Raw genomic sequence first — 56,606 nt, forward strand, 5'->3', positions numbered from 1 at the left:
TGAAGCCGTTCCATGCCATGAACGCGATGCGCATGTTCTGGCCGAGAGCCAGTTCACCCATGTCGGTGGACGGGCCGTCAGCCATGATGTCGCTACGCTGAACGCGATCACCCTTGCTCACCAGCGGACGCTGGTTGATGCAGGTGTTCTGGTTCGAACGGGTGTATTTGGTCAGGTTGTAGATGTCGACACCGGCTTCGCCAGTTTCTACTTCGTCATCGGCAACACGAACCACGATACGGCTGGCATCAACGGAGTCGATCACACCGCCACGACGAGCCACGACGCAAACGCCGGAGTCACGTGCTACGTTGCGCTCCATGCCAGTACCTACCAGCGGCTTGTCAGCGCGCAGGGTCGGTACAGCTTGACGCTGCATGTTGGAACCCATCAACGCACGGTTGGCGTCATCGTGTTCCAGGAACGGGATCAGCGACGCTGCAACCGAAACTACCTGCTTCGGAGAAACGTCCATCAAGGTGACGTCTTCCGGCGCCTTGACGGTGAACTCGTTCAAGTGACGAACAGCTACCAGCTCGTCGACCAGGACTTTCTTGTCGTTCATCGTGGCCGAAGCCTGAGCGATCACGTGATCAGCTTCTTCGATGGCGGACAGGAATACGATCTCGTCGGTGACCAGGGCGTCTTTCACCACACGGTACGGGCTTTCGAGGAAGCCGTACTGGTTGGTGCGCGCATAGGCAGCCAGGGAGTTGATCAGACCGATGTTCGGACCTTCCGGCGTTTCGATCGGGCAAACACGACCGTAGTGCGTCGGGTGTACGTCACGGACTTCAAAGCCAGCGCGCTCACGGGTCAGACCGCCCGGGCCCAGTGCAGAAACACGGCGCTTGTGGGTGATCTCGGAGAGCGGGTTGTTCTGGTCCATGAACTGCGAAAGCTGGCTGGAACCGAAGAACTCTTTCACCGCCGCAGCCACTGGCTTGGCGTTGATCAGGTCTTGCGGCATCAGGCCTTCGCTTTCAGCCATCGACAGACGCTCTTTGACCGCACGCTCAACACGTACCAGGCCAACGCGGAACTGGTTCTCGGCCATTTCACCTACGCAGCGAACACGACGGTTACCCAGGTGGTCGATGTCATCGACGATGCCTTTGCCGTTACGGATGTCGACAAGGGTCTTCAATACCGCGACGATGTCTTCCTTGCACAGCACGCCCGAACCTTCGATCTCGGTACGACCGATACGACGGTTGAACTTCATCCGGCCGACCGCAGACAGGTCATAGCGCTCAGGGCTGAAGAACAGGTTGTTGAACAGGGTTTCGGCAGCATCTTTGGTTGGTGGCTCACCAGGACGCATCATGCGATAGATCTCGACCAGTGCTTCCAATTGGTTGCTGGTGGAGTCGATCTTCAGTGTGTCGGAGATGAACGGACCGCAGTCGATATCGTTGGTGTACAGGGTCTCGATGCGAACAACCTGGGCCTTGGCGATCTTGGCCAGGATCTCGGTGTTCAGCTCGGTGTTGCACTCAGCCAGGATTTCGCCTGTAGCCGGGTGAACGATGACCTTGGCGGTAGTGCGACCCAGGACGTAGTCCAGTGGCACTTCCAGCTCTTTGATACCGGCTTTTTCGATCTGGTTGATGTGGCGCGCAGTGATACGACGGCCAGCCTCAACGATGACCTTGCCTTTTTCGTCCTGGATGTCCAGTACAGCAATTTCACCACGCAGACGCGAAGCGATCAGCTCCAGCTTGAGGGTTTCATCCTTCAGGCTGAATACGTTGGTGGTATAGAAAGCATCCAGCACTTGCTCAGTGGTGTAACCGAGCGCGCGCAGCAATACCGAGGCCGGCAGCTTGCGACGACGGTCGATACGCACGAACACGCAGTCTTTCGGGTCGAACTCGAAGTCCAACCACGAACCGCGGTACGGAATGATCCGCGCGGAGTACAGGAGTTTGCCGGAGCTGTGCGTCTTGCCGCGGTCGTGGTCGAAGAACACGCCCGGGGAACGGTGCAGCTGGGAAACGATTACACGCTCGGTACCGTTGATTACGAAGGTACCGTTTTCAGTCATCAGTGGGATTTCGCCCATGTAGACTTCTTGCTCTTTGATGTCCTTGATCGCTTTGTTCGACGATTCTTTGTCGAAAATGATCAGACGGACTTTTACCCGCAAAGGTACGGCGTACGTAACGCCACGCAACACGCATTCTTTGACATCAAATGCCGGTTCGCCCAGGCGATAACCGACGTACTCCAGCGCAGCATTGCCGGAGTAGCTGATGATCGGGAAAACGGATTTGAAGGCCGCATGCAGGCCCACGTCGCGGAACTGATCTTTGGTCGCTCCCGCCTGCAAGAATTCACGATACGAATCCAGCTGGATAGCCAGAAGGTACGGGACATCCATGACGTCCGGCAACTTGCTAAAGTCCTTGCGGATACGTTTTTTCTCAGTATATGAGTAAGCCATCAGCGTTCCCCAGCTTGGTCACCTGCTTGTTTGGCCCCTCCGACGGGAGCAGCCAGAAAATCTTGCAAACCCCATGGTTTGCACCACCGCTTCGGGTGGCTACAGCGCGTTAATGGCGGCGACCGAGTCGACAGCCAAGAACGGAAAAAGGCCGGTGGCAAGAGCCACCAGCCATCAGCCTTCAGCTTAACGCTTGGGCTGGAGACGCAAGGTCGATGCTTACTTCAGCTCGACTTTAGCGCCTGCTTCTTCCAGAGTAGCTTTGGCTTTGTCAGCGGCGTCTTTCGACACTGCTTCCAGAACCTGGGCAGGAGCGCCGTCAACTACAGCCTTGGCTTCTTTCAGGCCCAGACCGGTCAGTTCACGTACTGCCTTGATCACGTTTACTTTCTTCTCGCCAGCTTCCAGCAGCATGACGTTGAATTCGGTTTGCTCTTCAGCAGCGACAGCAGCAACAGCTGGGCCAGCGGAAGCAGCGGCAGCGGAAACGCCGAATTTTTCTTCGAAAGCTTTGATCAGCTCAACAACCTGCAGAACCGACATTTCAGCTACGGCGTTGAGGATATCGTCTTGGGAGATAGACATTGCTGTATTTCCTGAATTGGGGGACGGCCTACGCGGCCATCGAAATAAACAAAAATACGCGAGAGAATTTGCTCAGCCTTAGGCTGCGGCAGCTTCTTTTTGCTCGCGAACTGCAGCCAGAGTACGAGCCAGCTTGCTGGTAGCGCCTTGAATCACGCTCATCAGCTGCGAAATAGCTTCGTTACGGGTCGGCAGTGTTGCCAGTACGTCGATTTGGTTAGCTGCGAGGAACTTGCCCTCGAACGCAGCTGCCTTGATCTCGAACTTATCCTGACTCTTGGCGAATTCTTTGAACAAACGGGCAGCAGCGCCTGGATGATCTTTAGAGAACGCGATCAGAGTCGGGCCGGTGAACACGTCGTTGAGAACACTGTATTCAGTGTCAGCAACGGCGCGCTTGAGCAGGGTGTTACGTACAACACGTACGTATACGCCAGCTTCACGAGCCTCTTTACGGAGTCCGGTCATAGCGCCTACTGTCACACCACGGGCATCAGCCACGACAGCGGACAGAGCAGCTTTGGCAGCCTCGTTGACTTCAGCGACGATGGCCTTCTTGTCTTCGAGATTAATTGCCACGGGTTTAACTCCTGCTTGTTACCGTTTCATCTGGCCTAGGCCTGATGTCGTTTTGGTGTCTGATTCGGTAAGGAACCGGGAGCACCATCTGCGTAGGCTTGTTGGTTTAAGACTTGCGTCGCCTACGGTCTTGGATAGCCCCCGCCAGGCAGGGACCCCAATCTTTCAATTGGCGCAATTACTTGCGCCAATTTATGTCTTATACGTCCAGCGAGCCTTGGTCGATGACCAGACCTGGGCCCATAGTGGTGCTCAGGGTAACGCGCTTGACGTAGATACCTTTCGAGGAAGCAGGCTTGATACGCTTCAGATCAGCGATCAGGGCTTCAACGTTTTCCTTCAGCTTGACGGCATCGAAGCCGACTTTGCCAACGGAGGTGTGAATGATGCCGTTTTTGTCGGTGCGATAACGAACCTGACCAGCCTTGGCGTTTTTAACCGCGGTAGCTACGTCTGGAGTTACGGTGCCGACTTTAGGGTTAGGCATCAGGCCACGTGGACCGAGGATCTGACCCAACTGACCTACAACACGCATTGCATCCGGGGAAGCAATAACGACGTCATAGTTCAGGTCGCCGCCTTTCATTTCGGCAGCCAGGTCGTCCATGCCAACGCGATCAGCACCAGCGGCCAGAGCAGCTTCAGCAGCTGGGCCTTGGGTGAAGACAGCAACACGTACAGTCTTGCCAGTGCCGTGTGGCAGCACAGTAGCGCTACGAACGACCTGGTCGGATTTACGTGGGTCAACACCCAGGTTTACAGCAACGTCAACAGACTCGCTGAACTTGACAGTCGACAGCTCGGTCAGCAGGGCAGCAGCGTCTACGAAGTTGTAGGACTTGCCTGCTTCGATCTTGCCGGCGATAGCCTTTTGGCGCTTGGTCAGCTTAGCCATTACACACCCTCCACGTTAAGGCCCATGCTACGAGCAGAACCGGCGATGGTACGCACGGCTGCATCCATATCAGCTGCAGTCAGATCCGCGTTTTTGGTTTTCGCGATTTCTTCCAGCTGAGCACGGGTTACGGTGCCAACCTTAACGGTGTTAGGACGAGCGGAACCGCTGGTCAGACCGGCAGCTTTCTTCAGCAAAACCGAAGCCGGGGTCGACTTGGTTTCGAAGGTGAAGCTACGGTCGCTGTATACAGTGATGATCACTGGAGTCGGCAGACCTGGCTCAAGACCCTGAGTACGGGCGTTGAAGGCCTTGCAGAATTCCATGATGTTCACGCCGTGCTGACCCAGAGCTGGACCGACGGGTGGGCTAGGGTTGGCCTGAGCGGCCTTCACTTGCAGCTTGATGTAAGCGGTAATCTTCTTGGCCATGAGGCACTCCAATTACGGGTTCAAACGCCTCGAAAGGCTCCCCGGTTACTTGCGCGTTTATCCCAGTGACGACAAAACCCCACAGCCTAGGCTGCGGGGTTGGGATGCTTGCCCAGCTAGACCTTTTCGACCTGGCTGAACTCCAACTCTACCGGGGTAGAGCGACCGAAAATGAGCACTGCCACTTGGATCCGGCTCTTTTCGTAGTTAACTTCTTCGACCGTACCGTTAAAATCAGCGAACGGACCGTCTGTAACGCGAACAACCTCACCCGGCTCGAACAATGTCTTCGGCTTGGGCTTGTCGCTACCATCAGCAACACGACGCAGAATTGCTTCCGCCTCTTTGTCGGTGATCGGAGCAGGCTTGTCGGCAGTACCGCCAATGAAGCCCATGACGCGAGGGGTATCCTTGACCAAGTGCCAAGTACCTTCGTTCATGTCCATTTGTACCAGCACGTAGCCAGGGAAGAACTTGCGTTCGCTTTTGCGCTTCTGCCCATTCCGCATTTCAACCACTTCTTCAGTGGGAACCAGAATTTCGCCGAAGCCATCTTCCATGCCTGCCAGCTTTACGCGCTCCAGCAAAGAGCGCATAACATGCTTCTCGTAACCCGAGTAAGCATGCACAACGTACCAACGCTTAGCCACGGGACACCCTTAGCCAACAATCAAGGAAACAAGCCAGCCGAGCAGGGAATCAAGCCCCCACAACAGCAACGCCATAACCAGAACAACAGCCACGACAATCAATGTGGTCTGAGTGGTTTCTTGGCGAGTCGGCCAAACGACTTTACGGATTTCGGTGCGAGCTTCCTTAACCAGTACCGCGAACGACTTGCCTTTGGCAGTCTGCAGGCCTACAAAGGCAGCTACAGCAGCGAGGGCAAGCAAAGCGAGTACACGGTACAGGATCGGCGAAGCAGAATAGTACTGATTGCCAACAACGCCTACGACCACCAAGGCGACTACAGCGAGCCACTTTACCAGATCGAAACGAGAGCTTTGAGCTTCAGCCTTAGGAGTCATCTATGAAGATCCTGTGAAAAGAAAGCCAGACACACCACGTGAATCTGGCAGGTCAGGAGGGAATCGAACCCCCAACCTACGGTTTTGGAGACCGTCGCTCTGCCAATTGAGCTACTGACCTAAAACAAAATCAGGCCGACCATTATGCAGGCCTGAAAAAGACTTTACAACAACCAACCCCACAAGACCTGAAACATCGAACAACATTCAAGCCGAGGCAGCTGTTAAAACAAAGGCAGATATTTTCATATCTGCCTTGTCATATGGAGCTCTTGAGCGGATTTGAACCGCTGACCTCACCCTTACCAAGGGTGTGCTCTACCAACTGAGCTACAAGAGCGAAACACCTTGCACAACCTGCAAACTTGGAGCGGGTAGCGGGAATCGAACCCGCATCATCAGCTTGGAAGGCTGAGGTTCTACCACTAAACTATACCCGCGGAGCTTGCAGCTCACGCTAAAAATGGTGGAGGGGGAAGGATTCGAACCTTCGAAGTCGTAGACGTCAGATTTACAGTCTGATCCCTTTGGCCGCTCGGGAACCCCTCCTAAGCGAGCCGGCATTTTACATCACGCCGACCTTCTGTCAAGCATTTTCTCATTTAAATTATGAGGTTAGCTGCATTGACGGTCGCTTTGCACTGTAGCCCTTAAAGGTCTTCACTGCGAAGCGGGCGCCATTCTATGCAAACTATTCGAGAGTTGCAATGCCTTCACACAGCATTATTTTATGTTTTAACTCATTGAATTCATTAGCAAGGCTTTCAAAGGGCAGATCGTCAGCCAGGCGACGGCTCTCAGGGGCTACACGCAACCAATAACCCGAGGCGTCCGGCGCATTCAGCAACTGTACTTTGACCTTGATATCCAGGCTGGTGAGCCTCTGCTCGAGAGAGGAGGCTTGGCGTCGATCAGTGAACCCACCGATGTACAAGCAGGTATTCTGCGCCTCTGCCGGCCTCGCTCGATCACGCCGCGCCACCGCATCTGCCGACTCACTCAGGAGGCGAATATCTTGTTGTGCCCCCCGATGGAGACTCAAGGGCGTGACATCCTTGGCCCGCAATGGCGCCTCTTGCTGATGCCAGACGTAATAGAAAACATTGAGGACCAGTAAAAGTAAAAACAGCCAGCGCATAATCACCTCAAGACAAAGGACACGCCATTGCCAAACCAACAAACACCAGATCCGGGACCAGCCGAGCTTGAGGCGCAGCATCCCTCACCAGGTCAGCATCGCCGCCAGTGAGGAAGACTGTGAAATCCTCCCCCCAATAGCCTCGCGCCAACTCGAGCTGGGTCAGCACAAACCCTCTAAGCATGAGCGTACACCCACGCTCGACGGCCTCTACGGTCGTACGACCAGGAGAGAGACGTTCCACAGCCCGCTCAGCGGCCGCGTCGTCATAGCGTATCTTGCGGGTATGGGTTCGCAGTTGATTACGCATAAGCGGCATACCCGGGCAAATAAACCCACCCAGGTGCCCACCGTCCGGACCAATAAAATCTGCTGTCGCCGCTGTACCAAAGTCGAGTACCAGGCATGCACCTGACGCCAACTTGAACGCGCCTAGCATGGCCAGCCATCGATCCATCCCCAGGCGCTGGAAGTCTTCGTAGCCGTTGCGCACTCCGCCCATTTCTTGAGCAGAGGTTGCACAGGAAACAGCAACGCCAAATGCCGCTACCAAGGCAGCTATCAGCTTATCGGTCTCCTCAAGCGCGCGAACACTCACTAACCGACAACGCGTGAGCAATAGACCAGGCAAAGCCACCAAACTATCGATCAGCGCGATATCTGAACCTGCGATACCTTCCGCGCGAACAGTTGCCTCACTCAACTCAAGAACACGCCATTTGATAAAGCTATTTCCACAGTCGAGCTCAAGAATCATCACGCAACCTCAGGCTTAACTCACCACCGCTGTATATTTTCTCAATGCCACCGACATCCAAACGCAAGGCGCCCTGACGATCCACGCCCAGCACAACCCCATCAATCTGATTGACGCCCGCGATAAGCGACACGGACTTGCCCTGCCACGCGTGATGCTGCTCCCATTCGTCTTGCAACCCTGCAAAACCCGCAGCCTTGTGTCGATCTAGGTAGGCTTGGAGTTGCAAACCCAGTCGCGCCACCAGGTGATTGCGATCAACTGAAAAGCCCGTCTCAAGCTGCATCGAGGTCCACTGCTGATCAACATCAGCTGCCCTCTGCATATTCACATTGATACCTATCCCTAGCACAACGTGACAGATATCCGCGGGATCTCCCACCAGCTCAAGCAAGATGCCTGAGATTTTCTTGTGCCCAACCAAGACGTCGTTTGGCCACTTCAAAGCCGCGCCCTGCACACCCGACTCACGCAGAGCCTGCAGGACTGCCAGTCCTACCACCAGACTCAACCCTTCCAGTTGCCGCAGACCACCCTCAATACGCAATACAAGGCTGTAGTAAACGTTTTGCGCAAATGGGCTGACCCATTTACGGCCTCTGCGCCCCCTACCAGCCGTCTGCTGCTCCGCTAGCACAACAAAAGGTGCCGCACTACCCGCATCGACAAGACGTAAGGCCTCGGCATTAGTGGAGTCAATGGAATCGAAAATATGAACGGGCCAAGATAGGGAAGTCGCCTCCCGAGAAACCTCCTGCGCATTCAAAAATACCAATGGCGCAGCCAATCTATACCCACGACCCCGAACCTTATGGATAGGAAGATTCAATTCTGCCTCAAGATGCTGAAGCTGCTTCCACACGGCACTGCGACTAACGCCCAGGGCGGCGCCAAGCGCTTCTCCAGAATGGAACTGACCATCTTTCAGAAGTTTCAACAACGTCAGCATGCACATATCGCCTCAGAATGAGGCACGCATGATAGCCATGCGCAGGGTCATTGCATAGAAAGGGTGGATATCAGTATTGATCGACGCCCCACAAGATTTTCGAGCGTCCAAAACAAAACCCCAACTGCTTTCGCAATTGGGGTTTCGGAATTTAATCTTGACGATGACCTACTCTCACATGGGGAAACCCCACACTACCATCGGCGATGCATCGTTTCACTGCTGAGTTCGGGATGGGATCAGGTGGTTCCAATGCTCTATGGTCGTCAAGAAATTCGGGTACTGAGTCGTGGCCAGTTGGCCTCGCTTCAGCAAATTGGGTATGTGATAGATCGTGGTGTTTTGTGAGCGTCGAACTTTCGGTTCATCTTCGTCTTCACACACCGCAATCTGGTCTCTCTCGAGTTCGCAAATTGCTTGGGTGTTATATGGTCAAGCCTCACGGGCAATTAGTATTGGTTAGCTCAACGCCTCACAGCGCTTACACACCCAACCTATCAACGTCGTAGTCTTCGACGGCCCTTCAGGGAACTCAAGGTTCCAGTGAGATCTCATCTTGAGGCTAGTTTCCCGCTTAGATGCTTTCAGCGGTTATCTATTCCGAACATAGCTACCCGGCAATGCCACTGGCGTGACAACCGGAACACCAGAGGTTCGTCCACTCCGGTCCTCTCGTACTAGGAGCAGCCCCTCTCAAATCTCAAACGTCCACGGCAGATAGGGACCGAACTGTCTCACGACGTTCTAAACCCAGCTCGCGTACCACTTTAAATGGCGAACAGCCATACCCTTGGGACCGGCTTCAGCCCCAGGATGTGATGAGCCGACATCGAGGTGCCAAACACCGCCGTCGATATGAACTCTTGGGCGGTATCAGCCTGTTATCCCCGGAGTACCTTTTATCCGTTGAGCGATGGCCCTTCCATACAGAACCACCGGATCACTAAGACCTACTTTCGTACCTGCTCGACGTGTCTGTCTCGCAGTCAAGCGCGCTTTTGCCTTTATACTCTACGACCGATTTCCGACCGGTCTGAGCGCACCTTCGTACTCCTCCGTTACTCTTTAGGAGGAGACCGCCCCAGTCAAACTACCCACCATACACTGTCCTCGATCCGGATAACGGACCTGAGTTAGAACCTCAAAGTTGCCAGGGTGGTATTTCAAGGATGGCTCCACGCAGACTGGCGTCCACGCTTCAAAGCCTCCCACCTATCCTACACAAGCAAATTCAAAGTCCAGTGCAAAGCTATAGTAAAGGTTCACGGGGTCTTTCCGTCTAGCCGCGGATACACTGCATCTTCACAGCGATTTCAATTTCACTGAGTCTCGGGTGGAGACAGCGCCGCCATCGTTACGCCATTCGTGCAGGTCGGAACTTACCCGACAAGGAATTTCGCTACCTTAGGACCGTTATAGTTACGGCCGCCGTTTACCGGGGCTTCGATCAAGAGCTTCGCGTTAGCTAACCCCATCAATTAACCTTCCGGCACCGGGCAGGCGTCACACCCTATACGTCCACTTTCGTGTTTGCAGAGTGCTGTGTTTTTAATAAACAGTCGCAGCGGCCTGGTATCTTCGACCGGCATGAGCTTACGGAGCAAGTCCTTCACCCTCACCGGCGCACCTTCTCCCGAAGTTACGGTGCCATTTTGCCTAGTTCCTTCACCCGAGTTCTCTCAAGCGCCTTGGTATTCTCTACCCAACCACCTGTGTCGGTTTGGGGTACGGTTCCTGGTTACCTGAAGCTTAGAAGCTTTTCTTGGAAGCATGGCATCAACCACTTCGTTACCTGAAAGGTAACTCGTCATCAGCTCTCGGCCTTAGAATCCCGGATTTACCTAAGATTCCAGCCTACCACCTTAAACTTGGACAACCAACGCCAAGCTGGCCTAGCCTTCTCCGTCCCTCCATCGCAATAACCAGAAGTACAGGAATATTAACCTGTTTTCCATCGACTACGCTTTTCAGCCTCGCCTTAGGGACCGACTAACCCTGCGTCGATTAACGTTGCGCAGGAAACCTTGGTCTTTCGGCGTGGGTGTTTTTCACACCCATTATCGTTACTCATGTCAGCATTCGCACTTCTGATACCTCCAGCAAGCTTCTCAACTCACCTTCACAGGCTTACAGAACGCTCCTCTACCGCATCACTTACGTGATACCCGTAGCTTCGGTGTATGGTTTGAGCCCCGTTACATCTTCCGCGCAGGCCGACTCGACTAGTGAGCTATTACGCTTTCTTTAAAGGGTGGCTGCTTCTAAGCCAACCTCCTAGCTGTCTAAGCCTTCCCACATCGTTTCCCACTTAACCATAACTTTGGGACCTTAGCTGACGGTCTGGGTTGTTTCCCTTTTCACGACGGACGTTAGCACCCGCCGTGTGTCTCCCATGCTCGGCACTTGTAGGTATTCGGAGTTTGCATCGGTTTGGTAAGTCGGGATGACCCCCTAGCCGAAACAGTGCTCTACCCCCTACAGTGATACATGAGGCGCTACCTAAATAGCTTTCGAGGAGAACCAGCTATCTCCGAGCTTGATTAGCCTTTCACTCCGATCCACAGGTCATCCGCTAACTTTTCAACGGTAGTCGGTTCGGTCCTCCAGTTAGTGTTACCCAACCTTCAACCTGCCCATGGATAGATCGCCCGGTTTCGGGTCTATTCCCAGCGACTAGACGCCCTATTAAGACTCGCTTTCGCTACGCCTCCCCTATTCGGTTAAGCTCGCCACTGAAAATAAGTCGCTGACCCATTATACAAAAGGTACGCAGTCACCCAACAAAGTGGGCTCCCACTGCTTGTACGCATACGGTTTCAGGATCTATTTCACTCCCCTCTCCGGGGTTCTTTTCGCCTTTCCCTCACGGTACTAGTTCACTATCGGTCAGTCAGTAGTATTTAGCCTTGGAGGATGGTCCCCCCATATTCAGACAAAGTTTCTCGTGCTCCGTCCTACTCGATTTCATGACTAAGAGATTTTCGCGTACAGGGCTATCACCCACTATGGCCGCACTTTCCAGAGCGTTCCGCTAATCTCAAAGCCACTTAAGGGCTAGTCCCCGTTCGCTCGCCACTACTAAGGGAATCTCGGTTGATTTCTTTTCCTCAGGGTACTTAGATGTTTCAGTTCCCCTGGTTCGCCTCTTGCACCTATGTATTCAGTACAAGATAACCATCTTATGATGGCTGGGTTCCCCCATTCAGACATCTCCGGATCAAAGTCTGTTTGCCGACTCCCCGAAGCTTTTCGCAGGCTACCACGTCTTTCATCGCCTCTGACTGCCAAGGCATCCACCGTATGCGCTTCTTCACTTGACCATATAACCCCAAGCAATCTGGTTATACTGTGAAGACGACATTCGCCGAAAATTCGAATTTCTCAATTAAGAGAACTCACAAATTTTACCTTAGCCTGATCCGTTACCAGTGAAAGTAACGTTCAGTCTATCTTTCTATCACATACCCAAATTTTTAAAGAACGAACTAGTCAAAGACTAGAAATCAACATTCACCATCACAACGATGGAATGCTCATTTCTAAGCTTTATACAAACAGAAGCAGTAGTGGTGGAGCCAAACGGGATCGAACCGTTGACCTCCTGCGTGCAAGGCAGGCGCTCTCCCAGCTGAGCTATGGCCCCGTATTTCTACAGGCGTTTCCCACACAAAATTGGTGGGTCTGGGCAGATTCGAACTGCCGACCTCACCCTTATCAGGGGTGCGCTCTAACCAACTGAGCTACAGACCCAATTTCGAGCGCGTAACTGATTAGCTAAGAGCTATCAGCTTGGAGCTTAAAGCTGCTTCTATCGTCTTCTTCAATGAATCAAGCAATTCGTGTGGGAACTTATGGAGCAGCTGATGTCGTCGATTAAGGAGGTGATCCAGCCGCAGGTTCCCCTACGGCTACCTTGTTACGACTTCACCCCAGTCATGAATCACACCGTGGTAACCGTCCTCCCGAAGGTTAGACTAGCTACTTCTGGTGCAACCCACTCCCATGGTGTGACGGGCGGTGTGTACAAGGCCCGGGAACGTATTCACCGCGACATTCTGATTCGCGATTACTAGCGATTCCGACTTCACGCAGTCGAGTTGCAGACTGCGATCCGGACTACGATCGGTTTTATGGGATTAGCTCCACCTCGCGGCTTGGCAACCCTCTGTACCGACCATTGTAGCACGTGTGTAGCCCAGGCCGTAAGGGCCATGATGACTTGACGTCATCCCCACCTTCCTCCGGTTTGTCACCGGCAGTCTCCTTAGAGTGCCCACCATAACGTGCTGGTAACTAAGGACAAGGGTTGCGCTCGTTACGGGACTTAACCCAACATCTCACGACACGAGCTGACGACAGCCATGCAGCACCTGTCTCAATGTTCCCGAAGGCACCAATCTATCTCTAGAAAGTTCATTGGATGTCAAGGCCTGGTAAGGTTCTTCGCGTTGCTTCGAATTAAACCACATGCTCCACCGCTTGTGCGGGCCCCCGTCAATTCATTTGAGTTTTAACCTTGCGGCCGTACTCCCCAGGCGGTCAACTTAATGCGTTAGCTGCGCCACTAAAAGCTCAAGGCTTCCAACGGCTAGTTGACATCGTTTACGGCGTGGACTACCAGGGTATCTAATCCTGTTTGCTCCCCACGCTTTCGCACCTCAGTGTCAGTATTAGTCCAGGTGGTCGCCTTCGCCACTGGTGTTCCTTCCTATATCTACGCATTTCACCGCTACACAGGAAATTCCACCACCCTCTACCATACTCTAGTCAGTCAGTTTTGAATGCAGTTCCCAGGTTGAGCCCGGGGATTTCACATCCAACTTAACAAACCACCTACGCGCGCTTTACGCCCAGTAATTCCGATTAACGCTTGCACCCTCTGTATTACCGCGGCTGCTGGCACAGAGTTAGCCGGTGCTTATTCTGTCGGTAACGTCAAAATTGCAGAGTATTAATCTACAACCCTTCCTCCCAACTTAAAGTGCTTTACAATCCGAAGACCTTCTTCACACACGCGGCATGGCTGGATCAGGCTTTCGCCCATTGTCCAATATTCCCCACTGCTGCCTCCCGTAGGAGTCTGGACCGTGTCTCAGTTCCAGTGTGACTGATCATCCTCTCAGACCAGTTACGGATCGTCGCCTTGGTGAGCCATTACCTCACCAACTAGCTAATCCGACCTAGGCTCATCTGATAGCGCAAGGCCCGAAGGTCCCCTGCTTTCTCCCGTAGGACGTATGCGGTATTAGCGTCCGTTTCCGAACGTTATCCCCCACTACCAGGCAGATTCCTAGGCATTACTCACCCGTCCGCCGCTCTCAAGAGAAGCAAGCTTCTCTCTACCGCTCGACTTGCATGTGTTAGGCCTGCCGCCAGCGTTCAATCTGAGCCATGATCAAACTCTTCAGTTCAAACATCTTTGGGTTTTTAAGAAACCCTAAACTTGGCTCAGCAATCGTTGGTTACATCTTTGATTTCTCGCGGAGTAACTTGTGATGCTGATAATCTTGTTGACTATCAGTCTGACTCCACAAGCACCCACACGAATTGCTTGATTCAGTTGTTAAAGAGCGGTTGGTTAAGATCTTTCGTCTCAACCGAGGCGCGCATTCTACAGCAGCCTCATTTGCTGTCAAGTGGTTATTTTCAGAAGTTTTCGAAGATTTCTTCAACAACTTCAACCACTTGCGCTTGCGATCTCTCGCAAGCGGGAGGCGAATTTTACAGCGTTACACGCTGCTGTCAACACCTCTTTTTCAACTTCCTTTTGGCTTCGATGAACTGAAGCAACTTGCTGTCGAGAACTGCGTAACTCATTGTTTACCAAGGAGTTTTACGTTTCGACTGCGCCGGAAGTGGGGCGAATTATAGACAGATATAATTCGCCGTCAACACCTATTTCAGACTTATTCGGATTTGAGCGTAATTCGCGCAAATGCCTTCTTGCCCGCCTGGCAAACGTGAGTGGCGCCCAGCTCGTATATAAAGGTGCGATCAACCACCTCACCATCTATACGCACACCGCCGGCCCCCAAAAGATCACGCGCGACCGCTGAATTCTTCACCAGGCCAGCTTTATTAAGCACAGCGGCAATCGGCATCGCCTCGGCAGCAGTCAGCTCAATCTCGGGCAGATCGTCAGGCAGCTCGCCATCTTTCATGCGATTACCTGCCGCACGGTGAGCGTTGGCCGCAGCCTCCTCACCATGGAAACGCGCAACGATTTCTTCAGCCAGCTTAATCTTCACATCGCGAGGATTAGCGCCCGCCTCGACATCCGCACGCAGCCCATTGATCTCGTCCATCGAGCGGAAGCTCAACAGCTCGAAGTAGCGCCACATCAGCGCATCCGGAATAGATACTAGCTTGCCGTACATCACACCCGGCGCTTCCTGGATACCGACATAGTTACCCAGGGACTTGGACATCTTCTTGACGCCATCCAAGCCCTCCAGCAATGGCATGGTCAGAATGCACTGAGCCTCCTGACCATAGGCGCGCTGCAATTCACGCCCCATCAGCAGGTTGAACTTCTGATCGGTGCCACCCAGCTCGACATCCGCACGCAGCGCCACCGAGTCGTACCCTTGAACCAGCGGGTAAAGGAACTCATGAATGGCGATTGGCTGATTGGTCGAGTAGCGCTTGTCGAAGTCATCGCGCTCGAGCATGCGCGCCACAGTGTACTGGGACGTCAGGCGAATGAAATCTGCCGGCCCCATTTTGTCCATCCAGGTGGAGTTGAACGCCACCTCGGTCTTGGCCGGGTCAAGAATCTTGAATACCTGGGTCTTATAGGTCTCGGCATTATCGAGCACCTGTTCGCGAGTCAGCGGCGGGCGCGTAGCGCTCTTGCCGCTTGGATCACCGATCATCCCGGTGAAGTCACCTATAAGGAAGATGACCTGATGGCCCAACTCCTGGAACTGACGCAGCTTATTAATAAGCACGGTATGACCCAGGTGCAGATCCGGCGCGGTCGGATCAAAGCCAGCCTTGATACGCAGGGGTTGGCCACGCTTGAGCTTTTCGATCAGCTCGGCCTCGACCAACAGTTCTTCCGCACCACGTTTTATCAGCGCTAGCTGCTCTTCAACCGACTTCATAACAGACCCGCAAGGCTCAGATTCAAAAGGGAACCAACCATACAAGATCAGGGACTAATTACAAGTTTTGCCCTGCGCACGGACACCGTTCAGCAAGCCCAGCGTTCGCGAGCTTGCGCCACAGATGATTTGGTTATATTTTATACAGTTATTTCATCTTCATCATGTCATTCATCTTTTCCATTTCATCTTCAAAGTCAAAATTACTTATGACCACTGAACCGTCTAAAGCGCCGCCGCTTTACCCGAAGACCCACCTGCTCGCCGCAAGTGGTATCGCCGCCCTTCTCAGCCTGGCACTGTTGGTATTCCCTTCCAGTGACGTTGAAGCCAAACGAACATCCCTGAGCCTCGATCTGGAAAGCCCAGTTGAACAACTGACACAAGATCAAGACGCTTCCGACGCTCAACAAGCCACAAACACTGCAACTGAGTCACCTTTCGCACAGATCGAAAGCACTCCCGAAGACACCCAGCAAGCCGCCCAGGAAGCACCTGCAGCAGCCGCAGCCAAGAATCCCCAGCATCGCGAAGTCATCGTGGGCAAAGGCGATACACTATCTACCCTGTTCGAAAAGGTTGGGTTGCCTGCCGCCGCTGTAAATGAAGTGCTCGCCAGCGATAAGCAAGCCAAGCAATTCACTCAGCTCAAACGTGGCCAGAAGCTTGAATTTGAGCTGACGCCAGACGGCCAGTTGAACAACCTGCATACCAGCATCAGTGACCTGGAAAGTATCAGCCTGAGCAAAGGCGCCAAAGGCTTCGCATTCAACCGAATCACCACCAAACCCGTCATGCGTTCCGCCTACGTACACGGCGTGATCAACAGCTCCCTGTCGCAATCGGCCGCGCGTGCGGGCCTCTCGCATAGCATGACCATGGACATGGCCAGCGTATTTGGCTACGACATCGACTTCGCTCAGGACATCCGTCAAGGCGACGAATTCGACGTGATCTACGAGCAGAAAGTAGCCAACGGAAAAGTGGTCGGCACTGGCAACATTCTGTCTGCACGCTTCACCAACCGTGGCAAAACCTACACCGCCGTGCGCTACACCAACAAACAGGGCAACAGCAGCTACTACACAGCTGATGGCAACAGCATGCGCAAGGCCTTCATCCGTACCCCCGTTGACTTTGCCCGTATTAGCTCGCGTTTCTCCATGGGCCGCAAGCATCCAATTCTGAACAAAATTCGCGCGCACAAGGGTGTCGACTATGCCGCGCCGCGTGGCACGCCAATCAAAGCGGCAGGCGACGGCAAGGTCTTGTTGGCGGGGCGTCGTGGTGGTTACGGCAATACGGTGATCATCCAGCACGGCAACACGTACCGCACGCTGTACGGCCACATGCAAGGTTTTGCCAAGGGCGTCAAGACTGGCGGCAACGTGAAACAGGGCCAAGTGATCGGTTACATCGGTACCACCGGCCTCTCCACCGGCCCGCACTTGCACTATGAGTTCCAGGTCAACGGCGTACACGTCGACCCACTGGGCCAGAAGCTCCCAATGGCTGACCCGATTGCCAAGGCCGAACGCGCGCGCTTCATGCAGCAGAGCCAGCCGCTGATGGCACGGATGGATCAAGAGCGCTCCACCTTGCTGGCTTCGGCGAAGCGTTAAGGCATGCCGCTCTATATCGGTGTGATGTCCGGGACCAGCCTCGACGGCCTGGATATCGCCCTTATCGAACAAGGCGCGGCGATCAATCTGATCGCCACTCGCTATATCCCAATGCCCGACGCCTTGCGCACAGAACTGCTGAGCCTATGCGCCAGCGGCCCGGATGAAATCGCCCGTTCGGCAATTGCCCAGCAGCAATGGGTGACGCTCGCTGCACAAGGGATCATCGCCTTGCTGGAGCAACAAAACCTCAAGCCTCAGGACATTCGGGCGATTGGTAGTCATGGCCAGACGATTCGCCATGAACCCGCCCGAGGCTTCACCGTTCAGATCGGCAACCCTGCCCTACTCACCGAACTGACAGGCATCACTGTCGTCAGCGACTTCCGCAGCCGCGATGTCGCTGCCGGCGGCCAAGGCGCTCCTTTGGTTCCAGCCTTTCATGAAGCCTTGTTCGGCGAGCAGACGGGCAATCGCGCGGTATTGAATGTCGGCGGGTTCAGCAACCTCAGCCTGATCGAGACGGGCAAGCCTGTCGCCGGTTTCGACTGCGGCCCGGGGAACGTGCTGCTCGATGCCTGGATTCACCTGCAGCGCGGAGAACACTTTGATCGGGACGGGCAATGGGCGGCCAGCGGCAAGGTCCAGCCCCAGCTGCTCAATACGCTGCTCAGCGATCCGTTCTTCATGACCAAAGGCCCGAAAAGCACGGGCCGAGAGGTGTTCAACCTGGCCTGGCTGCAGCAGCACCTTGGCCGTTTGCCCACCTTTGAACCCCAAGACGTACAGGCCACCCTGCTGGAGCTGACGGCTCTGACCATCGTCGAGTCCCTGCAAAGCGCCCAGACTGACACAACAACCTTGCTGATCTGCGGCGGCGGCGCCCATAACGGGGCACTGATGGGCAGGCTGACAACGTTGCTGCCTTCCACCCATGTCAGCACTACAGCGGCCTATGGCGTAGACCCTGACTGGGTAGAGGCAATGGCCTTCGCCTGGCTGGCCCATTGCTGCCTTGAAGGCATTGCCGCCAATCGGCCCAGCGTCACTGGCGCACGCGGGCTTCGAGTGCTTGGCGCGATCTACCCCGCCTGAATCCCAGACAGCAAAACGCCGCTTGGCCCGTAAAAGCCAAGCGGCGTTTTTGTATCTGCTACCGATCAGATCGAGAACGAAGACCCGCAACCACACGTCGTGGTGGCATTAGGGTTCTTGATCACGAAACGCGAGCCTTCCAGACCTTCCTGATAATCCACTTCGGCACCTGCCAGGTATTGGAAGCTCATCGGATCCACGACCAGGCTTACACCCTCGCGCTCAACGATAGTGTCGTCATCGGCCACATCTTCATCGAAGGTAAAACCGTACTGAAACCCTGAACAACCGCCGCCCGTAACGAATACGCGCAGCTTCAAGCGATCATTACCCTCTTCATCGACCAGGCTCTTCACCTTGTGCGCAGCACCGTGGGTGAATTGCAAAGCCGTGGGGGTGAAGGACTCAACGCTCATGCTGATAATCTCCCGGCGTAGCGCCGCCATATGCGTAATGGCGGGTATTATCCGCTTCTCCTAGAAAAGCGGTCAACTATTGTTACGGTATATCAATCCGCCCAGCGACCATTAAAAATGCAAAAGGCCCGATCAAAGGGCCTTTTGCGCAACGGTGATCCCGCGTTAAGGCAACATCCCCGCGTGGGACAGGCCCAACTTCTCGTCCAGGCCGAACAGGATATTCATGTTCTGCACCGCCTGGCCCGAAGCGCCCTTGACCAAATTGTCGATCACCGACAACACCACCACCAGGTCGCCATCCTGCGGACGATGCACCGCAATACGGCACACATTGGCACCACGCACGCTGCGCGTTTCCGGATGGCTGCCGGCCGGCATCACATCGACGAACGGCTCATTGGCATAACGTTTTTCAAACAACGCCTGCAGGTCTACCGAGCGATCAGTGACAGTCGCATACAGCGTGGAGTGAATCCCACGGATCATCGGCGTCAGGTGCGGCACGAAGGTCAGACCCACATCCTGGCCGGCAGCGCGGCGCAGGCCCTGGCGAATTTCCGGCAAGTGACGATGACCTTTTACCGCATAGGCTTTCATGCTTTCCGACGTTTCGGAGTATAGAGAACCGACCGCTGCGCCACGGCCCGCACCACTGACGCCCGACTTACAGTCGGCGATCAGCCGCGACGCATCCGCCAGGCCAGCTTCCAGCAATGGCAGGAAGCCCAATTGCGTCGCCGTCGGATAGCAACCCGGCACCGCAATCAGGCGTGCTTGCTTGATCTGCTCGCGATTGACTTCCGGCAGGCCGTAAACCGCCTCTTCCAACAGCTGCGGCGCACCATGGGGCTGGCCGTACCACTTGGCCCACTCGTCGGCATCTTGCAGGCGGAAGTCTGCCGACAAGTCGATAACCTTGGTACCGGCCGCCAGCAACTCACCGGCCAGAGCATGGGCGACACCGTGAGGCGTGGCGAAGAACACCACGTCGCAGGCACCCAGAGTCTTGGTGTCCGGCACACTGAACGCCAGACCGTCATAGTGGCCTCGCAGGTTCGGGTACATATCGGCCACGGCCAGCCCGGCTTCGGATCGGGAAGTGATGACCACCACCTCAGCTTGCGGATGCTGAGCCAACAGACGCAGCAATTCGACACCGGTGTAACCCGTGCCGCCGACGATACCGACCTTGACCATAAACCTGCCCTCAACGAACCCACTGGAAAGCCGTCGATAATAGGGGCCGTATCGTCCTGCGACAACCGTCAACGTGACGTACGGGCGCATGAGCCACTACTATCTTCGCTACCGTGAACCTGGGAATAACTAAAATGCTCTATCTATGGGTCAAAGCCTTCCATATCGTCAGCATCGTTTGCTGGTTTGCCGGGCTGTTCTACCTGCCGCGCCTGTTCGTCTACCACGCCCAAAGCGAAGACACCGTCAGCAAGGAACGCTTCAGCATCATGGAGCGCAAGTTGTACCGGGGCATCATGGGCCCGGCGATGGTTGCCACACTGGTCTTCGGCATCTGGATGCTGGCCCTCAACCCCGGCATTTTCCAGTCGGGCGCCTGGATCCACGCCAAGCTGACCCTGGTCGTCCTGCTGATTGGCTACCATCACATGTGCGGCGCACAGGTAAAGCGCTTCGCCCGTGGCGAAAACACCCGCAGCCATGTCTTTTATCGCTGGTTCAATGAAGTCCCGGTTCTGATATTGCTGGCTATCGTAATTTTGGTCGTGGTCAAACCGTTCTAACGTCAATTACTCGGGGAACCTCCAATGTCGCTGCCCGCTCTGCTGGAACAACGTCTGCGCCTGCCCGTGGTGGCCGCGCCGATGTTTCTGATCTCTAATCCGCAACTGGTCCTGGCCTGCTGTCGCAACGGGGTAGTTGGGAGTTTCCCGGCGCTCAACCAACGCGAAAGCTGTGGCTTCAAGGCCTGGCTGGAAGAAATCGAAGCGGGCCTGGCTCAGTTGGACAACCCTGCGCCCTATGCCGTGAACCTGATCGTGCACAACAGCAACCCGCGCCTGGAGGCAGACCTGGCGATCTGCGTCGAGCACAAGGTGCCCATCGTCATCACCAGTCTCGGTGCGGTAAAGGAGTTGGTGGACGCGGTTCATAGCTACGGCGGCCTGGTATTTCATGACGTCACTACCCGACGCCATGCCGAGAAAGCCGCTGAAGCGGGTGTTGATGGCCTCATTGCCGTCGCCGCTGGTGCGGGCGGCCACGCTGGCACCTGGAGCCCCTTTTCACTGATTGCCGAAATTCGCCAGTTCTTCGACAAAACCCTACTGCTGGCGGGCTGCCTTAACCATGGGCACGAAATCCTCGCCGCCCAGGTGCTGGGGGCAGACCTGGCATATTTCGGCACGCGCTTTATCGGCACCACCGAAAGCCAGGCACCGGATGCGTATAAGGAGATGCTGCTCACATCGCGCGCCGCCGACATCGTGCACACTCCAGCAGTCTCCGGCGTACCTGCCAGCTTCATGCGCCAGAGCCTGGAAAATGCCGGGTTTGACCTCGCTGCGCTTCAAGGCAAAGGTGAAGTCAACTTCGGTTCCAAGCTCAAGCCATTGAGCGATGAGGCCAAAGCGTGGAAAACTGTATGGTCTGCTGGCCAAGGCGTCGGTGAGATCAATGATGTACCCAGTGTGGATGACCTCGTTGCCCGCCTGGATGCCGAATACCGCAAAGCACGCGAGCACGCCGCGCAACTGCGCTGGCCACGCTGACCCACTGGCAGGCCTGCCGATTGGACAGGCCTGCATACTCTCCCTGATTAAGTGACAAGGATGCCCGCATGAGCGACAGCCGTTTCAAGATTGTGTTTGACGGAGCCTTGCGCCCAGGTGTCGAAAGCACCACCGCCAAGCTGAACCTCGCCGAGTTATTCAAAAGCGATGTTGAAGCGATCGAAAAGCTCTTCACCGGCCGCCCCGTCGCGCTCAAGCGCGACCTGTCCCACCCCGACGCGCAAACTTACCTCACGGCACTGCACAACGCCGGGGTCGACGCTCGCATCGAGGCCGAACAACCTGTGGCATTCAGCCTGGCAGAAACCCACGAAACAAGCTCGTCAACCGCTGACCGCGCCGCCGCCTCACCTTATGCTCCCCCACGCGCTGCCGTTGGCGACGACCTGCCGGAGTTCGCAACCCTCAAGGTCTTCACCATCCACGGGCGCATCGGGCGCCTGCGCTACCTGGCCTGGACGCTGGCACTGACCGTCGCGATGTTGGTGGCCGCGGGCATCATCAGTACGGTGGGCTTCGCGGTGGCGACAGCCTCGCCAACCATCGCCATCATTATTGGCTCACTGCTGGGTTTCGCGCTGTTTGTGGCACTGGTAGTGGTGAGCGTGCAAATCGGCGTGCAGCGCCTGCATGACCTGGGCTGGTCTGGCTGGCTTTACCTGCTCAACCTGGTTCCGCTGGTTAACAGTGTTTTCCCGCTGCTGTTGCTGGTATTGCCAGGCAACACGGGCGCCAACCAATACGGCGCGCCACCACCACGCAACTCCACTGCGGTGAAAATCCTGGCCTCGCTGTGGCTGGCGTTCATTCCCTTGATGCTCATCATCGTCGTCACCCTGGGCATGAACGGCTACCTGGACCAGCTTGAAGCCAACATGGACAGCAGCTACGAAAGCAGCTCCATCACCTCCGATGCAGACGCCGATCAAAGCGCTATCGTTGACGAAGCCGCAGCGCAAAGTGCTGACGATGCAGCCGAACCTGTAGACTCTCCAGAACAGTGAAGAAACGCCCGCCGCCTGTGACGCACTGTCATGGGCCGGCGGCGTTGCGATGGAGAAAGGCATGACCCGTTACGCTCTGATCACCGGCGCCTCCAGTGGCATCGGCCTGGCATTGGCCGAAGCCTTGGCACGGCGTGGCCGTAGCTTGATTCTGGTGGCCCGCCAGCGTGATCAGTTGGAAAGCATTGCATTGGAATTGACCCAACGCTTCGGCGTCGAGGTACTGTTTCGCGCCTGTGATTTGGGCGAGCCGCTGCGCTTGTCCGGCTTTTTGCTGGAGCTCGAAGAGGGTGAGCGACAGATCGACCTGCTGGTCAACTGCGCCGGCATCGGCACCAGCGGGCCGTTCCTGGCCCAGGACTGGATGACCGAGCAGGACCTCATCGAAGTCAACATCCTGGCCTTGACCCGCATGTGCCACGCACTGGGCAATGCCATGGCCCTGCATGGCGGCGGGCAAATCCTCAATGTGGCTTCGGTCGCGGCCTTCCAGCCTGGGCCGTGGATGAGCAGCTACTACGCCAGCAAAGCCTACGTGCTGCACTTCTCCGAAGGGTTGCGCGAGGAATTGAAGACCTGCGGCATCAAGGTTTCAGTGCTGTGCCCTGGCCCTACGCGCACCGCATTCTTCGGCACCGCGCAGATGGATACGGCGAAACTCGACCGCAGCCAGCAACTGATGAGCCCGGAAGAAGTCGCGCTCTACACCGTGCGGGCGCTGGAAAAGAACAAGGCCATCATCATTCCCGGGCGCCGCAATCGTTGGCTGACGTTCAGCCCACGCCTGAGCCCCCGCTGGCTGACCCGCAAAATTGCCGGTGCCATCAACAAGGCCTATTGCCCGCGCTGACGGCCTACGTACACTTACCTCACTTTTCACGATGGAGATACAGCTGTGGATACTCTGTTCACCAAGATCATCAACAGGGAAATACCGGCGAAGATCATCTATGAAGATGACCAAGTCCTGGCTTTTCACGATATCGCCCCCCAGGCACCAGTGCATTTCCTGGTTATCCCGAAAAAACCCATTCGTACCCTCAACGACCTGACCGAGGACGATAAGGCGCTGGCCGGCCATATCCTGTTCACCGCCCAACGCCTGGCCGTGGAACAAGGCTGCGAAAAAGGCTTTCGTGTGGTGATGAATTGCAATGAAGACGGCGGGCAAACCGTTTACCACATCCATATGCACGTGCTGGGTCAGCGCCAGATGAACTGGCCACCGGGCTGAGTGCACAAGGGCAAATTGACTCAGCACAAACGCTGGACGCTCTCTTGCGGTAAACTGGCCGCCGAGATTCTTCCCGGAGGTCAGCATGACTACCCAACGTCACTACTCGCCGATTGACCGTCTGTTGCTGCAAGCCGACATGGCCATGCGCACCCTGCTGCCGTTCAGTGGCCAGCCCTACCGCCCATCGCCCGCCATCGTGCAGCCGGATGTACAGTTGAGCGAGACCGATACCCGTCACGTCGCTGGCCTGATGCGCATCAACCATACCGGCGAAGTCTGTGCCCAGGCGCTGTACCAGGGCCAGGCGCTGACCGCCAAGTTGCCACAGGTACGCACGGCGATGGAGCATGCGGCCGAGGAAGAGATCGACCATCTGGCCTGGTGCGAACAACGCATCCGCCAGTTGGGCAGCCATCCCAGCGTGCTCAACCCACTGTTTTATGGCTTGTCGTTTGGTATCGGCGCGGCTGCCGGGCTGATCAGTGACAAAGTCAGCCTGGGGTTTGTGGCCGCGACAGAACATCAGGTGTGCAAGCACCTGGATGAACACCTGGAGCAACTGCCGGCCGAAGACGAAAAGTCACGGGCCATTCTTGAGCAGATGCGCATTGACGAAGAGCACCATGCAGAAAGCGCGCTGGACGCGGGCGGCTTCCGCTTTCCAGCCCCGGTACGGTTCGGCATGAGCCTGTTGGCCAAGGTCATGACCAAAAGCACTTATCGAATCTGAACCGAAAAAAGGGCGCCCGAAGCGCCCTTTCTTTTGCCTGCTGTAATCAACCCAGCTCGATGATTTCGTAGTCGTGGGTAATGACCACGCCCGCAGCCCCCAGCATGATCGATGCTGAGCAGTACTTCTCTGCCGACAGCTCGATGGCACGCTTGACCTGGGCTTCTTTTAGCGCCCGGCCCTTGACCACGAAATGCATATGGATCTTGGTAAAAACCTTGGGGTCTTCAGTGGCGCGTTCAGCTTCCAGGAAGGCTTCGCAGCTTTCTACGGCCTGGCGGGACTTCTTCAAGATGCTGACCACGTCAAAATTGCTGCAACCGCCCACACCCAGCAGCAACATTTCCATGGGGCGTACACCCAGGTTACGACCGCCGGCTTCCGGCGGACCGTCCATGACCACCACATGGCCGCTGCCCGACTCACCGAGGAACATGGCTTCGCCCGCCCATTGGATGCGTGCCTTCATCGCCCAGACTCCACTGCTAAAAAAGGGTCGCCAGCTTAGCACAGGGCCTTGAAACAACAGCGCTCTGCATAAATTCGATAAATGACAGCGTTTGCCGCTAAATTGGCTAATCGCGACAGAAGGTGTCTGGTAAGCTGGCGCCAAATGAATGGCGCATTGCCATGACTTGTACAGCGTATATCAATGAGATGCCGCTGGATAAAAACAACGCCAACTACACCGCGCAGTCTTTTCGGGATACAACCATGGTTGCTCTTACTCCCACACCCAAGATCAAGAACCTCGACAAGCTGTTGCTGCATTGCCAGCGCCGACGTCATCCGGCCAAGCACAACATCATCTGCGCCGGCGAGCGCTCAGAAACCCTGTTTTTCATCATCAAGGGCTCAGTCACCATCCTGATCGAGGATGAGGATGGCCGTGAGATGATCATTGCCTATCTCAACGCCGGAGACTTCTTCGGGGAGCTGGGTTTGTTTGAACAAGCAGGCAAAGAGCAGGAACGCAGTGCTTGGGTACGAGCCAAAGTTGAGTGCGAAGTGGCCGAAATCAGCTATGCAAAATTTCGCGAATTGGCCCAGCATGATCCGGACATCTTGTACGCCCTGAGCGGTCAGATCGCCCAGCGCCTGCGCGACACCACCCGCAAAGTCGGCGACCTGGCGTTCTTTGATGTCACCGGCCGCGTCGCTCGCTGCCTGTTGGACCTATGCAAGCAACCCGATGCCATGACCCATCCCGACGGCATGCAGATCAAAGTCACGCGCCAGGAGATCGGACGTATTGTCGGGTGTTCACGAGAAATGGTCGGCCGCGTGCTCAAGGACTTGGAAGAACGCAACTTGGTGCACGTCAAAGGCAAGACGATGGTGGTGTTCGGTACCCGTTAAACCGGCAGGAAGCCAGCCAGCATCTGACGGTACAACGTGTCGAGCCGACGGATCGCATCCGGCGCCGTAAACGCTTCGTGCAGTGCGATATGGCTATCGGCGCGAACCCGCTGCTCCAAACCGCAGGCTTGATTGAAGCGGTTGACCGCCGCAATCAATTGCTCACGATCATTCTCCAGCAACATCGCCCCGTGCACCAACCCGACCGGGCGGCCACCGCTTTGTCGCCAACGCTGGGCAGTGCCCACCATTTTGCGGCCATTGAGGTTGACGTTGTAACGGCCGTCGCAAAAGGCACCGTCAATTTCGCCGACGGACGCATCGCCACCCAACTCGATCAACAGATCACAAATCGGTTGGCACAAGCGCTGATAGCCGGTTTCGATGCGCCCCTGGTCGCTTTCACTGCGCGGTGGGGCATAGACCAGGGCGATATTGACCGTGGCGCCGGACTGCGGCACCGGCTCACCACCGGTTTCACGCAGCAATACCGGCCAACCCTCATCGGCCGAAACCTGGCTCGCCACCGCGAATGCCGGCAGCCGGCTCAAACGGCGCGGCATGACCAGTGCTTGGTCACTGGGCTGCCAGAACAGCAATCCGAATGCCTGCTCACCCGCGCAAACGGCTGCCAATAGGTCTTGCTCGGCGGCAAGGCCTGCTTCGACAGTCATGATCACGGGCTGGAGCATCGAACACCTACCTACCTGAATAAACACAAAACCAATGTGGGAGCTGGCTTGCCTGCGATAGCGGTGTGTCAGCTACACAGAGGTTGGCTGACCCGCCGCTATCGCAGGCAAGCCAGCTCCTACAGTTCCGAGCGTATTTCAAATCAGTCTAGTGTCGAACCGCTGATCGTCGTACCGCGCTCCGGGAAGAACAAGCGCTGCAGCTCCGCCCCCGGGTTCTCTGCGCGCATAAACGTCTCGCCCACCAGGAACGAGTACACGCCACTGATTTCCATCAGTTCCACATCGGCGCGGTTGACGATGCCACTCTCGGTAATCACCAGACGATCGCGCGGGATACGCGGCAGCAGGTCGAGGGTGGTTTCGAGGCTGACGTCGAAGGTATGCAGGTTACGGTTGTTGACGCCCACCAGCGGAGTATCGAGGGTCTTCAATGCGCGCTCCAGCTCGTCGCCGTCGTGTACTTCGACCAGCACGTCCAGGCCGACGCTTTTGGCCACGGCCGCCAGCTCGGCCATCTTCACGTCATCCAATGCGGAGACAATCAGCAACACGCAGTCGGCACCCAAGGCTCGGGCTTCAACGATCTGGTACGGGTCCACCATGAAATCCTTGCGGATCACCGGCAACTTGCACGCGGCGCGCGCCTGTTGCAGAAACAGGTCTGAACCTTGGAAGTAGTCGATATCCGTCAGTACGGACAGGCAAGTCGCCCCACCCTTCTCATAACTGGCGGCGATCTCGGCGGGTACAAAGTTCTCGCGAATCACCCCCTTGCTCGGCGAGGCTTTCTTAACCTCGGCGATCACGGCCGGCTGCTTGAGCTTGGCCTGGGCGATCAAGGCATTGGCAAAGCCGCGTGGCGCATCGGCGCTTTTCGCCTGGGCTTCCAACTCGGCCAGGCCCACGCGGGCGCGGCGCTCGGCCACTTCTTCAGCCTTACGGGCCAGGATCTTTTCCAGAACGGTTGGCACACTCATCCTTCATTCTCCATCTTGAATACGGCGGTGAATGCTCCCAGCTCTTCGAGCTTCTCACGAGCCAGGCCGGTGTGCAGCGCATCGTGGGCCAAGGCGACACCTTCCTTGAGACTATAGGCATGGTCGGCGGCGTAAAGTGCTGCGCCAGCGTTGAGCACAATCATTTCCGCAGCTTTCTGACCGTTTTCGGTCTTACGACGCCCCAGAGCATCACGAATCAACTCCAACGAAGCCGCCGGGCTTTCCACCGCCAGGCCGTGCAAGCTCTGGCTTTTCATACCCAGGTCTTCAGGTTCGACCCAATATTCGGTGACCTCGTCGTTCTTCAGCTCCGCCACGAAGGTCGGCGCCGCCAGGCTGAATTCGTCGAGGCCATCCTTGGAGTGCACCACCAGCACGTGCTTGCTGCCCAAGCGTTGTAATACTTCGGCCAGCGGCCGGCACAGCGCCTGGCTGAACACGCCCACCACCTGATGCTTCACACCGGCCGGATTCGTAAGCGGGCCGAGCATGTTGAACAGGGTACGCAGGCCAAGGTCCTTGCGCGGGCCGGCAGCGTGCTTCATCGCGCCGTGATGGGACTGAGCAAACATGAAGCCAATGCCAACGCTGTCGATGCAGCGCGCTACTTGCACCGGCGTGAGGTTCAGGTAAATACCGGCAGCTTCCAGCAAGTCGGCACTGCCGCTCTTGCCAGACACCGCGCGGTTCCCGTGCTTGGCGACGGTGCAACCAGCGGCGGCCACCACGAAGGATGAGGCGGTCGACACGTTGAAAATATTCGCACCGTCACCGCCGGTGCCCACTACATCGACGACGCCGTCGAGGGTCTTGAGTTCGACCTTGTCCGCCAGCTCACGCATCACCGACACCGCACCGACGATTTCGTCGATGCTTTCGCTCTTCATGCGCATCGCCATCATAAAAGCGCCGATCTGAGCATCGGTGCATTGACCGGTCATGATCTCGCGCATCACATCGCTCATTTCCGCGGTGCTCAGGTCCAGATGGCCGACGATACGGCTCAGGGCAGTCTTGATATCCATGAAAAGTCCTTAGCGCGTGCCGCCGCTCTGCTTGAGAAAGTTGGCGAACAGCTCGTAGCCCTGCTCGGTCAGGATTGATTCAGGGTGAAATTGCACCCCTTCGACGTTCAGTGTCTTGTGGCGCAGGCCCATGATCTCGTCGACCGAGCCGTCTTCCGATTGGGTCCAGGCGGTCAGTTCCAGGCATTCGGGCAAGGTTTCACGCTTGACCACCAGAGAGTGGTAACGGGTCACGGTCACCGGCAGGTTCAAGCCATGGAATACACCCGAATCCCGATGGAACACCGGGCTGGTCTTGCCGTGCATGACCTCGCGCGCGCGCACCACATCACCGCCAAACGCCTGGCCGATGGACTGATGGCCCAGGCAGACGCCCAGGATCGGCAGCTTGCCGGCGAAATACTGGATAGCTTCCAGAGAGATGCCCGCCTCGGTCGGCGTGCACGGGCCAGGCGAAACCACGATGCGCTCGGGGTTCAGCGCAGCGATTTCAGCAACGGTAAGTTCATCGTTGCGCACCACCTTGACCTCGGCACCCAGTTCGCCCAGGTACTGCACAACGTTGTAGGTAAAGGAGTCGTAGTTATCAATCATCAGCAACATGTGGGTTCAAACCTCTTGAATTCACTGATTTCAAATGACCGCCTTCCAAGCGTGTGAACCGCTGCCAGACGCACGTTCCGGTTGCCAGGGTGAGTTGGCAAGGGGCGTCAGACAACGGGTGAAGAAGGCAAATCGGTACAGGTCCGGCCAGGCCGGCAGAGAAAAATGTCAGGCGCGCCAACGCCAACGGGCGTGTGCCTTGACTACTCGCATCAAGAGTTTGCTGATGATCAACACGGGGAGGGTCTCATTCATACGTTCAGGCACAGTAACGTAGGCTCGCCAGCGGTGCAATATGGAGCCGCAAATACGGGGACGCAACGTAGGTGGATTCCGGATTTCCCTACAGAAAATGCCAGAAATTTTGCTAGTGTTTCACTTCCGACATAAAAACAACCCAATGGAATCTTGCATGCTCAGACCAGCGTTTTTCGCGCCCCTTGCCGGCTGCCTCCTATCATTGGCCTGCGCCCAGGCGTTCGCAGCCCCGTCACCTTATTCAACCATGGTGGTTTTCGGCGACAGCCTGGCGGATGCAGGCCAGTTTCCCGACGGTTCGGCCGGCGCCACATTGCGCTTTACCAACCGAACCGGGCCGACCTTCCAGGGTGAATACGGCCTGGTCTCATCGACCCTGCTGGGCACGAAACTGGGCGTCACTCCCAACGACCTGAATGCTTCCACCTCACCGGTCCGCGCAGCCCAGGGTTTGCCAGACGGCAACAACTGGGCAGTGGGTGGCTACCGTACCGACAATATCCTCGACTCCATTACCTCAGTCTCCAATGCTGCGATTCCCCCAGGCAACCCCGGGGGCGGCACTGTGTTGCGCAGTCGGCAGGGCTATCTGCCGGCTAATGGTGGGAGAGCCGACCCGAACGCACTTTACTTCCTTTCCGGTGGCGGCAATGACTTCCTGCAAGGCCGGGTACTCAGCCCCGCTCAAGCGGTCGCCGCCGGTGGCAGGCTGGCGGACAGCGCCCAGGCCCTGCAACAAGCCGGCGCGCGTTACATTATGGTGTGGATGCTACCCGACCTGGGCCTGACGCCGGCCATCAACGGCACCCCACAGCAAGCAGCGACTTCGGCCCTGAGCACTATTTTCAACCAGTCCCTGGTACAGCGTCTGTCACAAGTGGATGCACAGGTTATCCCGCTGAACATCCCGCTGCTGTTGAACGAGGCCTTCGCCGATCCAGCCCGCTTCGGCCTAGCCACCGGGCAGAACCTGACGGGCACCTGCTTCAGCGGTAACAGTTGCACCGCCAACCCAACCTATGGCATCGGCGGCACCAACCCGGACCCAACCAAGCTGATCTACAACGACTCGGTCCACCCTACCGTGGCCGGGCAACGCTTGATTGCCGACTACGCCTATTCGCTACTCGCCGCGCCGTGGGAACTGACCTTGCTGCCGGAAATGGCCCAAGGCACATTGCGCGCCCACCAGGACGAGTTGCGTAACCAATGGCAAGCAGACAACGGCAGCTGGCAAGCCGTCGGCCAATGGCGCGCCATAGTGGCCGGCGGCGGCCAACGCCTGGATTTCGATGATCAGAGCAGCTCGGCCAGTGGCGACGGCAGCGGCTATAACCTGAATATCGGTGGCAGCTACCGGCTCGATGAAAACTGGCGCGTGGGCGTTGCCGCCGGCCTGTATCGGCAGACTCTCGAAGCCGGCGCCAATGATTCAGACTACAAGCTCAACAGCTATATGGGCACGGCATTCGCTCAGTATCAGCAGAACCACTGGTGGGCCGATGCCGCATTGACCGGCGGCAAGCTGGACTTCGACAGCCTCAAACGCAAGTTTGCCCTGGGTATCAGCGAAGGCTCGGAGAAAGGTGACACCGATGGCTGGCTCTGGGCCCTGAGCGGCCGCGTGGGGTATGACATCGCCGCGCCGGGCAGCGACTGGCACCTCTCGCCGTTCATCAGCGCCGATTACGCGCGGGTTGAAGTCAATGGTTACTCGGAGAAAAGCAGCCGCTCCACCGCCCTGACCTTTGACGATCAACAACGCGACTCCAAACGCCTGGGCGTCGGCCTGCAAGGCAGCTACCGCATCACGCCGCAAACCCAGGTTTTTGGCGAAGTGGCCCACGAGCATGAGCTTGAAAATGACACCCATAAGGTGAACATTTCGCTCAACAGCGTGCAGGGGATCGACTTCAAGCTCGACGGGTATACGCCTCGCAGTAATTCTGACCGCTTGAGCCTGGGTGTCAGCCACAAGTTGACTCAGGACCTGGCGTTGCGGGCGGCGTATAACGTGAGAAAGGATGACAACTTGACCCAGCAAGGCATCAATGTCGGAGTCAGTCTGGATTTCTAAACAAATCCCAAGACCGGTGAAAAACTAATGTGGGAGCGGGCTTGCTCGCGAATACGGTGTATCAGTCACACATGTATCGACTGACACTCTGTATTCGCGGGCAAGCCCGCTCCCACATTTTTTATTCCAGCTTCAGTCTTGTGGAGTTTGCTCTGCCAATGCCACGGCACGGAACATCGCCCGACGCTTGTTGAGGGTTTCTTCCCATTCAAGGGCCGGCACCGAGTCCGCCACAATCCCGCCGCCCGCCTGCACATGCAGTTCGCCGTCCTTGATCACGGCCGTGCGGATCGCAATGGCGGTGTCCATATTGCCGTTCCAAGCAAAATACCCGACGGCGCCGCCGTAGACACCACGCTTGACCGGCTCCAGTTCGTCGATAATTTCCATCGCACGGATCTTCGGCGCCCCCGACAATGTGCCCGCCGGCAAAATCGCTCGCAGGGCGTCCATCGCCGTCAGCCCGGCCTTCAGCTCGCCGGTGACGTTGGACACGATATGCATCACATTGGAATACCGTTCGATGACCATCTTCTCGGTCAGTTTCACCGAGCCGATTTCCGAGACACGCCCGGTGTCGTTGCGCCCCAGGTCGATCAGCATCAGGTGTTCGGCAATTTCCTTTTCGTCGCTGAGCAGGTCTTCTTCCAGCGCCACGTCGGCTTCTTCGGTCGCCCCACGGGGGCGCGTGCCGGCAATCGGGCGCACGGTGATCAGGTTGTCTTCAACCCGCACCAGCACTTCCGGCGAACTGCCCACGACGTGGAAGTCGCCGAAGTTGAAGAAGTACATATACGGCGTCGGGTTGAAGCAACGCAGTGCGCGGTACAGGTCAATCGGCGCCGCCTTGAAGTCGATGGACATGCGTTGCGACGGCACCACTTGCATGCAGTCACCGGCAAGGATGTATTCCTTGATGGTATCGACGGCGCGCTCGTAGTCATCCTGGGTAAAGCTGGAGCGGAACACCGGGTCGGCCGCCGGGGGGCGGCTGAGGTCCAGGCCGCGACGCGGGGTGATCGGCTGGCGAAGTTTTTCCAGCAACGCTTCCAGGTTGGCCTGGCCTTGTTCGAAGGCATCAGCCTGGGCGGGGTCAGCGAGGACAATCGCATGCATCTTGCCGGCGAGGTTGTCGAACACCACCACCGCGTCGGACACCATCAGCAAAATGTCCGGCACCCCCAGCGGGTCCGGGTTCGGGCATTTGCCCAGGCGTTTTTCCACATAGCGCACGCAGTCATAGCCGAAGTACCCCACCAGACCGCCATTGAAGCGCGGCAGGCCAGCAATGGTCGGCACGTTGTAGCGCGCCTTGAAGGTTTCGACAAAGGCCAGCGGGTCTTCTACGTCATGGCTTTCGATCTCCACGCCGTCATGGGTGATGCTCACATGATGGTCGTGCACCCGCAGCACCGTGCGGCATGGCAGGCCAATGATCGAGTAACGGCCCCACTTCTCGCCGCCTTGTACCGACTCAAGCAGGTAAGAGTTGGGCTCATCGGCCAGCTTCAGGTAGATCGACAGCGGCGTATCGAAGTCGGCCAGGGTTTCGCAAGCCATGGGGATACGGTTGTAGCCGGCAGCGGCCAAACGCAGGAATTCTTCGCGGGTCATGAGGTGCCTCGTGGTGTGAGGGTCAAGTCAGGTAGGCAAACGTGCCGCACACGCGGCCTGGATCAGTCAGGCGCGCCAACGCCAGCGGGCCAAGGCCTTGATGACTTTCATCCAGAGTTTGCGAGTGACCACCACGATGGAATTTCCAGAAGGGGACGAATCAATGTCGGGCAACGTTATCTCAGCGCCCGCGCCCAAGCAACCGGGGATTAGCAGTCGCAGGTCATCAATGACCAGAGCGGGGGACTCCTCCGCAATCGGCCGGCCATGGTTGTAACCATAACTCAAGGCCACGCACTGCACGCCCGCCGCTTTAGCCGCCAGCACATCACTGCGCGAATCGCCGACAAACAGCGACTGAGACGCCGGAATATTGGCCATTTTCATTACGAAAAACAGGGCCGCAGGGTCTGGTTTTTTCTGCGGCAAGGTATCGCCGCCGATGATCCAGCGGAAGTAGCGCCCGATTTTCATCTGGTCCAACAACGGCGCAACGAAGCGCTCCGGCTTGTTGGTGATCAGGGCCATTTCCACGCCCTGCTTGCTCAACCACTTGAGGGTGTCACGCACGCCGGGGTAAACCACGGTCAGTTCGTGGCTGCTTTCGTAAGCGGCATTGAACAGCTCCAAGGCATGTTCTGCCTCGACCTCATCCACGCCCGTGGCATCGATGTCGTTGGCCAGGGCCCGGCGCACCAACATCGGCGCGCCATTGCCGACCCACTTGCGCACTGACTCGATGCCTGCCGGTTTGCGCCCCAGCTTGAGCAGCATCTGGTCCACCGCGGCCGCCAGGTCGGGCACCGAGTCGATCAAGGTACCGTCCAGATCGAACATCACCAGCCGTGGCAATTTGCCGGGGAACAACTGCTCAAAACCGCTCATGGACGCGCCAGCGCCAGTTCGGCACGCATCTTGTCAATGACGGCCTGGTAGTCCGGGGCATTGAAAATCGCCGAGCCGGCCACGAAGGTATCGGCACCCGCTGCGGCGATCTCACGGATATTGTTGACGTTAACGCCGCCGTCAATCTCCAGGCGAATGTCACGCCCCGACGCATCAATCAGCGCACGGGCCTCACGCAGCTTGTTCAAGGTGCCAGGGATGAACTTCTGCCCGCCGAAGCCTGGGTTGACGCTCATCAGCAAGACCATGTCGACCTTGTCCATCACGTACTCAAGCACGCTCAGCGGAGTGGCCGGGTTGAATACCAGGCCCGCCTTGCAGCCGCCTTCGCGGATCAGTTGCAAGGTGCGGTCAACGTGCAATGTAGCTTCCGGGTGGAAGGTGATGTAAGTCGCACCCGCCTCGATGAAGTCACCGACGATACGGTCTACCGGACTGACCATCAGGTGCGCATCAATCGGCGCGGTGATGCCGTACTTGCGCAACGCGGCGCACACCATCGGGCCGATGGTCAGGTTGGGTACGTAGTGGTTGTCCATGACATCGAAGTGCACGAAGTCGGCACCGGCGGCCAACACCTTGTCCACTTCCTCACCCAGGCGGGCGAAGTCGGCAGAGAGAATCGATGGAGCAATGACGAAGGGCTGCATGACGCACCTTTTTTGAGCTAAATCACGATGGCGCGCATTGTATACCTCATGCTTTGCTGCGCGCACCGTGACCTATCTCAACGGTTAGTAAGCTGCCCGGTAGATTTTTTCGATATCGGCGGCGCTGAGCTTGCGCGGGTTGTTACGCATCAAGCGTTCAATGCCTGCAGCTTCGCTGGCCATGGCCGGGATGGCGTCCTCGGGCACGCCGAAACTGCGCAGGCCGGACGGGATCTCCACTGCCGCACATAACCGCGTCATCGCCTCTACAGCCTGGTCGGCAGCGTCATTCACACTCAGCCCGGCGATATTGACGCCCATGGCCTGGGCGATGTCCTGCATGCGCTCGACGCAGGCCAATTTGTTCCAGTGCATGACATACGGCAGCAACAGCGCATTACTGACGCCATGGGCAATATTGAAGCGCCCACCCAACGGGTACGCCAGCGCATGCACGGCACCGACGCCCGCGTTGCCAAAGGCCATGCCGGCCATCAGGCTGGCGGTGGCCATGTCGTCACGGGCCTGCAGGTTGGCCGGGTTGGCGTAAGCCTTGGGCAACGCGCTGGCAATCAATCTGATCGCACCGATGGCCAGGGCGTCGGTAATCGGCGAGGCATGCAGCGACAGGTAGGACTCGATGGCATGCACCAAGGCGTCCACGCCACTGGCGGCCGTGACACCTCGCGGGCAGGTCAAGGTCATTTGCGGGCTGATCAGCGCGACATCCGGCAGCAAGTAATCGCTGACGATGCCTTTTTTCAGCTGTGCAGCCTTGTCGGACAGTATCGCCACATTGGTCACCTCCGAGCCGGTACCGGCCGTGGTGGGGATGGCGATCAACGGCGGGCCTTTGCGCGGCACCTGATCGACGCCAAACAAGTCCGCCAGCGCGCCGTGATAACCGGCATAGGCCGCCACGCTCTTGGCGATGTCGATGGCACTGCCGCCGCCCACACCGATCAGGCCGTCATGCCCCCCTTCGCGGTACGCACGCATGCAGTCTTCGACGATGGCAATTTCCGGATCGGGCAGCACGCGGTCGAAGATTTCGTAGGCTCGATCACCCAGATGCTCCAAGGCCAGCGCAACGGTACCGGACTGGACCAGCGCGGCGTCAGTGACGATCAGTGGGTTATCCACATCCAGGCGCGTGAGTTCGGCAGCCAGTTGTTCGATGGCACCTGCACCGGTCAGCAGTTTGTGGGCGATCTTGAATGAGGAAGTACTCATGTGCGCGGCCTCTTATGAATGATGGGCTGGCACAAGAATAGCTGCCCCTGGCGTGTTGTCTGCCATTCATTGGTTGAATGGCCGCGCCGCGACCATCAAGACAGCTAACAAACCGCCGATAGCCTGTCGGTAGCGAGAACCGCGCCTCATACCCCTGACAAATACCGACCAACCCATTAGGCTGCTGGAATCACTTCTGGCCGGGAATCAACGATGCTTTTTCTTCACCGTTCGGCACTGCCAGCATTGTGCCTGTCACTGCTGTTTACCAGCGTCTTGCCTGTTCAGGCCGAGGATGCACCCTCGCCTGCCGTCGAAAAACCGGCTGAACGCCAGGCCTTGCCCGAGCGTAGCCAGCAAGAAGCCAGTGCGCTCGAACGGCAGGTGCCGCAGCAGGAGCAACAGCAATTGCAAGCTGGTAGCGATTCGTTCCTGGCGCTATGGAAACCCGCCAACAGCGCCGAAGCCGAGGGTGTGGTGATTCTCATACCAGGTGCCGGGGAGAACGCGGACTGGCCGCAGGCCATCGCGCCTCTGCGGCGCAAGTTACCGGACGCCGCCTGGGGCACCCTCAGCCTGTCATTGCCTGACGTCAGTGTGGACACCCTGCCGCCACGGCTCATCGAACCGCCGAAAGCGGCGGTCGATACCAGCAGCAAGGAAGGCAGCACCGCTGCCAAGCCGGTCGAACAGGCCGCCAGTGCCGAGGCCGAGGGCACAGACCCGGCGGTGGTGCCGGGGGCGGATGAACAGGACAAGACCGACACCAAGCGCATCTTCGACCGTATCGACGCCGCCGTCGCCTTCGCCCAGACCCAAAGCGCCCGCAGTGTGGTGTTGCTCGGCCATGGCACCGGGGCCTGGTGGGCGGCACGCTACCTCAGCGAGAAACAACCCTCCCAGGTGCAGAGGTTGGTGATGGTGGCCGGCAAGACGCCTGCGGCTCGCCAACCGGACCTGCAGCAACTGGCGCCGGCCTTGAAGGTGCCCACGGCGGATGTGTTCTATCAAGGCGCCCAGGATCGCAAGAACGCCCTGGAGCGACTCCAGGCGGCCAAGCGCTCGAAGAATGACAGCTATAAGCAGGTGTCGCTCACGGCGTTACCCGGCAATAGCGCGGCGGAGCAAGAGCAGTTGTACCGCAGGGTTCGCGGGTGGCTGAGCCCGAAGGGCAGCGCAGACTGATCACATAGTCGACCATGTCGCACAACGATGTGGCAGGGGCAAGCCCCCTCCCACATGGCGTTGAGTGGCGATAGTCTCAACGAAAATCCCGCCGCTCGCGAATCAGCGCATAGGCGTTATGCAACTCTCGGGTTCGTTCGGTCGCCTCCCGCACTTGCGCGGGGCTGGCACCCGTGCCGGCGATCTTGTCCGGATGGTGACGGCTGAGCAGGCGGCGGTAGGCGCGCTTGATCACCGAAGGCTCAGTGGTTGCCGTCACCCCCAGGATACGCAACGCCTCCTGATAGGCACCGCCACGATTGGCCAATGGCTTGCGCTCCGGCGCGTAATCGGTCGCCAATGCCTGAAGCTGCTGTGGCGTCCAGCCCAACCACTTGCCCCACTGGTCGATCAGGTCGCGCTCGGCAGCATCCGCTCGACCGTCCGCCCACGCCATGCGCCAACAGGCGCGCAGCACGCCTTCCGCCGCATGGGGCTGCGTCTTGAGCACCCGCAGGTAACGGCGAACCCGGTCGCTGCCGGACTTGCCACGGTTGAAGGCGCTGATCGCGCGGCGCTGGGCCGGCTCACTCATGTCCAGTGCGCGCATCTCCTGGCGCGCTTGCTGGATATGCCCATCGACAACCCGGCCATTACTCTTGGCTAGGCGTCCCAGCAGCACAAACAGCAGTTCATCGTTGCGCAAAGCCGGGCGCCCACCCAGGCGTTCACGCAACTGCGCCCAACTGTGCAGTTGCAGACGGCGATCCAGCGCCTGCCCCAGCAATGCCCCCAACAGAGCCCCCGGGATACTGGCAATGGCAAAGCCAGCCCCGGCGCCGATCAGCGTCCCTGGCCACAACATCCTACTGCCCCGCTGTCAGCAAGGTTTCGACCTGCGCCAATCGCTCCAGCGTCCCTACATCCACCCAGCGTCCTGCCATGTGCTCCCCCGTTACCAAACCTTTGGCCATGGCCTCGCGCAACAGCGGGGCCAGCTTGAAGGCACCGGCGCTGCAACCCGCGAACAATTTAGGGTCGAGCACTGAAATGCCACTGAAGGTCAGGTTATCGGCACCGGGCGCGGCATCATGAAGCACACCGTGATCCAGGTAGAAATCCCCGCCCGAGGGGTGGTGTGCTGGGTTGTCGACCATCACCAAGTGCGCCAGGCCCCGGATCGGCTGCTTGAGCTGGATGAAATCGTAGTCGGTCCATATATCGCCATTGACCACCAGAAACGGTTCGTCGCCCAGCAGCGGCAACGCCTGGAATATCCCACCCCCCGTTTCCAGCGGTTCACCCTCCGGCGAGTAGCGGATGCGCAGACCGAATTGGGCACCGTCGCCCAGGTAGCTTTCGATCTGCTCGCCGAGCCAGGCGTGGTTGATCACGATCTCGGTAAAGCCGGCCTTCGCCAAGGCTTCAAGGTGATACTCGATCAGCCGCTTGCCGCCGGCTTGCACCAGCGGCTTGGGCGTATGCAGGGTGAGCGGACGCATGCGCTCGCCCTTGCCCGCCGCCAGGATCATCGCCTTCATACGCTGGCCTCGGCAGGTTCGCGCAGGCTGGCGAGTAACTCGCCCAGGTCACTCAACTCGGGTCGGTCGGCCAGCACCGCTTCTATATAAGCAAAGAAACGCGGCACGTCGGCCAGGTAGCGTGGTTTGCCGTCGCGGTGGCAGATACGCGAAAAGATGCCGATAACCTTGAGGTGACGCTGCACGCCCATCAGGTCGCTGGCACGCAGGAACTCCTCAAAGTCGTCCTGTACTGGAATCCCCAATTGTCCGGCACGCTGCCAATAGCCACGCTGCCATTCGCGCACGCGGGCCTGGGGCCAACTGAGGAAGGCGTCCTTGAACAGGCAGGTGATGTCATAGGTCACCGGGCCGTAGACCGCGTCCTGGAAATCCAGCACGCCAGGGCTTGGCTCACTGATCATCAGGTTGCGCGGCATGTAGTCGCGGTGCACCAGCACCTTGGGCTGGGCCAGGGCGCTGTCGATCAACTGCTGGCTGGCACGTTGCCAGAGGGCTTGTTGCTCAGGGTCGAGGTCGATGCCCAAGTGACGGCGCACATACCATTCCGGGAACAGCTCCAGCTCGCGACGCAATAAAGCCACGTCATAGCTGGGCAACGGTGCATCCATCGGCAATTGCTGGAAAGCCAGCAGCGCGTCGATGGCATCGGCAAATAATTGGTCGGCATTTTCACCGTCAATCACGTCCAGATAGGTTTTTGTGCCTAGGTCATTGAGCAAAAGAAAGCCACGGGGCAAATCTTCTGCATAAATTTTTGGCACATTTATTCCCGATTTCGCGAGCAAATGCGCAATATCGACGAAAGGTTTGCAGTTTTCCTGGGGGGGTGGCGCGTCCATGACGACGAACGTATGGGCACCGCCCTCCCATCGGAAGTAACGCCTGAAACTCGCGTCGCTGCTGGCCGCGGTCAATGTGGCCGGGGGCACGGGGCCCCAGTCCTGAGCGTTGAAAAGAATCGGCAACTGCTCATCCAGCCAGACTTCCAGCTGTTGTAAACGTAGATCGTGCTCGGGCATTACAAGGGTCTCCGACGGCGCTAGCCGTCAAGCGGGGCATGCTTTATTATCACGCATCTTTTTCAGACCATCGAGAGGCGTGCGGCCCAAACCGCGGGCAGATGGCACGCAGGAAGCCCGGACTAATAAGATGGCATTGAAATCCCCCGCGTTTCGTAGAAAATTTCCGTTGCTGGTAACCGGCAGTCTGCTGGCCTTGCAACCTTTCGCCACCTCATTCGTGGTCGCCGCGGAACAGTATGACTGCTCAGTCTCTGCTTCGGGTGCCTGGGATTGTGCGCCGAAGACGGCCGCCGCCCCATTGCCACCGCGCCCGGTGCATGACGGTGCTGCCGTCAGCTCGGCCAACAGCACGCCGCAAGGCAAAGCTGGCGGCAGCGTCGACGCCGAGCCCAAGACCATGCTGGTCACCGAAGCCAAGGGCCGTGGCCTGCGCTCGCGCAGCGCCGACTACAGCCACCTGGACTGGGTACCTCGCGACAAGCTGACCGCAGCACAGTTGGCCGAAACCGGCCCTTACTGCGGCGGCGCGTACATCGAGCCGACTCGTCCTGGCATGAACGACAAGACGAACAAGAGCGATGCGCCGACCTTCATCGGCGCCAAGGCCTCGCGTTACGAGCAGGAGCAGCAGGTCGCTACCCTGGCCGGTGACGTGGTCATGCGCCAGGGCAGCATGCAACTGGAAGCGGACGAAGCCAGCCTGTACCAGGCTGAGAACCGTGGCGAACTAAATGGCAAGGTGCGCCTGCGCGACAACGGCGCCCTGATCGTGGGTGACCACGCTCAAGTCCAGCTCGACACCGGCGCCGCCCAGATCGATAACGCCGAATACGTGATGCACAAGTCACGCATCCGCGGTAACGCGCTATACGCCAAGCGTGCAGAGAATGCGATCATCCGTCTCAAGGACGGTACGTACACCACCTGCGAGCCGGACAGCAACGCCTGGCAGCTCAAGGGCAACAACATCACGTTGAACCCGGCCACCGGTTTCGGTACGGCGACCAACGCGACGTTGCGGGTCAAGAACATCCCGATCCTGTACACCCCGTACATCTACTTCCCGATCGACGACCGTCGCCAATCCGGCTTCCTGCCGCCGAGCTTCAGCACCGGTGGGGAAACTGGCTTTACGCTGGTAACACCGTACTACTTCAACCTGGCGCCGAACTACGATGCCACGTTGTACCCGCAGTACATGACTAAACGTGGCTTGTTGATGGAAGGCGAGTTCCGCTATCTGACCAAGTCGAGTGAAGGGCAGTTTGGTGGGGCGTACCTCAACGACGATAACGACGAGCGGAAGAACCAGACTGATTACGAAAAGACCCGCTATATGCTCAATTGGCAGCATAAGGGTGGGTTGGATTCGCGTCTGACGTCGCAGGTGGATTACACCCGGATCAGCGATCCTTATTACTTCCAGGATTTGAAGTCGTATGAGGAAGGGGTTGAGAGCCAGGACGCTCTGAACCAGCAGGGATCCTTGACGTATCGGGGCGACTCTTATCAGGCCCGCTTGAATGTCCAGGCTTATCAGCTGGCGACAATCACTCAGATCACACCGTATGACCGGTTGCCGCAGCTCACGTTGAATGGCCAACTGCCCTTTCATCCGGGCGGCCTGGACTTCAGTTATGAAACCGAAGCCGTACGATTTGATCGAGACCTGGAGAACGGTAACTTTACCGACGAAAATGGCTTGGTTTCGCGTCGCCTCGATACCAACGTCACTGGCTTGACTCGTGCAAACGGCACTCGTCTGAACCTTGCGCCAGCTGTCTCTTATCCGATGAACTGGTCCTACGGCTTTTTGACGCCGAAGTTGAAGTACGTATATACCAAGTACGATCTTGACCTTGACGGTACAGGCAAGAGCCAGATGGCTGCAGGAGGTCAAACCTTCAATAGCTCACAGGACCGCTCAGTACCTATTGCAAGCATCGACAGCGGCCTGTACTTCGACCGTAAAACCAATTGGTTTGGTAAAGATTACAACCAGACCCTCGAACCTCGTGCGTTCTACCTCTACGTACCGAATAAAGACCAGACCGAGATTCCTGTCTTCGACACCAGCGAGAACTCGTTCAGCTACTCCTCGCTGTTCCGGGACAACCGCTTCAGCGGTTCCGACCGTATCGGCGACGAAAACAAGCTGTCCTTTGGTCTCACCAGCCGCTGGATTGAAGAGAACGGTTTCGAACGTCAACGCGCTTCCATCGGCCAAGCGGTGTACTTCAAGGATCGTGAAGTTCAATTGCCTGGCATCGACGCCAAGACACGTGATGACGCGCACTCAAACGTATCTCCTGTTGCACTGGAGTACGAGTTCCGCTTCAACCGCGACTGGCGCGCCACAGCCGACTACAACTGGGACACCGAGAGCCATAGCCCTCGCTCCGGCAGCGCGATGTTCCACTACCAGCCGGAAGACAACCCGAACAAGGTCGTCAACCTGGGCTACCGCTATCGCAACGACCAGGTTGTCTACAACCAACTGACCGGTAAATGGCAGTTCGGCGGAGACTTCGGCAGCCCGGGCCAAGAGAACTACGTGAAGGATTACTACAAAATCCAGCAACACGACTTCTCGATGATGTGGCCGATCATTCCCCAGTGGAACCTGATCACGCGCTGGCAGTATGACTATGCTCGCAACCGTACCCTGGAAGCCTTTGGTGGTTTCGAGTACGACAACTGCTGCTGGAAACTGCGCGTCATCAACCGTTACTGGGTTTCCAACGACGAATACACGCAGATCGCCCCTCAGAACGAAAAGGGTGACCACGGGCTCTTCTTCCAGATCGTCCTTAAAGGACTCGGCGGCCTGACCGGCGCCAAGGTAGAGAGCTTCCTCGACAAAGGCATTCAAGGTTATCGTGAACGTGAAGACAAAGCTTTCTGAGTGTTTGCGCCCGCTAGTGCTGGGCGCGCTGTTCCTGGGTACTGTTTCGGCACACGCCGCAGTTCAACAGCTGGATAAAGTAGCGGCCATCGTCGACAACGACGTGATCATGCAGAGCCAGCTGGACCAACGGGTCAAGGAAGTTCAGCAAACCATCGCCAAGCGTGGCGGTGGTGTGCCACCGAGCAGCGTCCTGGAACCCCAGGTGCTGGAGCGTCTGATCGTCGAGAACCTGCAATTGCAGATTGGCGACCGTTCTGGCATCCGTATTTCAGACGAAGAATTGAACCAGGCCGTTGGCACCATCGCCCAGCGTAACAACATGAGCATTGATCAGTTCCGCGCCGCCCTGGCTCGCGATGGTTTGTCCTACGAGGACGCCCGTGACCAGATCAAGCGCGAAATGATCATCAGCCGTGTGCGCCAGCGCCGTGTGGCCGAGCGGGTTCAGGTGTCCGAGCAGGAAGTGAAGAACTTCCTGGCCTCGGACCTGGGCAAGATGCAGCTCTCCGAAGAGTTGCACTTGGCCAATATCCTGATCCCAACCCCGGACGGAGCCAACTCTGAGCAGCTTAATGCCGCCGCCGCTAAAACCCAGGCGATCTATGAGCGCCTGAAAGCGGGTGCAGATTTTGCCCAGATGGCCATTGCTCAGTCCGGCAGCGACAACGCCCTCGAAGGCGGTGACATGGGCTGGCGTAAAGCCGCTCAATTGCCACCTCCGTTTGATCGCGAATTGAGCGCCATGGAAGTCGGTGGCATTACCCAGCCAGCCCGCACCCCGGGTGGCTTCATCATCCTGAAGCTGCTGGAACGTCGCGGCGGCGAGACTTCGCTGAAAGACGAAGTCCATGTTCGTCACATCCTGGTCAAACCGAGCGAAATCCGCACTGAGGCACAAACCAAGGAACTGGCCCAGAAGATCTACGACCGCATTGAAAGCGGTGAAGACTTCGCCACCCTGGCTAAAAGCTTCTCGGAAGACCCAGGTTCTGCCCTTAACGGCGGCGATCTGAACTGGATCGACCCGAAAGCTCTGGTGCCTGAGTTCCAGCAGGTTATGGCCGAGACACCGCAAGGCGTATTGTCCAAGCCGTTCAAGACTCAGTACGGCTGGCATGTGCTGGAAGTGCTTGGCCGTCGCGCCACGGACAACACCACCCAGGCCCGCGAGCAGCAAGCCCTGAGCGTACTGCGTAACCGCAAATACGACGAAGAGCTGCAAACCTGGCTGCGTCAGATCCGTGACGAAGCGTATGTAGAGAACAAGCTGCCAGGCGCCGAGCAAACAGGCACCGACCAGGCACCCCAGTGAAACCCCAGCGTTTCGCGGTGACACCCGGCGAGCCAGCCGGCATTGGTCCAGACCTGTGCCTGCTGCTCGCCTCGCAACCCCAGCCACACCCCCTGATTGCCATTACCAGCCGCGACCTGCTCCTTGAGCGGGCCGCGCAACTGGGTGTGGCCGTCAACCTGCTGGACGTGGCGCCGGGCAACTGGCCCGACCTGCCGGCCCCCGCCGGCAGCCTGTATGTGTGGGACACCCCGCTGCAAGCCAAAGTGGTTGCAGGGCAGTTGAATACGGCCAACGCGGCATTTGTGCTGGAGACGTTGACCCGTGCGGGCCAAGGCTGCATCGACGGCGACTTCGCCGGCATGATTACCGCACCGGTGCACAAAGGTGTGATCAACGAATCCGGTATCGCCTTTTCCGGCCATACCGAATTCCTCGCGGAACTGACCCATACCGCTCAAGTGGTGATGATGCTCGCCACCCGCGGCCTGCGTGTGGCGCTGGTGACCACCCACTTGCCGCTGCGTGAAATCGCCGATGCCATCACTGCCGAGCGTGTGGAGCGTGTCACGCGCATCCTGCACAGCGACCTGCAACACAAATTCGGCATTGCCCAGCCGCGTATCCTGGTCTGTGGGCTTAACCCCCACGCCGGTGAAGGCGGCCACTTGGGCCATGAAGAAATCGACATCATTGAACCGACATTAGAGCGCCTGCGCCAAGAAGGCATGGACCTACGCGGCCCATTGCCTGCAGACACTCTGTTCACCCCCAAATATCTGGAGCACTGCGACGCAGTGCTGGCGATGTACCACGACCAGGGGCTGCCCGTGCTGAAATACAAAGGCTTCGGCGCCGCAGTCAACGTGACACTGGGCCTGCCGATCATCCGCACTTCCGTCGACCATGGCACCGCCCTGGACCTCGCAGGCAGCGGCAAGATCGATACCGGCAGCCTGCACGTGGCCCTGGAAACCGCCTATCAGATGGCCGAGACCCGTATATGACTGAGCATTACCAACACCGGGCGCGCAAGCGCTTCGGGCAGAACTTCCTGCATGACGCTGGCGTAATCGATCGCATCCTGCGCTCCATCCATGCCAAGCCAGAAGACCGCCTGCTGGAAATCGGCCCGGGCCAGGGCGCACTGACACAAGGCCTGCTGGCCAGCGGTGGGCAACTGGACGTGGTGGAACTGGACAAGGACTTGATCCCGATCCTCAACCAGCAGTTCGCCGGCAAGTCCAACTTCAATCTGCACCAGGGCGATGCGCTGAAGTTCGACTTCAATAGCCTCAATGCCGCGCCCAATAGCCTGCGGGTGGTGGGCAACCTGCCGTACAACATCTCCACACCGCTGATTTTTCACCTGCTGAACAACGCCGGGATCATCCGCGACATGCACTTCATGCTGCAAAAGGAAGTGGTGGAGCGCCTGGCCGCAGGCCCTGGCGGTGGTGACTGGGGCCGCTTGTCGATCATGGTCCAGTATCACTGCCGCGTAGAGCACCTGTTCAACGTCGGCCCGGGCGCGTTCAACCCGCCACCGAAGGTCGATTCAGCCATCGTGCGCCTGGTGCCGCATGCCGTACTGCCGCACCCGGCCAAGGATCACAAACTGCTGGAACGTGTGGTACGCGAAGCGTTCAACCAACGCCGCAAGACCTTGCGTAACACACTCAAAGCCCTGCTGAGCAATGCTGAAATCGAAGCCGCCGGCGTCGACGGCGGCCTGCGCCCCGAGCAACTGGACCTGGCCGCGTTCGTGCGCCTGGCTGACCAGCTTGCCATCCAGCCAGCGCCAACAGCGCAATAGGGTTCAACACCCTCCAATGTGGGAGCGGGCTTGCTCGCGAATGCGGTGGATCAGTTATAGATCAGTTGACTGACGCACCGCATTCGCGAGCAAGCCCGCTCCCACAGGTTTAACCGCGTTACGTTGATAGAGTCGTTTCATCAAGTTCAAGAGCCCAGACAGCATGTCTGGCCTAGTGCCCACCTCTTGGCCTAGACTGACCCGCATCTGCTGTCCTTCGCTTTTAAGGCCTCTTGCATGTCCGATCCTCGCTATCAGATAGACGTCAGCGTCGTCACCCGCTTCCTGGCGGACCAATCGCAACCCGAACATAACCGCTTCGCCTTTGCCTACACCATTACAGTGAAGAACAACGGGCTGGTGCCGGCCAAGCTGCTGTCGCGCCACTGGGTCATCACCGATGGCGACGGCCAGGTCGAGGAAGTGCGCGGGGCAGGCGTTGTCGGCCAGCAACCGTTGATCGACAGCGGCGCCAGCCACACTTATAGCAGCGGCACGGTAATGACCTCCAAGGTCGGCACCATGCAAGGCTCGTATCAAATGAAGGCCACCGACGGCCAACTGTTCGATGCAATCATCAAGCCCTTCCGCCTGGCTGTGCCAGGAGCCCTGCACTGATGGCGACGTACGCGGTCGGCGACCTGCAAGGTTGCCTGGACCCTCTCAAGCGCCTGCTGGAGCGCGTAGCCTTCGACCCGGCAAATGATCGCTTGTGGTTGGTGGGAGACTTGGTTAACCGGGGCCCACAGTCCCTGGAAACCCTGCGCTACCTCTATGGCCTGCGTGATTCCTTGGTATGCGTGCTGGGCAACCATGACCTGCATCTGCTTGCGGCCGGCAACACTATCGAGCGCCTCAAAAAAGGCGACACCCTGCGGGAAATTCTCGAAGCCCCAGACCGCGCTCAACTGCTCGACTGGCTGCGCCGGCAAAAACTTATGCACTACGACGAGGATCGCAACATGGCCTTGGTGCATGCCGGTATCCCGCCGCAGTGGACGCTGAAAAAAGCCCTCAAGTGCGCTGCCGAAGTTGAAAGTGCATTGGCTGATGACAACCTGTACACCGCTTACCTCGACGGCATGTACGGCAACGACCCAGTGAAGTGGGACAACGACCTCACCGGCGTGGCCCGCCTGCGAGTCATCACCAACTACTTCACGCGGATGCGCTTCTGCACGGCCGAAGGCAAACTGGACCTCAAAAGCAAGGAAGGCGCCGACACCGCCCTGCCCGGCTACAAGCCCTGGTTCGCCTACAAGGAACGCAGGACCCGAGACACAAAGATCATCTTTGGCCACTGGGCCGCGCTGGAAGGCAAGTGCGATGAACCCGGCGTGTTCGCCCTCGACACCGGTTGCGTGTGGGGCGGTGCCATGACCCTGATGAACATCGACACGGGCAAGCGCCTCGACTGCCAGTGCGAATCGCCCCTTTCCATTACCCTGCCGGCCACCGCCAAGCAATAGGAGCCCGCCATGACCGAATTCAAACGTATCCCTCCCCAAGAAGCACAGACCCTGCGCGAGCAAGGTGCCGTAGTCGTCGACATCCGCGACCAGCCTACTTATGCCGCCGCTCACATCACCGGCGCCCAGCACTTGGACAACGTCAACATCGCCGACTTCATCCGCGCCGCCGACCTCGATGCACCGCTGATCGTCGCCTGCTACCACGGCAATTCCAGCCAGAGTGCAGCCGCGTATCTGATCAGCCAGGGTTTCTCTGACGTCTACAGCCTGGACGGCGGGTTTGAGCTGTGGCGTACGACCTATCCCGCGGAAATTTCTTCGGGCGATTCGCAATAATTTTTTTCACACCCCGCTACCCCGCGTGACGCTTGGGCTTGCGCCGTTTCTGACGAACGGCGCAGCCAAACTAATTGCGCATCGCGCCTTGACCTCCCGGATTCCGAACTATCCTTAAGCGCAGGCCATCCGAATCAGGGGAGAGCCGGTACACCGGCGTACGGGTCATCGGTAGCGTTTCAGGGTGTTCTGGGGGGAAAACAGCCATTGGCGTGCGTCAATGACTGCCAGCATCGACTGATTGATCCGGCGTCGGCTCCACGTATCGAGCGAGGTGACGACGTCATGAGTATCTTTAGCCACTTCCAACAACGCTTCGCGTCCACACAGCAGGAAGAACTCACGCTTCAGGAGTATCTCGAGCTGTGCAAACAGGACCGCAGCACCTACGCTTCTGCCGCCGAACGCTTGCTATTGGCGATTGGCGAGCCAGAACTGGTGGAAACCGCCAATAATTCGCGCCTGTCGCGGATATTTTCCAACAAGGTGATCCGCCGCTATCCGGCCTTTGAAGACTTCCATGGGATGGAAGAATGCATCGACCAGATCGTTTCCTACTTCCGCCATGCCGCCCAAGGCCTGGAAGAGAAGAAGCAGATCCTCTATTTGCTCGGCCCGGTCGGCGGCGGCAAATCGTCCCTGGCGGAAAAGCTCAAGCAATTGATCGAGAAGGTGCCCTTCTATGCGATCAAGGGCTCGCCCGTCTTCGAGTCGCCCCTGGGCCTGTTCAACGCCACGGAAGATGGCGCGATCCTCGAGGAAGACTTCGGTATCCCGCGGCGCTACCTCAACACCATCATGTCGCCCTGGGCCACCAAGCGCCTGGCCGAGTTCGGCGGTGATATCAGCCAGTTCCGGGTGGTGAAACTCTACCCGTCGATCCTCAACCAGATCGGCGTGGCCAAGACCGAACCCGGCGATGAAAACAATCAGGACATTTCGGCACTGGTGGGCAAGGTCGATATCCGCAAACTGGAAGAGTTTCCGCAGAACGATGCCGATGCCTACAGCTATTCGGGCGCATTGTGCCGGGCCAACCAGGGCCTGATGGAGTTCGTGGAGATGTTCAAGGCACCGATCAAGGTGCTGCACCCACTGCTCACCGCTACCCAGGAAGGTAACTACAACAGTACCGAAGGCCTGGGGGCGATTCCATTTACCGGGATCTTGCTGGCTCACTCCAACGAATCGGAATGGCATACCTTCCGCAATAACAAGAACAACGAAGCCTTCATCGACCGGATCTATATCGTCAAGGTGCCGTACTGCCTGCGGGTCAGTGACGAAATCAAGATTTACGACAAACTGCTGTTCAACAGCTCCCTGGCCAAGGCCCATTGCGCCCCCGACACCCTGAAAATGCTTGCCCAGTTCACCGTACTGTCGCGCCTCAAGGAGCCGGAGAACTCCAATATCTATTCGAAGATGCGCGTCTACGACGGCGAAAACCTCAAGGACACCGATCCCAAGGCTAAGTCGATCCAGGAATACCGTGATACAGCCGGTGTGGACGAGGGCATGAACGGTCTGTCGACGCGCTTTGCGTTCAAGATCCTGTCCAAGGTCTTCAACTTCGATCCCCACGAGATTGCCGCCAACCCGGTGCACTTGCTCTATGTGCTGGAACAACAGATTGAACAGGAGCAATTCCAGGCCGAAACCCGTGAGCGCTACCTGCGCTTCCTCAAGGAATACCTGGCGCCGCGCTACATCGAGTTCATCGGCAAGGAAATCCAGACCGCTTACCTGGAGTCCTACAGCGAATACGGCCAGAACATTTTCGACCGCTACGTCCTGTACGCCGATTTCTGGATCCAGGATCAGGAATACCGCGACCCGGAAACCGGCGAAATCCTCAATCGCGTGGCCCTCAACGAAGAATTGGAAAAAATCGAGAAACCCGCCGGCATCAGCAATCCGAAGGACTTCCGCAACGAAATCGTCAATTTCGTACTGCGCGCCCGTGCCAACAACAACGGCAAGAACCCCACTTGGCTCAGCTACGAGAAGCTGCGGGTGGTCATCGAGAAGAAAATGTTCTCCAACACCGAGGACCTGCTGCCCGTCATCAGCTTCAACGCCAAGGCCAGCAAGGAGGATCAGCAAAAACACAACGACTTCGTCACACGCATGGTCGAGCGAGGCTACACCGACAAACAGGTACGACTGCTCTCCGAGTGGTACCTGCGGGTTCGCAAATCGCAGTAAGGCAGCGGCAAGCGCGCACTGCCAGGCATCCGGCCTGGCAGTTGACCGCTTGTCTCTAAGCTTCCAGCCCGCGGCTTGAAGCTTGTAACGTGAAGCTGCCCGGAGGGCTCCCCATGAGCTATGTGATCGACCGACGCCTCAATGGCAAGAACAAGAGCACGGTAAACCGCCAGCGTTTCCTGCGGCGGTACCGTGACCACATCAAAAAGGCGGTAGAAGAGGCCGTCAGCCGCCGCTCCATCACCGATATGGAGCATGGCGAACAAATCAGCATTCCCGGACGGGACATCGACGAACCGGTGCTTCACCATGGCCGCGGCGGCAAACAGACCGTGGTGCACCCCGGCAACAAGGAATTCACCACCGGCGAACATATCCAGCGCCCACAAGGCGGTGGCGGCGGCAAAGGCCCGGGCAAAGCCGGCAACTCTGGCGAAGGCATGGATGAATTCGTATTCCAGATCACTCAGGAAGAATTCCTCGAATTCATGTTCGAAGACCTCGAACTGCCCAACCTGGTCAAACGCAACCTGACCGGCACCGATACCTTCAAGACCGTACGTGCTGGGATCAGCAACGAGGGCAACCCGTCGCGCATCAACATCATCCGCACCCTGCGTTCAGCCCACGCACGGCGTATCGCCCTGTCCGGCAGCAGCCGCGCCAAACTCAAGCAGGCCAAGGAAGAGTTGGCACGCTTGAAGCGCGAAGAACCGGACAACTTCGGCGATATCCAGGAAATCGAGGCGGAAATCGAAAAACTCAGCGCGCGCATCCACCGCGTGCCGTTCCTCGATACCTTTGACTTGAAATACAACCTGCTGGTCAAGCAACCCAACCCCAGCTCCAAGGCTGTGATGTTCTGCCTGATGGACGTTTCCGGCTCCATGACCCAGGCCACCAAGGACATCGCCAAGCGCTTCTTTATCCTGCTGTACCTGTTCCTGAAACGAAACTACGACAAGATTGACGTAGTGTTCATCCGCCATCACACCAGCGCGCGAGAGGTGGACGAAGAGGAGTTTTTCTACTCGCGGGAAACCGGCGGCACCATTGTTTCCAGCGCACTGAAGCTGATGCAGGAGATCATGGCCGAGCGCTACCCCGCCAACGAGTGGAACATCTACGCCGCCCAAGCCTCCGACGGCGACAACTGGAACGACGACTCGCCGATCTGCCGGGACATTTTGATCAACCAGATCATGCCGTTCGTGCAGTACTACACTTACGTCGAAATCACCCCCCGTGAGCACCAGGCCCTCTGGTTCGAATACGAGCGCATCGGCGAAGCCTTTGCCGACACGTTCGCCCAGCAGCAACTGGTCTCGGCCGGCGATATCTACCCGGTCTTCCGTGAACTCTTCCAGCGCAGGTTAGTGACATGACCGCCAAAAAAGAGAACAAGCGCCAACCCATTTCCACCGGTTCCGAGTGGACCTTCGAACTGATCCAGGCCTATGACCGGGAAATCAGCCGTATCGCGGCGGGTTATGCCTTGGACACCTATCCCAATCAGATAGAAGTCATCACCGCTGAACAGATGATGGATGCCTATGCCTCGGTGGGCATGCCCCTGGGCTATCACCATTGGTCCTACGGGAAACACTTTCTCAGTACCGAGAAGTCCTACACACGCGGCCAGATGGGCCTGGCCTACGAGATCGTGATCAACTCCGACCCGTGCATCGCGTACCTGATGGAAGAAAACACCATCTGCATGCAGGCGCTGGTAGTGGCCCATGCCTGCTATGGGCATAACAGTTTCTTCAAGGGCAACTACCTGTTTCGCACCTGGACCGATGCCAGTTCGATCATTGATTACCTGGTGTTCGCCAAGCAATACATCATGCAGTGCGAGGAGCGCCACGGTATCGATGCGGTGGAAGACCTGTTGGACTCCTGCCACGCGCTGATGAATTATGGGGTCGATCGCTATAAGCGTCCCTATCCTATTTCCGCCGAAGAGGAACGCCTGCGCCAGAAGGAGCGCGAGGAGCACCTGCAGAAACAGATCAACGACCTGTGGCGCACCATCCCCAAGCGCGCCGACAAGAACAGCGACAAGGACAATGCCCGCTTCCCCGCCGAACCGCAGGAAAACATCCTGTATTTCCTCGAAAAGCACGCACCGCTGCTGGAGCCCTGGCAGCGCGAAATCGTGCGCATCGTGCGCAAGATCGCGCAATATTTTTATCCCCAGCGCCAAACCCAAGTAATGAACGAAGGCTGGGCAACCTTCTGGCATTACACCCTGATGAACGACCTGTACGACGAAGGCCTGGTCACTGACGGCTTCATGATGGAGTTCCTCACGTCCCATACGAGCGTGGTCTTCCAGCCAGGCTTCGACAGCCCGTACTACAACGGCATCAACCCCTATGCACTGGGTTTTGCCATGTACCGCGATATCCGCCGCATGTGCGAGCACCCCACGGAGGAAGACCGCCGCTGGTTCCCGGAAATCGCCGGCAGCGACTGGCTATCGACCATCAAGTTCGCCATGAGCAGCTTCAAGGATGAGAGTTTTATCCTGCAGTACCTGTCGCCCCAGGTGATCCGCGACCTTAAGTTGTTCAGCATCCTGGACGACGACCTCAAGGATGACCTGGTGGTGCCTGCCATCCACGACGAACCCGGCTACCGCATCATTCGCGAAACCCTGGCCGCGCAATACAACCTGGGTAACCGCGAGCCTAACGTTCAGATCTACAGCATTGATGTGCGTGGCGACCGTTCGCTGACCCTGCGTCACCAGCAACACGACCGCAAACCCTTGGGCGAATCCACTGAGGAAGTGCTCAAGCACCTGCATCGGCTCTGGGGTTTTGATATTCATTTGGAAACCCTGCAGGGCGACCAAGTGATGAAGACCCACCATGTACCACCGCGCAGCGATCATAACGACAACGACTATGGCCGCCTGGACATGGCCGTCGTGCATCTCTGAAACAGCAAAGCCTCCATTGGCCAGGCTCAGGCGTTATCCTGTGCCGCTAATGGAGGCTTTTTCATGAAAATCTACAAAGTCGGCGGCGCCGTGCGTGATCGCCTTCTGGGCATCGAGGTCACCGATATAGACCGCGTCGTCGTTGGCGCGACGGCTGAAGAGATGCTCGCCAAGGGTTATAAACCGGTGGGCGCCGATTTTCCGGTGTTTCTCGATCCGAAAAACGGTGACGAATACGCCCTCGCTCGCACCGAACGCAAGAATGGCCGGGGTTACGGTGGCTTTATATTCCATGCGAGCCCCGACGTTACGCTGGAAGAAGACCTGATCCGGCGTGACCTGACCATCAATGCCATGGCGGAGGATGACGAGGGTAACCTGACTGATCCTTATCAGGGACAACGTGATCTTGAAGCGCGTCTTTTACGGCATGTTTCTCCCGCGTTCGCCGAAGATCCCCTCCGCGTACTACGCGTTGCGCGTTTCGCCGCGCGCTATGCGCCTCTCGGCTTCACAGTCGCCCCTGAGACCCTCGAATTAATGCGCCAACTCAGTGAGTCCGGCGAGTTGGAGGCCCTTACCCCCGAGCGCAGTTGGAAGGAAATCTCACGGGCGCTGATGGAAGATCAACCCCAGGTATTTATCCAAGTACTGCGTGACTGCGACGCACTGAAAACCTTGATGCCGGAGGTGGATGCGCTGTTCGGCGTGCCGCAGCCCGCAGCTCACCACCCGGAAATAGACACCGGCTTGCATACCTTGAGCGTGCTGCAGCAAGCAGCCCTGCACAAGCAACCGCTGAGCGTGCGCTGGGCCTGCCTGCTGCACGACCTGGGCAAAGGCCTGACGCCTGTGGATAAGTTGCCGCAGCACATTGCCCACGAACATCGCGGCTTGAAGCTGATCAAAGCGGTGAACGAGCGTTTCAAGGTGCCGAGGGATTGCCAGGAGTTGGCCTTGCTGGTGGGGCAATATCATACTCACGGGCATCGCGCGCTTGAACTCAAGGCCTCGACATTGCTGGAGTTGCTGCAAAGCTTCGACGTGTACCGTCGGCCGCAACGCTTTGAAGAGTTCGTGGCGGCCTGCGAAATGGACGCTCGTGGCCGCGAGGGTTTTGAGCAACGCAGTTATCCACAGGCCGATTATTTGCGCGGAGCGGCAAAGGTGGCACGCGAAGTGCCGGTCGCGCCGCTGCTAGAAAAGGGTTTCAAAGGCCCCGAACTGGGCGAGGCGCTCAAGCGCGAACGGCTCAAGGCGCTTAAAGCCTACAAAGAACAGCAAAAGCCCTTGTAGGAGCGAGCTTGCTCGCGAAGAACCTCAACGATGACGCAGCGCCCTCAGGTTTTTCGCGAGCACGCTCGGCTCCTACAAAAGAGCTTGTGGCGTGAGTGGCTGACCCTGCCACTCGAACGCCACAGGCGCCAATACCTGATCAATTTGCGCGTCTCGCCACAACTCGGCCATTGTCTTGCCCGCCTCCGGGTGCAGACGCTCCGGCGCCATCATCGACAGCGGCCACAACACAAAGGCGTTTTTCAGAATTTCGGCTCGCGGCAAGATCAAGCCATCGAAATTGCCCACCCAATCGCCATACAACAACACATCGATATCCAACGGCAGGCCTTTGCGGTCGGGCGCGTAGCGGCCGTTGTCGGCCTCGATGGATTTCAACCGGCGATCAAGTTCCATCAACGGCAGGTCGGTATAAGCCGACACCACCAGATTGAAAAACGGCCCACTTTTGATCCCCACCGGCTGGCTTTCGAACACCGCCGAACAGCGCATATCCGTCAAGAAGCCCGCCAACGCATCCAAGCCGGCGCATAGACGAGCCTCGCGGTCGATATTGCTGCCAAGCCCGAGGTAAACCTGAGTCAACGACATCCGCGCTCGATCTCCACGCCCACGCCCTTGGCAGCCGGTACCGCGCCGGGCTTGGTCAACTTGAGGTGCAGCCAGGGAATCTGGAACTCACTCATCAGCACTTCGGCCAGACGCTCGGCAAAGGTTTCCACCAGTTGGTACTGGGAATGCTCGGCAAAGGCCTGGATACGCGCAGACACCCTGGCGTAATCCAGTGCCAGGGTCAGGTCGTCACCTGCCGCAGCTGGGCGATTATCCCAGGCGAAGCTCAGGTCCAGGCGCAGGCATTGCCGGATTCCGCGCTCCCAGTCGTAAGCCCCGATCACGGTGTCGACTTCCAGGCCTTCGATAAACACTCTGTCCAAGCACTTTTCTCCGCAGCACGACAAGGGCGCGATGCCCCGTTAGAATCAGGGCGTCCTCGCCCGGAATAGTTAGCATGTTTTGGTCACTGGCGATTTTCGCCTACCTGCTCGGCTCGCTGTCCTTCGCCATTTTGCTCAGCCGCTTGACGGGAAATCCCGATCCGCGAATGAGTGGCTCAGGCAATGCCGGCGCCACCAATATGTTGCGCCTGGCCGGCAAGAAACTCGCCGTCCTGACCTTGCTGGGCGACGTCTGCAAGGGCCTGCTGCCCGTGCTCATCGCCAGCCTCGTCGGCCTTAGCTTGCAACAGCAAGCCTGGGTGGGCCTGTGTGCCGTCCTGGGCCACCTGTTCCCGTTGTACTTCCGCTTTCGCGGCGGCAAGGGCGTCGCCACGGCGGCCGGCATGCTGCTGGGCATTTACCCCCCTGCGGCGTTACTGGCCATGCTCGCCTGGCTGCTGACGTTCTACCTGACCCGCACCAGCTCGCTGGCCGCGCTGATTGCCACGCCGCTGACCCTGCCGCTGCTGGCCTGGCAGGAACCAGAAGCGCTGCTACCGATGAGCGTGCTGACACTGCTGATCGTCTGGCGCCACCGCGGCAATCTACGCGACCTGTTTGCCGGGCGCGAACGGCATTTTTAAATACCCCGCCTGGACCCGGTGCCCTTGAACCTTACAACGGCGGCAATTGCTCCATCGGCCAGCGCGCCTGCACGCTGATCGCCAGGCTTTCGTGCTGCCCGGCCTGCAAGCGCTGGCAACCGGCGTAGGCAATCATCGCGCCGTTGTCAGTGCAGAACTCAGGGCGTGCGTAAAACACGTTGCCATTCATGTCGCCGAGCATTTTTTCCAGAGAACTGCGCAACGCCTTGTTGGCGCTGACGCCGCCTGCGATCACCAGCCGCTTCATGCCCGCCTGTTTCAGGGCGCGCTTGCACTTGATGGTCAAAGTCTCCACCACAGCCTGCTGGAACGCCAGCGCGATGTCGCAACGGGCTTGCTGGCCGTCGTCCCCGGCGCTGACGCTCTGCTGCCAGGTGTTCAAGGCAGAGGTTTTCAAACCGCTGAAACTGAACATCAAGCCAGGACGATCACACATCGGCCGCGGGAAGGTGTAGCGACCGGCAACGCCGTTCTCGGCAAGACGGGCGATTTCCGGCCCCCCCGGATAATTAAGCCCCATCATCTTCGCGGTTTTGTCGAACGCTTCACCGGCGGCATCGTCCAGCGACTCGCCCAACAGTGTGTATTGACCGATCCCATCCACCTGAACCAGCTGCGTATGCCCGCCCGAAACCAACAAAGCGACGAACGGGAACTCCGGCGGTGTTTTTTCCAGCATGGGCGCCAATAAGTGGCCTTCCATATGGTGCACACCAAGAGCAGGAATACCCCAGGCAAAGGCCAGCGCCTGGGCGCAAGAGGCCCCAACCAGCAGGGCTCCGACCAATCCGGGCC

General features: G+C 57.9%; 51 protein-coding genes, 6 tRNA genes and 3 rRNA genes (2 of these 60 cut by a window edge). 23 read left to right on the top strand and 37 right to left on the bottom strand.

Annotated features, from left to right (window positions below; translation table 11 throughout):
- The 20 genes from rpoB to tyrS form a co-directional block, all read right to left on the bottom strand.
- On the bottom strand, window positions 1-2,446 hold the 5' portion of the coding sequence (gene rpoB / locus AB4P90_RS26555; RefSeq protein ID WP_010206926.1) for a DNA-directed RNA polymerase subunit beta. It extends 1,628 nt beyond the left edge of the window; 2,446 of the gene's 4,074 nt are visible here — the first part of the coding sequence; it begins with the start codon at window positions 2,444-2,446; its stop codon lies off the left edge, out of view.
- A 219-nt stretch (window positions 2,447-2,665) separates the two neighbouring features.
- Window positions 2,666-3,031: a 50S ribosomal protein L7/L12 gene (rplL, locus tag AB4P90_RS26560; RefSeq protein WP_003176432.1), complete on the bottom strand. Its 366-nt coding sequence runs from the start codon at window positions 3,029-3,031 to the stop codon at window positions 2,666-2,668.
- Window positions 3,032-3,109: 78 nt separating this feature from the next.
- The gene (gene rplJ, locus AB4P90_RS26565) at window positions 3,110-3,610 is read right to left on the bottom strand and encodes a 50S ribosomal protein L10 (RefSeq protein WP_003176433.1); all 501 of its coding nucleotides are present in this window, start codon (window positions 3,608-3,610) and stop codon (window positions 3,110-3,112) included.
- Between the two features lie 199 nt (window positions 3,611-3,809).
- A complete protein-coding gene (rplA, locus tag AB4P90_RS26570) occupies window positions 3,810-4,505 on the bottom strand; it encodes a 50S ribosomal protein L1 (RefSeq protein WP_003176434.1) in 696 nt (231 codons plus the stop codon).
- Window positions 4,505-4,936 carry a 50S ribosomal protein L11 gene (rplK, locus tag AB4P90_RS26575; RefSeq protein ID WP_003176435.1) on the bottom strand — a complete coding sequence of 144 codons (432 nt, stop codon included), beginning with the start codon at window positions 4,934-4,936 and terminating at the stop codon, window positions 4,505-4,507. The genes rplA and rplK overlap by 1 nt, the downstream gene beginning before the upstream one ends.
- Window positions 4,937-5,052: 116 nt before the next feature.
- A complete protein-coding gene (gene nusG / locus AB4P90_RS26580; RefSeq protein ID WP_003176436.1) occupies window positions 5,053-5,586 on the bottom strand; it encodes a transcription termination/antitermination protein NusG in 534 nt (177 codons plus the stop codon).
- Window positions 5,587-5,595: 9 nt separating this feature from the next.
- Window positions 5,596-5,964 (bottom strand): preprotein translocase subunit SecE, encoded by a 369-nt coding sequence (gene secE / locus AB4P90_RS26585; RefSeq protein WP_003194658.1) that lies wholly within the window; start codon window positions 5,962-5,964, stop codon window positions 5,596-5,598.
- A 45-nt stretch (window positions 5,965-6,009) separates the two neighbouring features.
- Window positions 6,010-6,085: transfer RNA gene (locus AB4P90_RS26590), tRNA-Trp, on the bottom strand.
- Between the two features lie 143 nt (window positions 6,086-6,228).
- Window positions 6,229-6,304 (bottom strand) — tRNA-Thr (locus AB4P90_RS26595).
- 26 nt (window positions 6,305-6,330) lie between these two features.
- Window positions 6,331-6,404: transfer RNA gene (locus AB4P90_RS26600), tRNA-Gly, on the bottom strand.
- Window positions 6,405-6,428: 24 nt separating this feature from the next.
- Window positions 6,429-6,513, bottom strand: a tRNA-Tyr gene (locus AB4P90_RS26605).
- A 142-nt stretch (window positions 6,514-6,655) separates the two neighbouring features.
- Complete coding sequence (locus AB4P90_RS26610) at window positions 6,656-7,102, bottom strand: hypothetical protein (protein WP_014720155.1); 447 nt, start codon at window positions 7,100-7,102, stop codon at window positions 6,656-6,658.
- A gap of 7 nt (window positions 7,103-7,109) precedes the next feature.
- A complete protein-coding gene (locus tag AB4P90_RS26615; protein WP_014720156.1) occupies window positions 7,110-7,859 on the bottom strand; it encodes a pantothenate kinase in 750 nt (249 codons plus the stop codon).
- Complete coding sequence (gene birA / locus AB4P90_RS26620; protein ID WP_395605489.1) at window positions 7,849-8,808, bottom strand: bifunctional biotin--[acetyl-CoA-carboxylase] ligase/biotin operon repressor BirA; 960 nt, start codon at window positions 8,806-8,808, stop codon at window positions 7,849-7,851. Before birA ends, AB4P90_RS26615 begins: the two co-directional genes overlap by 11 nt.
- 155 nt (window positions 8,809-8,963) lie before the next feature.
- Window positions 8,964-9,079, bottom strand: a 5S ribosomal RNA gene (rrf, locus tag AB4P90_RS26625).
- Between the two features lie 157 nt (window positions 9,080-9,236).
- A 23S ribosomal RNA gene (locus AB4P90_RS26630) occupies window positions 9,237-12,128 on the bottom strand.
- A 247-nt stretch (window positions 12,129-12,375) separates the two neighbouring features.
- Window positions 12,376-12,451 (bottom strand) — tRNA-Ala (locus tag AB4P90_RS26635).
- A 30-nt stretch (window positions 12,452-12,481) separates the two neighbouring features.
- Window positions 12,482-12,558: transfer RNA gene (locus tag AB4P90_RS26640), tRNA-Ile, on the bottom strand.
- A gap of 124 nt (window positions 12,559-12,682) precedes the next feature.
- Window positions 12,683-14,219 (bottom strand): 16S ribosomal RNA (locus AB4P90_RS26645).
- Together the 16S, 23S and 5S rRNA genes with 2 tRNA genes alongside form the textbook arrangement of a ribosomal RNA operon.
- A 495-nt stretch (window positions 14,220-14,714) precedes the next feature.
- A complete protein-coding gene (gene tyrS, locus AB4P90_RS26650) occupies window positions 14,715-15,914 on the bottom strand; it encodes a tyrosine--tRNA ligase (RefSeq protein WP_038451711.1) in 1,200 nt (399 codons plus the stop codon).
- Between the two features lie 209 nt (window positions 15,915-16,123).
- On the opposite strand from tyrS, the gene AB4P90_RS26655 reads away from it, so the two are divergent.
- Together AB4P90_RS26655 and AB4P90_RS26660 are read left to right on the top strand one after the other, a co-directional pair.
- Complete coding sequence (locus AB4P90_RS26655) at window positions 16,124-17,536, top strand: peptidoglycan DD-metalloendopeptidase family protein (protein WP_014720159.1); 1,413 nt, start codon at window positions 16,124-16,126, stop codon at window positions 17,534-17,536.
- Between the two features lie 3 nt (window positions 17,537-17,539).
- Complete coding sequence (locus AB4P90_RS26660; protein ID WP_014720160.1) at window positions 17,540-18,631, top strand: anhydro-N-acetylmuramic acid kinase; 1,092 nt, start codon at window positions 17,540-17,542, stop codon at window positions 18,629-18,631.
- A gap of 65 nt (window positions 18,632-18,696) precedes the next feature.
- Here the strand turns inward: AB4P90_RS26660 and erpA are convergent, their stop codons facing one another.
- On the bottom strand, window positions 18,697-19,047 hold the full coding sequence (gene erpA, locus AB4P90_RS26665) for an iron-sulfur cluster insertion protein ErpA (protein ID WP_003176443.1): 351 nt from the start codon (window positions 19,045-19,047) through the stop codon (window positions 18,697-18,699).
- A 165-nt stretch (window positions 19,048-19,212) separates the two neighbouring features.
- Window positions 19,213-20,247 (bottom strand): N-acetyl-gamma-glutamyl-phosphate reductase, encoded by a 1,035-nt coding sequence (argC, locus tag AB4P90_RS26670; RefSeq protein ID WP_014720162.1) that lies wholly within the window; start codon window positions 20,245-20,247, stop codon window positions 19,213-19,215.
- A 134-nt stretch (window positions 20,248-20,381) separates the two neighbouring features.
- On the opposite strand from argC, the gene hemJ reads away from it, so the two are divergent.
- The 6 genes from hemJ (at window position 20,382) to coq7 (ending at window position 24,789) form a co-directional block, all read left to right on the top strand.
- Complete coding sequence (gene hemJ, locus AB4P90_RS26675) at window positions 20,382-20,810, top strand: protoporphyrinogen oxidase HemJ (protein WP_003194674.1); 429 nt, start codon at window positions 20,382-20,384, stop codon at window positions 20,808-20,810.
- 24 nt (window positions 20,811-20,834) lie between these two features.
- Window positions 20,835-21,797, top strand: a complete 963-nt coding sequence (locus tag AB4P90_RS26680) for a nitronate monooxygenase family protein (RefSeq protein ID WP_038451719.1) — start codon at window positions 20,835-20,837, stop codon at window positions 21,795-21,797.
- A 68-nt stretch (window positions 21,798-21,865) separates the two neighbouring features.
- A complete protein-coding gene (locus AB4P90_RS26685) occupies window positions 21,866-22,822 on the top strand; it encodes a DUF805 domain-containing protein (protein WP_032903899.1) in 957 nt (318 codons plus the stop codon).
- A gap of 61 nt (window positions 22,823-22,883) precedes the next feature.
- The gene (locus AB4P90_RS26690) at window positions 22,884-23,672 is read left to right on the top strand and encodes an SDR family oxidoreductase (RefSeq protein WP_003194680.1); all 789 of its coding nucleotides are present in this window, start codon (window positions 22,884-22,886) and stop codon (window positions 23,670-23,672) included.
- 45 nt (window positions 23,673-23,717) lie between these two features.
- Window positions 23,718-24,056, top strand: a complete 339-nt coding sequence (locus AB4P90_RS26695; protein WP_003194682.1) for a histidine triad nucleotide-binding protein — start codon at window positions 23,718-23,720, stop codon at window positions 24,054-24,056.
- Between the two features lie 85 nt (window positions 24,057-24,141).
- Window positions 24,142-24,789: a 2-polyprenyl-3-methyl-6-methoxy-1,4-benzoquinone monooxygenase gene (coq7, locus tag AB4P90_RS26700; RefSeq protein ID WP_003194684.1), complete on the top strand. Its 648-nt coding sequence runs from the start codon at window positions 24,142-24,144 to the stop codon at window positions 24,787-24,789.
- Window positions 24,790-24,835: 46 nt separating this feature from the next.
- Here coq7 and AB4P90_RS26705 read toward each other — a convergent pair whose 3' ends face one another.
- A complete protein-coding gene (locus tag AB4P90_RS26705; RefSeq protein ID WP_003194686.1) occupies window positions 24,836-25,258 on the bottom strand; it encodes an OsmC family protein in 423 nt (140 codons plus the stop codon).
- Between the two features lie 245 nt (window positions 25,259-25,503).
- On the opposite strand from AB4P90_RS26705, the gene crp reads away from it, so the two are divergent.
- Window positions 25,504-26,148, top strand: coding sequence for a cAMP-activated global transcriptional regulator CRP (crp, locus tag AB4P90_RS26710; protein WP_014720166.1), 645 nt, complete (start codon window positions 25,504-25,506; stop codon window positions 26,146-26,148).
- Here the strand turns inward: crp and AB4P90_RS26715 are convergent.
- The 4 genes from AB4P90_RS26715 to AB4P90_RS26730 form a co-directional block, all read right to left on the bottom strand.
- Window positions 26,145-26,840: a biotin/lipoate A/B protein ligase family protein gene (locus AB4P90_RS26715; protein WP_395605490.1), complete on the bottom strand. Its 696-nt coding sequence runs from the start codon at window positions 26,838-26,840 to the stop codon at window positions 26,145-26,147. The two genes, crp and AB4P90_RS26715, sit on opposite strands and share 4 nt — an antisense overlap.
- 143 nt (window positions 26,841-26,983) lie before the next feature.
- Window positions 26,984-27,820 (bottom strand): indole-3-glycerol phosphate synthase TrpC, encoded by an 837-nt coding sequence (gene trpC, locus AB4P90_RS26720; protein WP_014720168.1) that lies wholly within the window; start codon window positions 27,818-27,820, stop codon window positions 26,984-26,986.
- A complete protein-coding gene (trpD, locus tag AB4P90_RS26725) occupies window positions 27,817-28,866 on the bottom strand; it encodes an anthranilate phosphoribosyltransferase (protein WP_003194694.1) in 1,050 nt (349 codons plus the stop codon). The genes trpC and trpD overlap by 4 nt, the downstream gene beginning before the upstream one ends.
- A 9-nt stretch (window positions 28,867-28,875) precedes the next feature.
- Window positions 28,876-29,469 (bottom strand): aminodeoxychorismate/anthranilate synthase component II, encoded by a 594-nt coding sequence (locus tag AB4P90_RS26730; protein WP_395605491.1) that lies wholly within the window; start codon window positions 29,467-29,469, stop codon window positions 28,876-28,878.
- A 412-nt stretch (window positions 29,470-29,881) separates the two neighbouring features.
- On the opposite strand from AB4P90_RS26730, the gene estP reads away from it, so the two are divergent.
- On the top strand, window positions 29,882-31,804 hold the full coding sequence (gene estP / locus AB4P90_RS26735; RefSeq protein WP_395605492.1) for an esterase EstP: 1,923 nt from the start codon (window positions 29,882-29,884) through the stop codon (window positions 31,802-31,804).
- A 132-nt stretch (window positions 31,805-31,936) separates the two neighbouring features.
- Here the strand turns inward: estP and trpE are convergent, their stop codons facing one another.
- The 4 genes from trpE to AB4P90_RS26755 form a co-directional block, all read right to left on the bottom strand.
- Window positions 31,937-33,418 carry an anthranilate synthase component I gene (gene trpE / locus AB4P90_RS26740; RefSeq protein WP_019817793.1) on the bottom strand — a complete coding sequence of 494 codons (1,482 nt, stop codon included), beginning with the start codon at window positions 33,416-33,418 and terminating at the stop codon, window positions 31,937-31,939.
- Between the two features lie 66 nt (window positions 33,419-33,484).
- Window positions 33,485-34,303 carry a phosphoglycolate phosphatase gene (locus AB4P90_RS26745; protein ID WP_014720172.1) on the bottom strand — a complete coding sequence of 273 codons (819 nt, stop codon included), beginning with the start codon at window positions 34,301-34,303 and terminating at the stop codon, window positions 33,485-33,487.
- Entirely contained in the window at window positions 34,300-34,974 is a 675-nt protein-coding gene (gene rpe / locus AB4P90_RS26750) for a ribulose-phosphate 3-epimerase (protein WP_003194703.1), read from the bottom strand. Before rpe ends, AB4P90_RS26745 begins: the two co-directional genes overlap by 4 nt.
- 84 nt (window positions 34,975-35,058) lie before the next feature.
- Window positions 35,059-36,207, bottom strand: coding sequence for an iron-containing alcohol dehydrogenase (locus tag AB4P90_RS26755; protein ID WP_014720173.1), 1,149 nt, complete (start codon window positions 36,205-36,207; stop codon window positions 35,059-35,061).
- A gap of 213 nt (window positions 36,208-36,420) precedes the next feature.
- On the opposite strand from AB4P90_RS26755, the gene AB4P90_RS26760 reads away from it, so the two are divergent.
- Window positions 36,421-37,392 carry an alpha/beta hydrolase family protein gene (locus AB4P90_RS26760; protein ID WP_395605493.1) on the top strand — a complete coding sequence of 324 codons (972 nt, stop codon included), beginning with the start codon at window positions 36,421-36,423 and terminating at the stop codon, window positions 37,390-37,392.
- A gap of 76 nt (window positions 37,393-37,468) precedes the next feature.
- Here AB4P90_RS26760 and AB4P90_RS26765 read toward each other — a convergent pair whose 3' ends face one another.
- From AB4P90_RS26765 to AB4P90_RS26775, 3 genes are read right to left on the bottom strand one after another with little or no spacing between them, the layout of a single operon-like run.
- Window positions 37,469-38,236, bottom strand: a complete 768-nt coding sequence (locus AB4P90_RS26765; RefSeq protein WP_014720175.1) for a TerB family tellurite resistance protein — start codon at window positions 38,234-38,236, stop codon at window positions 37,469-37,471.
- Window position 38,237: 1 nt separating this feature from the next.
- On the bottom strand, window positions 38,238-38,912 hold the full coding sequence (gene murU / locus AB4P90_RS26770) for an N-acetylmuramate alpha-1-phosphate uridylyltransferase MurU (protein ID WP_014720176.1): 675 nt from the start codon (window positions 38,910-38,912) through the stop codon (window positions 38,238-38,240).
- Complete coding sequence (locus AB4P90_RS26775; RefSeq protein ID WP_014720177.1) at window positions 38,909-39,934, bottom strand: aminoglycoside phosphotransferase family protein; 1,026 nt, start codon at window positions 39,932-39,934, stop codon at window positions 38,909-38,911. Before AB4P90_RS26775 ends, murU begins: the two co-directional genes overlap by 4 nt.
- Before the next feature lie 130 nt (window positions 39,935-40,064).
- Between AB4P90_RS26775 and AB4P90_RS26780 the strand changes: the two genes are divergently transcribed.
- The 11 genes from AB4P90_RS26780 to AB4P90_RS26830 all read left to right on the top strand — a co-directional run bounded on the left by AB4P90_RS26780 (window position 40,065) and on the right by AB4P90_RS26830 (window position 54,211).
- Window positions 40,065-42,842 (top strand): LPS-assembly protein LptD, encoded by a 2,778-nt coding sequence (locus AB4P90_RS26780; protein ID WP_395605494.1) that lies wholly within the window; start codon window positions 40,065-40,067, stop codon window positions 42,840-42,842.
- Window positions 42,823-44,157, top strand: a complete 1,335-nt coding sequence (locus tag AB4P90_RS26785) for a peptidylprolyl isomerase (protein ID WP_137271085.1) — start codon at window positions 42,823-42,825, stop codon at window positions 44,155-44,157. Before AB4P90_RS26780 ends, AB4P90_RS26785 begins: the two co-directional genes overlap by 20 nt.
- Window positions 44,154-45,143, top strand: a complete 990-nt coding sequence (gene pdxA / locus AB4P90_RS26790) for a 4-hydroxythreonine-4-phosphate dehydrogenase PdxA (RefSeq protein ID WP_003194722.1) — start codon at window positions 44,154-44,156, stop codon at window positions 45,141-45,143. The genes AB4P90_RS26785 and pdxA overlap by 4 nt, the downstream gene beginning before the upstream one ends.
- Window positions 45,140-45,952: a 16S rRNA (adenine(1518)-N(6)/adenine(1519)-N(6))-dimethyltransferase RsmA gene (gene rsmA, locus AB4P90_RS26795; RefSeq protein ID WP_014720181.1), complete on the top strand. Its 813-nt coding sequence runs from the start codon at window positions 45,140-45,142 to the stop codon at window positions 45,950-45,952. The genes pdxA and rsmA overlap by 4 nt, the downstream gene beginning before the upstream one ends.
- Before the next feature lie 237 nt (window positions 45,953-46,189).
- Window positions 46,190-46,570: a Co2+/Mg2+ efflux protein ApaG gene (gene apaG, locus AB4P90_RS26800; protein WP_003194726.1), complete on the top strand. Its 381-nt coding sequence runs from the start codon at window positions 46,190-46,192 to the stop codon at window positions 46,568-46,570.
- On the top strand, window positions 46,570-47,421 hold the full coding sequence (locus AB4P90_RS26805) for a symmetrical bis(5'-nucleosyl)-tetraphosphatase (RefSeq protein WP_395605495.1): 852 nt from the start codon (window positions 46,570-46,572) through the stop codon (window positions 47,419-47,421). The genes apaG and AB4P90_RS26805 overlap by 1 nt, the downstream gene beginning before the upstream one ends.
- 9 nt (window positions 47,422-47,430) lie before the next feature.
- The gene (gene glpE / locus AB4P90_RS26810) at window positions 47,431-47,760 is read left to right on the top strand and encodes a thiosulfate sulfurtransferase GlpE (RefSeq protein ID WP_014720183.1); all 330 of its coding nucleotides are present in this window, start codon (window positions 47,431-47,433) and stop codon (window positions 47,758-47,760) included.
- A gap of 285 nt (window positions 47,761-48,045) precedes the next feature.
- On the top strand, window positions 48,046-49,968 hold the full coding sequence (locus AB4P90_RS26815; RefSeq protein ID WP_003194732.1) for a PrkA family serine protein kinase: 1,923 nt from the start codon (window positions 48,046-48,048) through the stop codon (window positions 49,966-49,968).
- A gap of 113 nt (window positions 49,969-50,081) precedes the next feature.
- Complete coding sequence (locus tag AB4P90_RS26820; protein WP_003194735.1) at window positions 50,082-51,353, top strand: YeaH/YhbH family protein; 1,272 nt, start codon at window positions 50,082-50,084, stop codon at window positions 51,351-51,353.
- Complete coding sequence (locus AB4P90_RS26825) at window positions 51,350-52,915, top strand: SpoVR family protein (RefSeq protein WP_003194736.1); 1,566 nt, start codon at window positions 51,350-51,352, stop codon at window positions 52,913-52,915. Before AB4P90_RS26820 ends, AB4P90_RS26825 begins: the two co-directional genes overlap by 4 nt.
- Before the next feature lie 63 nt (window positions 52,916-52,978).
- Window positions 52,979-54,211, top strand: coding sequence for a multifunctional CCA addition/repair protein (locus AB4P90_RS26830; protein WP_019817356.1), 1,233 nt, complete (start codon window positions 52,979-52,981; stop codon window positions 54,209-54,211).
- Between the two features lie 72 nt (window positions 54,212-54,283).
- Here the strand turns inward: AB4P90_RS26830 and folK are convergent, their stop codons facing one another.
- Together folK and folB are read right to left on the bottom strand one after the other, a co-directional pair.
- The gene (folK, locus tag AB4P90_RS26835; protein ID WP_014720185.1) at window positions 54,284-54,802 is read right to left on the bottom strand and encodes a 2-amino-4-hydroxy-6-hydroxymethyldihydropteridine diphosphokinase; all 519 of its coding nucleotides are present in this window, start codon (window positions 54,800-54,802) and stop codon (window positions 54,284-54,286) included.
- Entirely contained in the window at window positions 54,793-55,146 is a 354-nt protein-coding gene (folB, locus tag AB4P90_RS26840; protein WP_014720186.1) for a dihydroneopterin aldolase, read from the bottom strand. Before folB ends, folK begins: the two co-directional genes overlap by 10 nt.
- Window positions 55,147-55,220: 74 nt before the next feature.
- Here folB and plsY point away from each other — a divergent pair, with 74 nt between their 5' ends.
- Complete coding sequence (plsY, locus tag AB4P90_RS26845) at window positions 55,221-55,790, top strand: glycerol-3-phosphate 1-O-acyltransferase PlsY (RefSeq protein WP_014720187.1); 570 nt, start codon at window positions 55,221-55,223, stop codon at window positions 55,788-55,790.
- A gap of 31 nt (window positions 55,791-55,821) precedes the next feature.
- Here plsY and tsaD read toward each other — a convergent pair whose 3' ends face one another.
- Window positions 55,822-56,606 carry the 3' portion of a tRNA (adenosine(37)-N6)-threonylcarbamoyltransferase complex transferase subunit TsaD gene (gene tsaD, locus AB4P90_RS26850; protein WP_003194748.1) on the bottom strand. Its footprint extends 241 nt past the window's final position, so 785 of the gene's 1,026 nt are visible here — the last part of the coding sequence; its start codon lies off the right edge, out of view; it ends in the stop codon at window positions 55,822-55,824.

It is taken from the genome of Pseudomonas sp. B16120 (genome assembly GCF_044218845.1).
GTDB lineage: Bacteria > Pseudomonadota > Gammaproteobacteria > Pseudomonadales > Pseudomonadaceae > Aquipseudomonas > Aquipseudomonas paracarnis.

What these genes read in the sequence shown, in the direction of transcription:
- AB4P90_RS26820 (WP_003194735.1), top strand. Translation starts at nt 50,082, where the DNA reads ATGAGCTATGTGATCGACCGACGCCTCAATGGCAAGAACAAGAGCACG.
- AB4P90_RS26705 (WP_003194686.1), bottom strand. Translation starts at nt 25,258, where the DNA reads ATGAAGGCACGCATCCAATGGGCGGGCGAAGCCATGTTCCTCGGTGAG.
- AB4P90_RS26660 (WP_014720160.1), top strand. Translation starts at nt 17,540, where the DNA reads ATGCCGCTCTATATCGGTGTGATGTCCGGGACCAGCCTCGACGGCCTG.
- AB4P90_RS26760 (WP_395605493.1), top strand. Translation starts at nt 36,421, where the DNA reads ATGCTTTTTCTTCACCGTTCGGCACTGCCAGCATTGTGCCTGTCACTG.
- AB4P90_RS26615 (WP_014720156.1), bottom strand. Translation starts at nt 7,859, where the DNA reads ATGATTCTTGAGCTCGACTGTGGAAATAGCTTTATCAAATGGCGTGTT.
- folK (WP_014720185.1), bottom strand. Translation starts at nt 54,802, where the DNA reads ATGTCGTTGACTCAGGTTTACCTCGGGCTTGGCAGCAATATCGACCGC.
- murU (WP_014720176.1), bottom strand. Translation starts at nt 38,912, where the DNA reads ATGAAGGCGATGATCCTGGCGGCGGGCAAGGGCGAGCGCATGCGTCCG.
- AB4P90_RS26755 (WP_014720173.1), bottom strand. Translation starts at nt 36,207, where the DNA reads ATGAGTACTTCCTCATTCAAGATCGCCCACAAACTGCTGACCGGTGCA.
- AB4P90_RS26730 (WP_395605491.1), bottom strand. Translation starts at nt 29,469, where the DNA reads ATGTTGCTGATGATTGATAACTACGACTCCTTTACCTACAACGTTGTG.
- AB4P90_RS26655 (WP_014720159.1), top strand. Translation starts at nt 16,124, where the DNA reads ATGACCACTGAACCGTCTAAAGCGCCGCCGCTTTACCCGAAGACCCAC.
- AB4P90_RS26775 (WP_014720177.1), bottom strand. Translation starts at nt 39,934, where the DNA reads ATGCCCGAGCACGATCTACGTTTACAACAGCTGGAAGTCTGGCTGGAT.
- erpA (WP_003176443.1), bottom strand. Translation starts at nt 19,047, where the DNA reads ATGAGCGTTGAGTCCTTCACCCCCACGGCTTTGCAATTCACCCACGGT.
- argC (WP_014720162.1), bottom strand. Translation starts at nt 20,247, where the DNA reads ATGGTCAAGGTCGGTATCGTCGGCGGCACGGGTTACACCGGTGTCGAA.
- rpe (WP_003194703.1), bottom strand. Translation starts at nt 34,974, where the DNA reads ATGCAGCCCTTCGTCATTGCTCCATCGATTCTCTCTGCCGACTTCGCC.
- AB4P90_RS26680 (WP_038451719.1), top strand. Translation starts at nt 20,835, where the DNA reads ATGTCGCTGCCCGCTCTGCTGGAACAACGTCTGCGCCTGCCCGTGGTG.
- rplL (WP_003176432.1), bottom strand. Translation starts at nt 3,031, where the DNA reads ATGTCTATCTCCCAAGACGATATCCTCAACGCCGTAGCTGAAATGTCG.
- tyrS (WP_038451711.1), bottom strand. Translation starts at nt 15,914, where the DNA reads ATGAAGTCGGTTGAAGAGCAGCTAGCGCTGATAAAACGTGGTGCGGAA.
- glpE (WP_014720183.1), top strand. Translation starts at nt 47,431, where the DNA reads ATGACCGAATTCAAACGTATCCCTCCCCAAGAAGCACAGACCCTGCGC.
- rplK (WP_003176435.1), bottom strand. Translation starts at nt 4,936, where the DNA reads ATGGCCAAGAAGATTACCGCTTACATCAAGCTGCAAGTGAAGGCCGCT.
- hemJ (WP_003194674.1), top strand. Translation starts at nt 20,382, where the DNA reads ATGCTCTATCTATGGGTCAAAGCCTTCCATATCGTCAGCATCGTTTGC.
- rsmA (WP_014720181.1), top strand. Translation starts at nt 45,140, where the DNA reads ATGACTGAGCATTACCAACACCGGGCGCGCAAGCGCTTCGGGCAGAAC.
- plsY (WP_014720187.1), top strand. Translation starts at nt 55,221, where the DNA reads ATGTTTTGGTCACTGGCGATTTTCGCCTACCTGCTCGGCTCGCTGTCC.
- coq7 (WP_003194684.1), top strand. Translation starts at nt 24,142, where the DNA reads ATGACTACCCAACGTCACTACTCGCCGATTGACCGTCTGTTGCTGCAA.
- apaG (WP_003194726.1), top strand. Translation starts at nt 46,190, where the DNA reads ATGTCCGATCCTCGCTATCAGATAGACGTCAGCGTCGTCACCCGCTTC.
- AB4P90_RS26815 (WP_003194732.1), top strand. Translation starts at nt 48,046, where the DNA reads ATGAGTATCTTTAGCCACTTCCAACAACGCTTCGCGTCCACACAGCAG.
- AB4P90_RS26685 (WP_032903899.1), top strand. Translation starts at nt 21,866, where the DNA reads ATGAGCGACAGCCGTTTCAAGATTGTGTTTGACGGAGCCTTGCGCCCA.
- trpD (WP_003194694.1), bottom strand. Translation starts at nt 28,866, where the DNA reads ATGGATATCAAGACTGCCCTGAGCCGTATCGTCGGCCATCTGGACCTG.
- AB4P90_RS26830 (WP_019817356.1), top strand. Translation starts at nt 52,979, where the DNA reads ATGAAAATCTACAAAGTCGGCGGCGCCGTGCGTGATCGCCTTCTGGGC.
- birA (WP_395605489.1), bottom strand. Translation starts at nt 8,808, where the DNA reads ATGCTGACGTTGTTGAAACTTCTGAAAGATGGTCAGTTCCATTCTGGA.
- AB4P90_RS26805 (WP_395605495.1), top strand. Translation starts at nt 46,570, where the DNA reads ATGGCGACGTACGCGGTCGGCGACCTGCAAGGTTGCCTGGACCCTCTC.
- AB4P90_RS26610 (WP_014720155.1), bottom strand. Translation starts at nt 7,102, where the DNA reads ATGCGCTGGCTGTTTTTACTTTTACTGGTCCTCAATGTTTTCTATTAC.
- AB4P90_RS26825 (WP_003194736.1), top strand. Translation starts at nt 51,350, where the DNA reads ATGACCGCCAAAAAAGAGAACAAGCGCCAACCCATTTCCACCGGTTCC.
- estP (WP_395605492.1), top strand. Translation starts at nt 29,882, where the DNA reads ATGCTCAGACCAGCGTTTTTCGCGCCCCTTGCCGGCTGCCTCCTATCA.
- crp (WP_014720166.1), top strand. Translation starts at nt 25,504, where the DNA reads ATGGTTGCTCTTACTCCCACACCCAAGATCAAGAACCTCGACAAGCTG.
- trpC (WP_014720168.1), bottom strand. Translation starts at nt 27,820, where the DNA reads ATGAGTGTGCCAACCGTTCTGGAAAAGATCCTGGCCCGTAAGGCTGAA.
- secE (WP_003194658.1), bottom strand. Translation starts at nt 5,964, where the DNA reads ATGACTCCTAAGGCTGAAGCTCAAAGCTCTCGTTTCGATCTGGTAAAG.
- trpE (WP_019817793.1), bottom strand. Translation starts at nt 33,418, where the DNA reads ATGACCCGCGAAGAATTCCTGCGTTTGGCCGCTGCCGGCTACAACCGT.
- rplA (WP_003176434.1), bottom strand. Translation starts at nt 4,505, where the DNA reads ATGGCTAAGCTGACCAAGCGCCAAAAGGCTATCGCCGGCAAGATCGAA.
- AB4P90_RS26765 (WP_014720175.1), bottom strand. Translation starts at nt 38,236, where the DNA reads ATGTTGTGGCCAGGGACGCTGATCGGCGCCGGGGCTGGCTTTGCCATT.
- AB4P90_RS26690 (WP_003194680.1), top strand. Translation starts at nt 22,884, where the DNA reads ATGACCCGTTACGCTCTGATCACCGGCGCCTCCAGTGGCATCGGCCTG.
- AB4P90_RS26745 (WP_014720172.1), bottom strand. Translation starts at nt 34,303, where the DNA reads ATGAGCGGTTTTGAGCAGTTGTTCCCCGGCAAATTGCCACGGCTGGTG.
- AB4P90_RS26780 (WP_395605494.1), top strand. Translation starts at nt 40,065, where the DNA reads ATGGCATTGAAATCCCCCGCGTTTCGTAGAAAATTTCCGTTGCTGGTA.
- AB4P90_RS26715 (WP_395605490.1), bottom strand. Translation starts at nt 26,840, where the DNA reads ATGCTCCAGCCCGTGATCATGACTGTCGAAGCAGGCCTTGCCGCCGAG.